This window comes from Serratia sp. Res13-Sevr-LER1-36-b (genome assembly GCF_015673035.1).
In the GTDB taxonomy this organism is placed as follows: domain Bacteria; phylum Pseudomonadota; class Gammaproteobacteria; order Enterobacterales; family Enterobacteriaceae; genus Chania; species Chania fonticola_C.
The window spans coordinates 865,072-922,742 of sequence record NZ_JADACK010000005.1 but is presented as its reverse complement, the minus strand read 5'-3'; the positions used below and the strand labels follow the sequence as shown (position 1 = coordinate 922,742).

At 51.4% G+C, this 57,671-nt stretch carries 53 protein-coding genes (1 of these 53 running past the window's edge); 31 read left to right on the top strand and 22 right to left on the bottom strand.

Annotated features, from left to right (window positions below; all coding sequences use genetic code 11):
* The first annotated feature begins 235 nt into the window (after positions 1-235).
* From cueR to IMQ33_RS05330, 3 genes are read left to right on the top strand one after another with little or no spacing between them, the layout of a single operon-like run.
* The gene (cueR, locus tag IMQ33_RS05340; protein ID WP_083196374.1) at positions 236-745 is read left to right on the top strand and encodes a Cu(I)-responsive transcriptional regulator; all 510 of its coding nucleotides are present in this window, start codon (positions 236-238) and stop codon (positions 743-745) included.
* 56 nt (positions 746-801) lie between these two features.
* A complete protein-coding gene (locus IMQ33_RS05335; RefSeq protein WP_196063020.1) occupies positions 802-1,002 on the top strand; it encodes a heavy-metal-associated domain-containing protein in 201 nt (66 codons plus the stop codon).
* Positions 1,003-1,022: 20 nt separating this feature from the next.
* Entirely contained in the window at positions 1,023-1,283 is a 261-nt protein-coding gene (locus IMQ33_RS05330) for a YdgH/BhsA/McbA-like domain containing protein (RefSeq protein WP_196063019.1), read from the top strand.
* A 72-nt stretch (positions 1,284-1,355) separates the two neighbouring features.
* On the opposite strand, the gene IMQ33_RS05325 is transcribed toward IMQ33_RS05330, so the two are convergent.
* Positions 1,356-1,892 (bottom strand): dihydrofolate reductase family protein, encoded by a 537-nt coding sequence (locus IMQ33_RS05325; RefSeq protein WP_196063018.1) that lies wholly within the window; start codon positions 1,890-1,892, stop codon positions 1,356-1,358.
* Positions 1,893-2,021: 129 nt separating this feature from the next.
* Complete coding sequence (locus IMQ33_RS05320; protein WP_196063017.1) at positions 2,022-3,200, bottom strand: hypothetical protein; 1,179 nt, start codon at positions 3,198-3,200, stop codon at positions 2,022-2,024.
* A 130-nt stretch (positions 3,201-3,330) separates the two neighbouring features.
* On the opposite strand from IMQ33_RS05320, the gene IMQ33_RS05315 reads away from it, so the two are divergent.
* The 3 genes from IMQ33_RS05315 (at position 3,331) to IMQ33_RS05305 (ending at position 5,493) form a co-directional block, all read left to right on the top strand.
* Positions 3,331-3,702: a DUF1801 domain-containing protein gene (locus tag IMQ33_RS05315; RefSeq protein WP_065684937.1), complete on the top strand. Its 372-nt coding sequence runs from the start codon at positions 3,331-3,333 to the stop codon at positions 3,700-3,702.
* A 292-nt stretch (positions 3,703-3,994) separates the two neighbouring features.
* The gene (locus IMQ33_RS05310) at positions 3,995-4,507 is read left to right on the top strand and encodes a hypothetical protein (protein WP_065684938.1); all 513 of its coding nucleotides are present in this window, start codon (positions 3,995-3,997) and stop codon (positions 4,505-4,507) included.
* A gap of 95 nt (positions 4,508-4,602) precedes the next feature.
* Entirely contained in the window at positions 4,603-5,493 is an 891-nt protein-coding gene (locus IMQ33_RS05305) for a hypothetical protein (RefSeq protein ID WP_230326870.1), read from the top strand.
* Positions 5,494-5,565: 72 nt separating this feature from the next.
* Here the strand turns inward: IMQ33_RS05305 and IMQ33_RS05300 are convergent, their stop codons facing one another.
* Entirely contained in the window at positions 5,566-6,087 is a 522-nt protein-coding gene (locus IMQ33_RS05300) for a DUF4240 domain-containing protein (protein WP_196063015.1), read from the bottom strand.
* Between the two features lie 446 nt (positions 6,088-6,533).
* Here IMQ33_RS05300 and IMQ33_RS05295 point away from each other — a divergent pair, with 446 nt between their 5' ends.
* The gene (locus IMQ33_RS05295) at positions 6,534-7,145 is read left to right on the top strand and encodes a cytoplasmic protein (RefSeq protein WP_196063014.1); all 612 of its coding nucleotides are present in this window, start codon (positions 6,534-6,536) and stop codon (positions 7,143-7,145) included.
* 73 nt (positions 7,146-7,218) lie between these two features.
* Entirely contained in the window at positions 7,219-7,731 is a 513-nt protein-coding gene (locus tag IMQ33_RS05290) for a GrpB family protein (protein ID WP_161711592.1), read from the top strand.
* A gap of 69 nt (positions 7,732-7,800) precedes the next feature.
* On the opposite strand, the gene IMQ33_RS05285 is transcribed toward IMQ33_RS05290, so the two are convergent.
* From IMQ33_RS05285 to IMQ33_RS05275, 3 genes are all read right to left on the bottom strand, one after another.
* Positions 7,801-8,847: an FAD-binding oxidoreductase gene (locus IMQ33_RS05285; RefSeq protein ID WP_196063013.1), complete on the bottom strand. Its 1,047-nt coding sequence runs from the start codon at positions 8,845-8,847 to the stop codon at positions 7,801-7,803.
* A gap of 64 nt (positions 8,848-8,911) precedes the next feature.
* Entirely contained in the window at positions 8,912-9,466 is a 555-nt protein-coding gene (locus IMQ33_RS05280) for a GNAT family N-acetyltransferase (RefSeq protein ID WP_065684941.1), read from the bottom strand.
* Positions 9,467-9,525: 59 nt separating this feature from the next.
* Positions 9,526-9,930: an NUDIX domain-containing protein gene (locus tag IMQ33_RS05275; RefSeq protein ID WP_098931118.1), complete on the bottom strand. Its 405-nt coding sequence runs from the start codon at positions 9,928-9,930 to the stop codon at positions 9,526-9,528.
* A 150-nt stretch (positions 9,931-10,080) separates the two neighbouring features.
* On the opposite strand from IMQ33_RS05275, the gene IMQ33_RS05270 reads away from it, so the two are divergent.
* The 3 genes from IMQ33_RS05270 to IMQ33_RS05260 all read left to right on the top strand — a co-directional run bounded on the left by IMQ33_RS05270 (position 10,081) and on the right by IMQ33_RS05260 (position 12,216).
* A complete protein-coding gene (locus tag IMQ33_RS05270; protein ID WP_196063012.1) occupies positions 10,081-10,464 on the top strand; it encodes a VOC family protein in 384 nt (127 codons plus the stop codon).
* A 248-nt stretch (positions 10,465-10,712) separates the two neighbouring features.
* A complete protein-coding gene (locus IMQ33_RS05265; RefSeq protein WP_196063011.1) occupies positions 10,713-11,117 on the top strand; it encodes a DUF2251 domain-containing protein in 405 nt (134 codons plus the stop codon).
* Between the two features lie 460 nt (positions 11,118-11,577).
* Positions 11,578-12,216, top strand: coding sequence for a dTMP kinase (locus tag IMQ33_RS05260; protein ID WP_098931121.1), 639 nt, complete (start codon positions 11,578-11,580; stop codon positions 12,214-12,216).
* A 90-nt stretch (positions 12,217-12,306) separates the two neighbouring features.
* Here the strand turns inward: IMQ33_RS05260 and IMQ33_RS05255 are convergent, their stop codons facing one another.
* Positions 12,307-13,005: an RluA family pseudouridine synthase gene (locus tag IMQ33_RS05255; RefSeq protein ID WP_161711523.1), complete on the bottom strand. Its 699-nt coding sequence runs from the start codon at positions 13,003-13,005 to the stop codon at positions 12,307-12,309.
* A gap of 95 nt (positions 13,006-13,100) precedes the next feature.
* Here IMQ33_RS05255 and IMQ33_RS05250 point away from each other — a divergent pair, with 95 nt between their 5' ends.
* Complete coding sequence (locus tag IMQ33_RS05250; protein ID WP_196063010.1) at positions 13,101-13,697, top strand: histidine phosphatase family protein; 597 nt, start codon at positions 13,101-13,103, stop codon at positions 13,695-13,697.
* Positions 13,698-13,772: 75 nt separating this feature from the next.
* Here the strand turns inward: IMQ33_RS05250 and IMQ33_RS05245 are convergent, their stop codons facing one another.
* A complete protein-coding gene (locus IMQ33_RS05245; RefSeq protein ID WP_196063009.1) occupies positions 13,773-14,669 on the bottom strand; it encodes a PhzF family phenazine biosynthesis protein in 897 nt (298 codons plus the stop codon).
* 278 nt (positions 14,670-14,947) lie between these two features.
* Here IMQ33_RS05245 and blaSFDC point away from each other — a divergent pair, with 278 nt between their 5' ends.
* Positions 14,948-16,096 (top strand): SFDC family class C beta-lactamase, encoded by a 1,149-nt coding sequence (gene blaSFDC / locus IMQ33_RS05240; RefSeq protein WP_196063008.1) that lies wholly within the window; start codon positions 14,948-14,950, stop codon positions 16,094-16,096.
* A gap of 46 nt (positions 16,097-16,142) precedes the next feature.
* Here blaSFDC and IMQ33_RS05235 read toward each other — a convergent pair whose 3' ends face one another.
* On the bottom strand, positions 16,143-17,468 hold the full coding sequence (locus IMQ33_RS05235) for a glycoside hydrolase family 10 protein (RefSeq protein ID WP_370573277.1): 1,326 nt from the start codon (positions 17,466-17,468) through the stop codon (positions 16,143-16,145).
* 347 nt (positions 17,469-17,815) lie between these two features.
* Here IMQ33_RS05235 and IMQ33_RS05230 point away from each other — a divergent pair, with 347 nt between their 5' ends.
* Together IMQ33_RS05230 and IMQ33_RS05225 are read left to right on the top strand one after the other, a co-directional pair.
* A complete protein-coding gene (locus IMQ33_RS05230) occupies positions 17,816-18,196 on the top strand; it encodes a DUF4354 family protein (protein WP_098931127.1) in 381 nt (126 codons plus the stop codon).
* 68 nt (positions 18,197-18,264) lie between these two features.
* Positions 18,265-18,615 carry a hypothetical protein gene (locus tag IMQ33_RS05225; protein ID WP_065685012.1) on the top strand — a complete coding sequence of 117 codons (351 nt, stop codon included), beginning with the start codon at positions 18,265-18,267 and terminating at the stop codon, positions 18,613-18,615.
* A gap of 283 nt (positions 18,616-18,898) precedes the next feature.
* Here IMQ33_RS05225 and IMQ33_RS05220 read toward each other — a convergent pair whose 3' ends face one another.
* Entirely contained in the window at positions 18,899-19,807 is a 909-nt protein-coding gene (locus IMQ33_RS05220; RefSeq protein WP_098931137.1) for a LysR family transcriptional regulator, read from the bottom strand.
* Between the two features lie 119 nt (positions 19,808-19,926).
* On the opposite strand from IMQ33_RS05220, the gene IMQ33_RS05215 reads away from it, so the two are divergent.
* From IMQ33_RS05215 to IMQ33_RS05200, 4 genes are all read left to right on the top strand, one after another.
* Entirely contained in the window at positions 19,927-21,120 is a 1,194-nt protein-coding gene (locus IMQ33_RS05215; RefSeq protein ID WP_161711517.1) for an MFS transporter, read from the top strand.
* Positions 21,121-21,379: 259 nt separating this feature from the next.
* Positions 21,380-22,411: a dienelactone hydrolase gene (locus IMQ33_RS05210; protein WP_230326866.1), complete on the top strand. Its 1,032-nt coding sequence runs from the start codon at positions 21,380-21,382 to the stop codon at positions 22,409-22,411.
* A 70-nt stretch (positions 22,412-22,481) separates the two neighbouring features.
* The gene (locus IMQ33_RS05205; protein WP_196063007.1) at positions 22,482-22,895 is read left to right on the top strand and encodes an ASCH domain-containing protein; all 414 of its coding nucleotides are present in this window, start codon (positions 22,482-22,484) and stop codon (positions 22,893-22,895) included.
* 49 nt (positions 22,896-22,944) lie between these two features.
* The gene (locus tag IMQ33_RS05200; RefSeq protein WP_161711516.1) at positions 22,945-23,724 is read left to right on the top strand and encodes an ATP-grasp domain-containing protein; all 780 of its coding nucleotides are present in this window, start codon (positions 22,945-22,947) and stop codon (positions 23,722-23,724) included.
* 36 nt (positions 23,725-23,760) lie between these two features.
* On the opposite strand, the gene lysC is transcribed toward IMQ33_RS05200, so the two are convergent.
* Complete coding sequence (gene lysC / locus IMQ33_RS05195) at positions 23,761-25,122, bottom strand: lysine-sensitive aspartokinase 3 (RefSeq protein ID WP_161711515.1); 1,362 nt, start codon at positions 25,120-25,122, stop codon at positions 23,761-23,763.
* 603 nt (positions 25,123-25,725) lie between these two features.
* On the opposite strand from lysC, the gene IMQ33_RS05190 reads away from it, so the two are divergent.
* The 4 genes from IMQ33_RS05190 to IMQ33_RS05175 all read left to right on the top strand — a co-directional run bounded on the left by IMQ33_RS05190 (position 25,726) and on the right by IMQ33_RS05175 (position 30,146).
* On the top strand, positions 25,726-27,111 hold the full coding sequence (locus IMQ33_RS05190; RefSeq protein WP_065685017.1) for a diaminobutyrate--2-oxoglutarate transaminase: 1,386 nt from the start codon (positions 25,726-25,728) through the stop codon (positions 27,109-27,111).
* A gap of 15 nt (positions 27,112-27,126) precedes the next feature.
* A complete protein-coding gene (locus tag IMQ33_RS05185) occupies positions 27,127-28,590 on the top strand; it encodes an aspartate aminotransferase family protein (RefSeq protein WP_186579714.1) in 1,464 nt (487 codons plus the stop codon).
* Between the two features lie 137 nt (positions 28,591-28,727).
* Entirely contained in the window at positions 28,728-29,117 is a 390-nt protein-coding gene (locus tag IMQ33_RS05180; protein ID WP_196063006.1) for a DUF4440 domain-containing protein, read from the top strand.
* Positions 29,118-29,537: 420 nt separating this feature from the next.
* On the top strand, positions 29,538-30,146 hold the full coding sequence (locus tag IMQ33_RS05175; RefSeq protein WP_196063005.1) for a DUF1062 domain-containing protein: 609 nt from the start codon (positions 29,538-29,540) through the stop codon (positions 30,144-30,146).
* A 234-nt stretch (positions 30,147-30,380) separates the two neighbouring features.
* Here the strand turns inward: IMQ33_RS05175 and IMQ33_RS05170 are convergent, their stop codons facing one another.
* Both IMQ33_RS05170 and IMQ33_RS05165 read right to left on the bottom strand, forming a co-directional pair.
* Positions 30,381-31,046, bottom strand: coding sequence for a DUF2931 family protein (locus IMQ33_RS05170; RefSeq protein WP_196063004.1), 666 nt, complete (start codon positions 31,044-31,046; stop codon positions 30,381-30,383).
* Positions 31,043-32,941, bottom strand: a complete 1,899-nt coding sequence (locus tag IMQ33_RS05165; RefSeq protein WP_230326865.1) for a PAAR domain-containing protein — start codon at positions 32,939-32,941, stop codon at positions 31,043-31,045. Before IMQ33_RS05165 ends, IMQ33_RS05170 begins: the two co-directional genes overlap by 4 nt.
* A 149-nt stretch (positions 32,942-33,090) precedes the next feature.
* Between IMQ33_RS05165 and IMQ33_RS05160 the strand changes: the two genes are divergently transcribed.
* Positions 33,091-33,561: a GyrI-like domain-containing protein gene (locus tag IMQ33_RS05160; protein WP_196063002.1), complete on the top strand. Its 471-nt coding sequence runs from the start codon at positions 33,091-33,093 to the stop codon at positions 33,559-33,561.
* A 134-nt stretch (positions 33,562-33,695) separates the two neighbouring features.
* Here IMQ33_RS05160 and IMQ33_RS05155 read toward each other — a convergent pair whose 3' ends face one another.
* Entirely contained in the window at positions 33,696-35,474 is a 1,779-nt protein-coding gene (locus IMQ33_RS05155) for a glycosyl hydrolase family 28 protein (protein WP_370573275.1), read from the bottom strand.
* Between the two features lie 553 nt (positions 35,475-36,027).
* The gene (locus IMQ33_RS05150; RefSeq protein WP_065685023.1) at positions 36,028-36,450 is read right to left on the bottom strand and encodes a DoxX family protein; all 423 of its coding nucleotides are present in this window, start codon (positions 36,448-36,450) and stop codon (positions 36,028-36,030) included.
* An 827-nt stretch (positions 36,451-37,277) separates the two neighbouring features.
* Between IMQ33_RS05150 and IMQ33_RS05145 the strand changes: the two genes are divergently transcribed.
* From IMQ33_RS05145 to IMQ33_RS05115, 7 genes are all read left to right on the top strand, one after another.
* A complete protein-coding gene (locus tag IMQ33_RS05145) occupies positions 37,278-37,736 on the top strand; it encodes a sugar dehydrogenase complex small subunit (protein ID WP_098931156.1) in 459 nt (152 codons plus the stop codon).
* Positions 37,733-39,568 (top strand): GMC family oxidoreductase, encoded by a 1,836-nt coding sequence (locus IMQ33_RS05140; RefSeq protein ID WP_196063001.1) that lies wholly within the window; start codon positions 37,733-37,735, stop codon positions 39,566-39,568. Before IMQ33_RS05145 ends, IMQ33_RS05140 begins: the two co-directional genes overlap by 4 nt.
* Positions 39,555-41,339: a GMC family oxidoreductase gene (locus IMQ33_RS05135; protein ID WP_196063000.1), complete on the top strand. Its 1,785-nt coding sequence runs from the start codon at positions 39,555-39,557 to the stop codon at positions 41,337-41,339. The genes IMQ33_RS05140 and IMQ33_RS05135 overlap by 14 nt, the downstream gene beginning before the upstream one ends.
* Before the next feature lies 1 nt (position 41,340).
* Positions 41,341-42,993, top strand: coding sequence for a ferritin-like protein (locus tag IMQ33_RS05130; protein ID WP_196062999.1), 1,653 nt, complete (start codon positions 41,341-41,343; stop codon positions 42,991-42,993).
* Between the two features lie 11 nt (positions 42,994-43,004).
* Positions 43,005-43,883 (top strand): hypothetical protein, encoded by an 879-nt coding sequence (locus IMQ33_RS05125; protein ID WP_098931160.1) that lies wholly within the window; start codon positions 43,005-43,007, stop codon positions 43,881-43,883.
* 66 nt (positions 43,884-43,949) lie between these two features.
* A complete protein-coding gene (locus IMQ33_RS05120) occupies positions 43,950-45,524 on the top strand; it encodes a GMC oxidoreductase (RefSeq protein ID WP_196062998.1) in 1,575 nt (524 codons plus the stop codon).
* Positions 45,521-47,167, top strand: coding sequence for a UbiD family decarboxylase (locus IMQ33_RS05115; protein ID WP_161711487.1), 1,647 nt, complete (start codon positions 45,521-45,523; stop codon positions 47,165-47,167). The genes IMQ33_RS05120 and IMQ33_RS05115 overlap by 4 nt, the downstream gene beginning before the upstream one ends.
* Positions 47,168-47,211: 44 nt before the next feature.
* Here IMQ33_RS05115 and IMQ33_RS05110 read toward each other — a convergent pair whose 3' ends face one another.
* The 7 genes from IMQ33_RS05110 to kch all read right to left on the bottom strand — a co-directional run.
* Complete coding sequence (locus IMQ33_RS05110) at positions 47,212-49,824, bottom strand: fimbria/pilus outer membrane usher protein (protein WP_230326863.1); 2,613 nt, start codon at positions 49,822-49,824, stop codon at positions 47,212-47,214.
* Between the two features lie 131 nt (positions 49,825-49,955).
* On the bottom strand, positions 49,956-50,486 hold the full coding sequence (locus IMQ33_RS05105) for a fimbrial protein (RefSeq protein WP_071683571.1): 531 nt from the start codon (positions 50,484-50,486) through the stop codon (positions 49,956-49,958).
* Between the two features lie 555 nt (positions 50,487-51,041).
* Entirely contained in the window at positions 51,042-52,154 is a 1,113-nt protein-coding gene (locus tag IMQ33_RS05100; protein WP_196062568.1) for a fimbrial protein, read from the bottom strand.
* Positions 52,155-52,226: 72 nt separating this feature from the next.
* Positions 52,227-52,964, bottom strand: a complete 738-nt coding sequence (locus IMQ33_RS05095; RefSeq protein WP_196062567.1) for a molecular chaperone — start codon at positions 52,962-52,964, stop codon at positions 52,227-52,229.
* Positions 52,965-53,101: 137 nt separating this feature from the next.
* Entirely contained in the window at positions 53,102-55,711 is a 2,610-nt protein-coding gene (locus IMQ33_RS05090) for a fimbria/pilus outer membrane usher protein (RefSeq protein WP_230326791.1), read from the bottom strand.
* A 132-nt stretch (positions 55,712-55,843) separates the two neighbouring features.
* On the bottom strand, positions 55,844-56,374 hold the full coding sequence (locus IMQ33_RS05085) for a fimbrial protein (RefSeq protein WP_021804448.1): 531 nt from the start codon (positions 56,372-56,374) through the stop codon (positions 55,844-55,846).
* Between the two features lie 596 nt (positions 56,375-56,970).
* Positions 56,971-57,671 carry the 3' portion of a voltage-gated potassium channel protein gene (gene kch, locus IMQ33_RS05080; protein ID WP_196062577.1) on the bottom strand. Its footprint extends 472 nt past the window's final position, so only the last 701 of its 1,173 coding nucleotides appear in the window; its start codon lies off the right edge, out of view; it ends in the stop codon at positions 56,971-56,973.

The window sequence follows — 57,671 nt, the reverse complement described above, 5'->3', positions numbered from 1 at the left end:
CTCTATAAGTTGGCCTCCATACCTGAACGCAACTCCGTATCAGCTACCTCTCCTTGGGAAGAGCGGACCTGACGTTCTACAACTGGATTCAAGTGTTCACCTTAGCTCCGAAGCTTCGAGGCTGTGTCCACACCTGACCGCAGCTCCGTATCAGCTCCCTCTCCTTGGGGAGAGGGTTGGGGTGAGGGAGACCAGTAACAATAACGCTAACTGTAGCCCTATGAAGGAGTTAACGATGAATATCGGTCAAGCAGCCAAATCCTCCGGCGTTTCAGCCAAAATGATCCGTTACTACGAACAGATCGGTTTGATCCCCAAGGCCATACGCTCGGATGCGGGCTACCGCCATTACAGCGCTTCGGACGTACATAGCCTGCGCTTTATCCGCCGCTCACGCGACCTTGGGTTTTCTGTTGAGCAGATCTCGGCGCTGTTGGTGCTGTGGAACGACCGGGACCGCGCCAGCGCCGACGTCAAAGAAATGGCACTTTCCCACGTCGCGCGGCTAAAAGCCAAGATTGCCGAACTGCAGGCGATGGCAGAAACCCTCGAGTTCCTGGCCGACCACTGCCACGGTAATGACCGCCCAGACTGCCCGATCCTGGCTGATTTAGCCGAGCCAACCGCAGTAACGACAGTGCCAAATAAAGCACCAAAATTCGGTGTTGCGTCAGGTGTGCTGAAACGCGGGGAAAAGGGGTTTGCCGTTGTAGCAAAAGAGAAAATTTTGCAGAAAAACCTTTGACCTTGCCACGCTGGCAAACCTCATAGTGATCTGACACCAACCCGATGGAGATCAATATGCATCATTATTTCACTGTTCCCAATATGACCTGCGGCGGCTGCGCCAAATCCGTCACCAAGGCGCTACTGGGCGTTGACCCACAGGCCCGTATCGAAACCAATCCGGCTGCGGGCGAGGTAAAGGTCGACAGCACTTTGGCAGCAAGCGAGTTACTTGCGGTACTTGGCAAAGCGGGTTACCCGGCCCGACATATCTGAACAGCAAAGGAGAACCTGATATGAAACCTGTCAAAATGGCCATCGCCGCACTCGCGTTGGCAACGCTTTCTTTCTCTGTCATGGCGGCCACGCTGGTTGACGTTGCGCCTGCCAATCAGCAGAAAATCGGCGTGATTAGCGCCTGTTCAAGTAGCAACAGCCTGAGCAGCCTCCAGCGTGAACTGGAGAATAAGGCTAAAGCAGCCGGGGCAAGTGCCTATCGCATTATCGGCGCTTCCGGCAACAACCGTATGTGCGGTAAGGCCGAGATTTACCACTGATTGTTGTCCCAAGAGAAGCCGCTAGATGCGGCTTCACTATCCTGCATTTTGATTCCACGCTGACTATCGCAACTATTTTCTTATAGTTAACACGCTTTCTAACGCACCGCTTTGTAAAAACCGGCTCGTCACTGGTGTCACAACCACACTACGGTTGACGGGTAGGATCTTGATCCCTTCACCCAGAAATACGGGAATGGTTGTGATATGTAATTGGTCCAACTCACCAGCATCGGCGAAAAATGCCGCGGACTTACCCCCGCCAACGACCCAAACATCCTTATCTTTTGCCGCCAGTTTTGCATGCCTGGCAATATCATTAGCATTGCCACAAACTTCACTGATACCTGAGCCTTGCGGTATTGCCAGATCCTGGCTTGTCAAAATGAACGCCGGAACATCTTTATAAGGCCAGTCGCCATGGGCATTTTCCATTATCCAGCTGTAGGTTTTGCCTCCCATAATCACCGCGCCAATACTCTGGTAGAAGTCATCATAGGGTGTAGCATCATCGCCTAAAATAAAATTTGTCAGCCAGTCAAGCTCATGATCCTGGGTGGCAATATAGCCATCCATAGATGCTGCAACATAATAAATTAACTTCGACATTCTATATCCTTAATTTGCTAAACGGGCGCAACATGCAGCGCCCCTACGTTTTGTAGCCTGTTGGGTGTTGTCAGCAGTCTTGCTACTTGCGCTTCTTCGGCGAACTTCACCACTTTTTCATTAGGCGTATTAGGATGCAGGCAGGGCTGGATTCTGGGCAACCTCTTGCCTCAACGCCTCAAATGGGCACTGGCTGAATAAGTTGAGGATCTCTACCGGGGTCAAAGGACTGAGTGCCAGCGAACGGTTAAACTGGAACAGGCTGCTGGCAGTGTCGTACAAATTCGTTTCAGAAGCCGGAAATTCAGCATAGCCAAAGGTGCGGAACGGCGGCGTTTTATCGCGCACTTGAGGACACCTATCCGCGAGTTGTTCCACCCAACGAGAAAAGATTGGCCAATCTATGATGTTATCTTCCGCCAGTGCTGCCATACCGGCAAAGCACTCCTCGGTAAACACGTAGGGATGCTGCGTCAGCTTTTGCCATACGAGCCGGGCGCCTGTGCTCGGATTTGGATTAAGGAAAAACTGCCGGTTATGAGCCAGCCTGCTCAGGACAAACAGATCCATCGATTGGCTAAGCAGGGTCAATACATGGCTGGAAATGGCGCGTTCCGCCAGCTCACCTCTAACCCAGACATTGGCGTCGTCCAGTAGCTCCATCATCAACGCTTCATCTTCATGATAGCGAGAAACCAGCCGGCACCTAACCAAATGAGAAGGATCTTTGGTCAGTGACTGCAACAGGGTTTGAGAGGGATTAACCAGCCGGAAAATCATATTTTCACGTACGGTTTCATCCGGATGATGGAGAGCAATATTTGCCCAGCACGCTGGCCAACCTGGGTTGTTATCCAGCTTATCGAGGATCGGGCCAATCGGATCCATAAAATAGTCGGAGTAAACTTTGCCCGCAGCACAGTCTTGATCCGCTATCGATGCCATAGGCCGGCTGACAAGCCCCTCAATCAGCGCAGAAAAGCCTGAGGTTAACGCCTCCCATGCCAAAGTTTCGCTGGCATACTCCCAAGGCTGCCAACGCCAGACCAACTCTGGCCATATCATGCAGGGGACAATAAATGGCTGCTTGCTTTGCTGCGCCACCTGGATTTTCAGTTCCAGCGAAAGCGCAGGCAGCATATCAAGCAAGGTCTGCGTGGTGGTGTCCTTCGAGTTAGCGACGGCTTTTAAAAAACGATCCGGGAACGCCGCCCAGCCGTGTTCAATCAGCAGGGCCGAAAAATCAGGCGCATTGAGGAGCTTACTGACGGTGTTACTGCGGGCTTGGCTTAAGTCTGAGATGTCCATGGATCGCTGCTTTTGATTATTCCTTCAGTGGGGGAATACTATCCGATTCGCGGTACGCTGGATAGGCTGCACCAGCCGCGGGAAGATGACTAAACTGAATGCTAGGTTACATTGTGCCTGGAGAACTTTGATGGATGCCTCGTTACAGATTGACCAACTTATCGCAGCGCTGACCGACTGGCGTGGGAAGACCTTGGCGGAGATCCGTAAGTGCATTGTTGCGGCTGACTCGGAAATCATTGAGGAATGGAAGTGGAGAGGGAGCCCGGTGTGGTCACATCACGGCATTATCGCGGTTGCTAACGCCCATAAAGCCAAGGTAAAGCTGACCTTTTACCACGGCGCCAGCCTGGTAGATGCCGATAAGCTGTTTAACGCTGGCCTTGATGGTAACGCGTGGCGGGCGATTGATTTCTTTGCAGAGGATACGGTGGATTCAAAAGCCTTAACGGCTCTGGTGCAGGAGGCGGTTGAGTTTAATCTGCGTAAGAAGGTGAGGTAACCCAAATTCGTGATGCCATTGAGGCAAAAGACATTCATTGTGTAGCCAAAACGCCGCGGAATTGATTTTTATCAACAGTATAAAGAATGTACTACTGTTAATAGATGTTATCAGTGATAGAAGAAGCTTGGCATGGCTAAATCCTCGTTCTCTCGTTTGATGGCCGTGTGCCTGCTGGGCATTACCGGGCCGATCGTTACTGAGAGAAAAGCGTACAGGGGAACTACGCGGTATCTGCCAAGGGGAGTGGGCTCTCAAAAAATCACCACGCATATTAAAAGAGGTCATTTAAATGCTCAATAAGTCAGTGGCTATTGTATGTTTGTTAACAGTGGTGCCCGCATGTGTCGCAGGTGAAATAAATTTATACTCAATTAACACCGGCTCCTTTGTGTATCATACGATAAACAATGAGGGACAATACACGGAGAACTTTGATAACAAATTTTTCTCCGTAGAACGAAAGTTTTCTGAGGATTCAAAATATAGTATTTTAGTTGGCACAATGAAAAATAGTTTCAATGACCGCTGTATCGCACTGGGTCTGAGAAGAGACTGGATGTCTAATGACTCTGGATGGGTTTTTAAGGGTGTTTATGGGTATGTTGGTGAGTTCTTCTTTGATGCGTTCAGTCAATGTGGTAATGATGGTTCATATAAAAAGTTCAAGGATACTACCGGCGTGGGTTTCTCTCCCTATATCTATCATGCAGTTCAATACAATTTTACCAGCTACTTTGGGGTGGAAAGTGGTATTATTCTTCCCTCGATATTTGTCGTTAGCGCCCAATGGAGTTTCAGATAGTCGCACCATCAGAAAGGGGTAACTTCGTGACCATACGTTTCAGGCTCACTGTCGCAATAACATTGCTTACTGCGACACTGCCCGTATTAGCTAAAATGCCAGAAAACTTTGTCTATACCAGCTCCGGCGATCATGAAGCGGCGTCAACCATTATGGCGCGTAGCGACATTGGCGGTGCGCAGATCGTTTACAATTGGCGCTCACTCGAGCCTGAGAAGGACAAATACAACTTTTCGCAGATTGAGCAGGATCTGACTCGTCTCAAAGCAAACAAGAAAAAACTTTTCATCCAGATCCAGGATCGGTTTTTCGAACAGAATGCCCGATACGTTCCTGATTATCTGATGAATGATGCCAGGTACGGTGGTGGGATATCGCCACAATTTGACAATCCTGGCGAAGGAAAGCCGGTTGGCTCGGGGTGGGTGGCACAGCAGTGGGATCCTGCTGTGCGCCAACGTTATCAGGCTTTGTTGGCAGCGCTTGCAGAGCGTTTCGATGGCCGAGTCTATGGTGTGAACCTACCCGAAACAGCCATTGATCTTGACGAGAAAAAGCTACCCAAGGGATTTACCTGCGATAACTATTTCGCAGGCGAAATGGAAAACCTCACCTTTGCGCGCAAGGTGTTCACCAAATCACATGTGGTACAATATGTTAATTTCTGGCCGTGCGAATGGAACAACGACCACAATTACATGGGGCGACTGTTTGAGTTCGCAAGTGCCAATAATATTGGGCTCGGCGGCCCAGATATTGTTCCCAACCGCAAGGCGCAAATGAAGAACTCCTATCCGCTCTTCAACAAATACAAAAGTAAGTTGGCACTGGTTGCCATGGCTGTGCAGGAGCCGACCTTGACCTACAGGAACCCCAATACGGGCAAGCCATTCAGCAAGGACGAGTTTGTACAATTCGCAGAAGACTATCTCGGTGCAGATATCATTTTCTGGAGCACGACATCTCCCTGGTTGGCGAAGAAATAGGCATCAGTCGCTATGAAAAAGAAGCTTCACTTGCATGCTGCGCCCGTCATAATAATCAATGGGTTATGAAAATTACCAGTACATTGCAAACAAGCGTGGGCAAAGTTTTGCCAGTGTTTCCTCATCATCTTCCCAGGCTGTACCGGTTGGTTCACTCGGGAACTTAATGGCTTTATAGCAGGTTTGCTCAAATAACGCTTTTTCGTATTCAGGATAGAGCTCTTCAATAATTCGGCCTACCAGGTACGAGTAGCCTTCATGTTGTCCTTCCTCTTCGCCATCCACAATATCGGCTAGTGAGTCAGGATTTATCAGTGCGGCTTCATACACGCTTTGGCCACGCGAGATGAGCCAGTCTCTGAAATCCATAAACCCATCATCAGAGCATCCACCACCCATGATGTAGGCCGCAGACCATAAATGCCATGTGTAGGCTTGATTATGCAGTTCTGTGAAGCGCTTTTTAAATGCAATGAGCTCTTCTGGCGAAAGCTTTCGCAGTGCGCTATCTAGCGCCTGCATATTCTTTTCTGGATCTTCGATCATTGCTGTTCTGGCCTGATCAATGAGTTGCCAGAAGACTTCATCATTCATTCGTTATCTTCCTTATAACGTGCCCCGCAGGTTGCGGTGGCATGGGACAAGAGGGTGATGATATCAGCGCAACCATCAAAATCCACGACAGTTAGGATGCCTCAAGCTGTTTTAAGATTTACCCGACTTGGCGGACGGCTGGAGAAGAAGCTTGCATAAGAGGTGATCATTACGTACAGACGGAACGATTGTGAAGCCTTCATGAACAATAAATTTGTGATAGCTCATTGTTTTCAACCTTGGCGCTTGATTTTCCATGCATTAATGGCAATCTTGATACATTAGTAAAGTTGCTGGATTGGAAGCCGCATGCAGGGAGTTGGGATCTGAGGGCGCTAGCGTGTGTAATTAAGCGCTATGCGTCACTGTTATGGCTAATATGTAACCATTTCTGACCAGTAATGGAGCAAAAACTCGATTTTTGTAACACCAATGGAGAAGGTATTATGGACGAAGATACAGAGTATAACGTCGTATGGGATGAAGAAGAGGTTGAGTTCCTTAATGAACTGGCACTGGCCATACTTAAAGACAAGTGCTCTTTGTGGGCTGACTTGTTAGCCAAAATCAGCGAGGATCCTGCTAGTTTTGAAAATGAAGAGATTGATACATACGGCATTTTTGAAATCATCGAGGATGAGGGCGGCGAACTGAGAAATGGCAACCTGATGGAAATTTTTCTCCGTGTTCTCTCGGGAGAAGACCTCATTGCATATGTCGATTGGAAGTGTGAAGACGAAGAAGGGCAACTAGCACGGTTTGCAGCTAAGCGAGTTAGATCGTTAACGAAGAATGAGGATTTAGCGGCAGCGTTGGAAGCTCAGCTTTTACACTCGACACAATATGATGAAATAGAGAAAGCCTGTGAAGAGGGAGATCGTTATCTTGATGAGATCTTTGAGAGAGTTCAGCAGGCGCTAAATGAGCAGGGTTTTGAGATCGCCAATCTTAATACTGGGACAGATTCATATAATGTGTTTATTGCTACGATGGAAGGTTACGAGCAGATTGCTAATATCGACAACTCATTACTGACGGTGCAAAATTTCCTTAGCTAATGGCTAACACTAAAACAAGTTAACTTCTGATTTTAAGTAATTACCACCAATATTTTTGAAAGAAGGAGTGAATATGCGAAAAGTGACTCTTGTTGCTTACGATGAGCAGTGGCCTGACCTATTTGAAACCGAAAGCTCTCTGTTGCAGTTAGCACTTGGGAAGGTGATCTCGCGGATTCACCACGTTGGCAGCACGTCGGTACCGGGTTTGGCTGCAAAACCAGTCATAGATATACTGCTGGAGGTTGTTAGTCTGAATGCGTTGGATAACTTAAACGCTGCAATGGAACGAGCCGGATATACTGCGCGTGGTGAAAATGGTATCCCAAATCGCAGGTATTTCACCAAGGGCGGGGATCAACGTAGTCACCAAGTCCATGCTTTCGCTTTAGGCGACGCGCAAATCGTAAAGCATCTGGCATTCCGTGATTACTTGATAAAAAACAAGAAAGCAGCAGAACAGTATGCCGAGGTAAAACGTGCTATGTTGTTAGCAAGTGAAAACGATAATCATCGCTATAGCGCCTTTAAGGCGGACTTCATTGAACATCATCTTCGTCTGGCTCTAATGGACCAAGCACAATAGAAAGAGCAGCCCACCCGAATATTATGTCTAATCGTTTTAAATACTGAAGGTTTCAGATGTTATCTGAATTTAGCCATGAGTCGTTAAACGAGTAGGTCGATAGCTTTCGGGAATTTCCAGGTTTTTACCGATGGTCAGTTCTTCGCTCACCATCCTTCCAACAGTTGCCGCACAGGTTACGCCAGGGTGCATGACCGCCACGTAAATACCCGTTATATCATCAATAACCCCCATGACAGGATGTCCATCCTGCGGTACAGGTCGTTGTCCTACCGACTGCCTGAGAAGATAGGCCGATGCCGTTCCTTGTAGCCTGTTTTTTATCGCCGTGAGGGTTTCAGACGCCACTGCTTCAGTATCACCCGTAACCGGATAATCCTCGGCAGCCAGGAGATCCCCGTTAAATGCATGGCGAACTTCAATGTCATCGCCAGATATTAGGGTATTAACAATGTGTTTTGTCACGCGGTAACGCAGAAGAATGGCTGGCGAAGCCACGATCGGGAGCGAAATCCCTATCATGCTCAGCAACGAAGTTATACCCGTCCCGCAGGCCAGAATCACAAAATCCGCGTTTAACATGCCTTCCGCTGTCTCGATGCCAGTTATTCTATTTCCCTCTTGCATGAATCCGGTGACGAGCGTCTGTGTTTTCAACTCTGCACCAAGACGGCAGGCCTTATCCAGCAAGGCTCGGGTGGCCTCTGTCGGATCTATTGCGCCATCCTGAACGGCATAATGCGCCCGTGAAGGTGGGGCATTCATCGCTGGCTCAAGCCGGGATATATCAGACTGCTGAAGTATTTTCGACTCATCTTGTTCGCAAGGCGAATCGGCCCCGTAACTTAACGCGCCAACCCAACGTATACAAAGCTCCGGAATTTCTTTTTCTAACCTGTGCCAGTCTTCCGCCGACGCTCGGCGGAGAAGTGCATCAGGGGCATCGTCACTCACAGTGGTGTGGATCCAGCCAAAAGCGCTGCCGGTGGCACCAGAAGCTGGATTCGCTCGGTCGATAACGGTCACTTTTATTCCACGGCTGGCCAAATGATAAGCTATAGAGGCCCCTATAATTCCCGCCCCCACAATAATCATATTTTTTTTAGTGGAGCACATACCGTTTCCTCGTATAAAAGGGCCTACTCCTAGACATTAGCAAATCCGCCGTATCCCCTCGGCATCAGTTTTGTGGCCATTCCTGCTTCAGCAACGCATAAATCAGCTCATCGCCCCATTGGCCATCAAAGCGGTCATTCTGTCGCAAATGTGCCTCTTTACGCATGCCCAAGCGTTCGACCACGCCGATAGAGCCGCGATTCGCTGCATCAAGTCGGGCAAAAATGCGGTGGAAACCCACGTCAGTGAAGCCGCGTTCCAGTACCGAACGTACCGCTTCTGCCGCATAGCCTTTACCGGCATAAACCGGGTTGAAGATATAACCGATTTCACCTTGCAGCGCCGCGCTGCTGGCCAGCTTCAGTAACACTTCACCAATGAGTTCGCCGCTCTCTTTCAATGTGACGGCACAATAAAAAGTGTCACCATCCTCACTGAAACGTGAGGTTACGGCCTTTGCCAATCGAGTTTCCATTTGCGCCAGCTCTGGCGGTGGAGCATATAAGTAGCGGTAGACTTCAGGCAGGCGATGGTAAGCCGCATAGGCGTGGAGATCGTCAGGTGTAAAACGGCGTAGCAGCAGGCGCTCGGTGAAGAATGGCAGGGTAATCGAATGCAAGAAATTATCCTTTTCTAATGTGTTGTTATGGTGAAGGGGCTGTTATTACCAATGACCCGTTAACGTTCCAGCATAGAAAGAATATGATTTTTGGTTAGCGGGGCCAGTTGCAACGGCTGGTTGCCAGAAGGTTCAAACCATATCACTTCTTCGATTTCTGCAGCGGGGAGAAAGTGGGTCTCTTCAGTGCTGACTCTAAACATGTCAGCAATCAGCATATATCCAGGCTCATTGGCTGCAAGATCCGTAAAGCGCCCAAGAGGGACCATCTCATCAGGGTTGAAGGAGGCATTCAGTTCCTCTTGCAGTTCACGTGCAAGTGCCACCTCTGGCCGCTCACCAGATTCGATTTTTCCACCCGGTTGCATAAACCACTCCGTGTTGCGTTTTCTGACCAGAAGGACCCGGCCAGCCCGATCGGTTATGACGGCTGCAGCTATATGAATTTGCTTACTCTCTGACATTCTGAACACCGTTGTGCGGTAGAAGATCTACCCTGCATGAAGGCAACAAATGTACCAGAGTGGAGAGGGTGATTCCTAGCCTAGTCAGGCAAAGCAGATCCTCTAACCTGTGCTACGCTCTGGCTCTACAAAATCTAGAAGTGGAACTACATGATGACGAAACCTACAGCCAGCTTTCAGTCCAGTTCGTTTGTGATTGCAGTACGCGATCTCAAAAAAAGCTCTGCTTATTTTTGCGACGTCCTGGGATTTGACTTGGCATGGCCGGAGGGTATGGGCTGGCAACTAGCCACTAGGGGATGCGTGCGTATCATGTTAGGCCATTCACCAGATGCAATGCCACCCTCTGACACCGGCGATCACAACTATTTTGCTTATCTGTATGTCGATGATGCTCAGACACTTTATGAAGAGTTTGTCAGCAAGGGGGCTATCATAATGGCTCCACCCGTTGATAAACCGCATGGTATGCGTGAATTTACCGTAGGGACTCCCGAGGGGCATAGAATGGTGGTTGGCCAGGCTCTCGATTAGTGTGTATTTACCCGCTGTGAATCCTATGAAGAAACGGGCGTTTTATACTTAATCTGACACTTTCTGCTTTGGGTTGTATAAGATCTGACCGTCCGCTCAGTGCCAGGAGCGGACCTTCCTAAAGCAATTGTGTGTCAACAAAGTGGGCGCAGGTCACGGGCTTAGTTCATCGCAGGGATGTTATGGTAAATTGCTTGTCAGTTTGAAAGCTGCCTAACCAAACAACCAGGGAAAGGAGAGTAATCGGTATGACGATTTTAGTGACGATACAGGCTCAGCTCTTTGCTGGAGAAGCGCAGGTGATAAAAAGCCTGGCTCCTGAGGGTATGCTGGCCGCCGTATTTGAAGACGACGGCCAGACCGGGTATTTCTACGCGCTCGATGAGTCCGTTGAAGGAAACCCGATTCAGGATGCAGTGTATATCTACAATGTCGAGGATATTTCAGACGGCCACATTCCTTCTGACGTTAAAATCGGCTGGTCAGAAGACTGTCAGAAGTGCGTGCTCCTTATCAACGGATATCCGCATGGAGCGTTCGATTTCGTGGGGAAAAATGGGTACTGCAGAAGCGGATTTCCTCCCCCGATTAACAAGGTATGGTCTGTGTCCGGCCATGAGTGGAGCGATTCGGTGGATGACTTTTTCCGGTGAGTTACGGTGGGCTTAACGCCTGCCGTTATTATCTATTCATATTGATAATGTCACTCTGAAGGGGGCGGGCGATTTCCTGGACTTTCAGGAGATAAACTATGTATTCAGAATGTCCGCTCCTCGCTCATAGCTGCCCGTCAACGCCTTTCGGTTTAAAAAACAGGCTTAACGTGGGATGTTTTCCGTTTTCTAAGCGGATCCCTTAAACTACCCCGCGCAGGTCACAACATATGGACAATGACCATAAACGGCTGTAATCCTGGGTTTTAGACCCGTGAGTTAGAATCATTGCCAGAGGTTCATCAGTGTCTATTTATAAGAGCCCTCTATTCGGTTCGCGCTGACGCGCCAGGCGGCTCCGACGAACGAAGAGGGGGCGCGTTATTCATACGAAGGAATGTAAGATGCTTTTGCCAGATTCAAGCTTTACAAAAACCGTATATCAATCGGCATTTGAAGAATGAGTCGTCAGCTATTTGTTTCTCTGGATGGGCCCAAGGGAGCCGGTAAAACCACACTTTTGGAGGCCATTACGAAAGTACTAAGGGCAGACAACAAGAAGGTGATCCGACTTTGCGAGAAAAAAAGCGATCCCTACAGGAGGGAAACAATGGCCCTCGTTAACAAGCTCGCCAGAAATCCCTCCCTGGATTTAGAATTGGAGGTTTGTGAGCGCTTTGCTGATAGCCGTGCCTGGATTTCCCAGCAAGTGCTGACTAAACAGCCACCGGACAGCATTATCTTGATGGATCGCTGGTACCCATCGGATGCTGCGTTTCGCCGGATGGTTCCATTTGCAGAGATTTTACAGCTTAACATTGAACGAAACGTGCGAACGCCAGACCTGCATGTCGGGGTTGTTACTGCGGCTGATATTTCATGGGCAAGGGCCGCGGCCCGACCACGTGGGCTAAGTAGTACTGTGATTCATAAGCTGGAAGAGCATGTCGCTTGTACCAAGGCGTTCGAGCGAGAAATTGCAGAGAACGGCTGGGTTTTATGCCGAAATGAAGGAACGATCGAAGACGCAACGATGAAGGTGATTTCTGAGATTTACAGAGTGCTTGGATGCCCCATAGGCATCGGTTTTGCGGGCTGAGCTCCCGCCGCATGCCGCCAGTAATTACGGCAACCTATTCCGTCACTCTCCGCCCCAGCGTGAGCCTAAGATTTGTATTGCGTTTCACTTTCAAAACGGGCAGGCATTATAGGCTTTGATTAACTCATCACTAATAGGATGAACAAAATGCAGCTCACTGGCGTGCAGCATCAGCCGCGGCGTCCTTTCGGTGCCAGGTATCAGGAGGCCGCCATACAGGTCACAGCCCAAAATAGGGTGGCCCAACTGTTGGCAGTGAATGCGTAGTTGATGGGTGCGCCCGGTCTCCGGGGTTAGCTCTACCCGCGTCAAAGGCAGTAACGTCCCGTCTTCCAACTCGTGATACAAACGCTCAACGACACGATAGCGGGAGCGAGCTGGCTTGCCGTGAATTGAGCAGATCGACATCAGCGGGAACAGCGCCGGGTCTTTGGCAATCGCAGCGTCTATCACCCCGTTGTTGTCTTTCAGGTGTCCACAGAGCAGTGCGCTGTAAACTTTGGTCACGGTGCGCTGGCTGAACTGTTGGCATAGGGCGGCGTTGATAGCCTTGTTGCGGGCAACTACCATCAGCCCGGAAGTGCCGAAATCAAGGCGGTGAATCAGGGTACAGCCGGGGAATATCTTTACCAGCCGATAATGTACCGAATCGAGATTTTGCGGATTCTTCCCGGAGAGGCTGAGCAGCCCGGTTGGCTTATTGATAAGCACCAGGTGATCGTCCTGATAGAGGATCTCTATCTCCTCATGACACGGCGGGGCAATAAAGGTATCGAAAATCGTAGACATCAGGCTGCCGGATGGGGAGTGGATGTGGATAATAACGAATTTTCAGCTGGCTGGCGAATCTGGCTGTTAGCCTAATGGATCAACGGTAATTTTTGATGAAAGTGATACTTGTACGACACGCGCAAACGGAATGGAATCAGCGCGGCATTATCCAGGGACATATGGATAGCCCAGTAACGAAGCGAGGTGCGCTCGAGACATCAGCGTTACTTGAAGCGTTAACAGACGCTGCTTACCCTACAGACTGTGTCTACGCATCTCCCCTTGGTCGTGCCTGGCATATGGGGCACTGCCCGTTGGTTGCTGAACCCGCGCTGAAAGAGCAGGCATTCGGTCATTATGAAGGGATGACACGGGAGCAAATACAATCTGACTATCCCCGTGAAGCAGAGTCGCTATTTGCGCGAGATGCGCAGTTTTGTCCCCCTGACGGCGAATCACTGACACAGGCTTCTCAGCGAGTTATCAATTTTTTGCACAGCCAACAAGCGGTAGCTCCACACCAGACAATATGCATAGTGTCTCACGGCCAAGTCAGCCAGGGCGTTCTGGCATTGCTCAAAGAGGGAAGAATCGACAATTTTTCCAGTTATGCTCAACCGAACGCGAGCTACTCTGTTTTAGACCTGGCTGGGGATAAATGCGTCACTCTCCGATGGGGGATCGCAACACATTTACTTAAGCTGTTGTGATTCATCTGAGCAATTATTAAGACCGGGAAAGCGCACCCGGTTACTATGCCGATATTCTGTGAGTTATCGCCACAGCTAAATGTGCAACTGACCATTTATCAGCGTGCAACTCTGCCCACCAACCCAAGGCTCACCGTCAATAAAACGAACGCTAACCCGGCCATCTCGATGCAGTTGGGTACCTTGTCGAACCTGATACCCCTTGGCCGTCGAGCCACCATCGGGGAAGTTATTGGCTTTCAACAAACGGGCCAGGCAAGCATTGGCACTGCCAGTCACTGGGTCTTCAACCAACTTGTCCCATTCAACCAGAAACGCTCGCATTTCATAATCTGCTGGTTCACCCGATGAATAGCTACCATAAATCACCACGCCATCAACATGATGATCAGTTTGCAGCTGTTTAATCATGGCTTGATTCGGCGTCATCGTCAGGCAGGATTGAGCGCTTGGCATACGTACCATCAGCCAGCGAATACCCATGTCGGCAATCACCGGCATCGTATCGGCTTGAATAACCGCAGGCAGAAAAGCGGCCGTTAGCGTTTCCCTTTCTTCTGAAGTCAGCGTTCGAAGCGTTACCGCAGGTGCAGCAAACGCCAGCGTTCCTTCAGGTGAGATATTGACCGCAACCAGACCAACCCCGCATTCTTGCATCACCACACCCGGCTGTTTGGTCACCAGCCCAGCCTCCAGTAATGCATGAGCCGTACCCAATGTCGGATGCCCGGCAAAGGGTAGCTCTTTTTCCGGGGTAAAAATGCGCACCTGATAATCTGCCAGCGGATTAGTCGGTTTGAAAACAAACGTCGTTTCCGAAAGGTTGGTCCAGCGAGCTAATGAAAGCATCTGCATCTCATTCAAGCCCTCTGCCTCCAGGATCACCGCCAAGGGATTTCCCTGCAATGGCGAAGTGGTAAATACATCCACCTGTTTATAGGCGCGAGGTTTCACATCATCTTTTCTGAGCATTTGCCGTAATCCGCTAGATACAAGGCTTGATGATAGCGCTATTAAATGACAGACATCAATTGCTAATACCTTAAATTGGTTGGGTTTTATGATAACCAGACACTGGCCGTGGTGTTACACGCGGAATTTAACGATTGATTTAGCACTATCGGTTATCATCCAAACCAATAGAAAAACTTTTAACAGATGCTAAATTTTACCGTTTGCCGCCCAACATCAAGTTCTACAAACTAAGCGCGTCTGATAGAACCCTTAACCCTCAATTACGGAAAATCGCAATGTTGAAGAAATCCCTATCCTGTGTGCTGTTGCTCGCCACCTCAGGTTCAGTGTTTGCAGCTGCGCAAACGGAAAAACAAATAGCCGACATTGTAAATCGCACCGTTGCGCCATTGATGAAAGAGCAGGCCATTCCCGGCATGGCCGTGGCGGTGATTTATCAGGGCCAACCTTACTACTTCACCTGGGGATTGGCAGACGTTGCCGGCAAGAAGCCAGTCACGCAGCAGACCTTATTCGAGCTCGGTTCGGTCAGTAAAACGTTCACAGGGGTACTGGGCGGAGATGCTATTGCTCGCGGTGAAATCAACCTTGGCGATCCGGCGAGCAAGTACTGGCCAGCGCTGTCGGGCAAGCAATGGCAAGGGATCACTTTGCTGCACCTGGCGACCTATACCGCCGGTGGCTTACCGTTGCAGATACCGGAAAACGTTACCGATGAAGCATTGCTGCTGAATTACTATCAAACTTGGCAACCGCAATGGGCTCCAGGCACCAAGCGCCTTTACTCGAACGCCAGTATTGGTCTGTTTGGCGCACTGATGGTTAAACCGTCAGGCATGAGTTTTGATCAGGCGATGACCAAACGCGTGTTCCAACCGTTGAAGCTATCGCAAACCTGGATAAACGTGCCGCAGCAGGAAGATAAACACTACGCCTGGGGCTATCGCGATGGGAAGGCGGTTCGCGTTTCTCCGGGCATGCTTGATGCCGAAGCCTACGGCGTGAAGTCGTCGATAGAGGATATGGCAAGCTGGGTGCAGGCCAACATGGAGCCTGCCAACGTGAAGGATGCCTCGTTGCAGAAGGGGATTACGCTTGCCCAGTCGCGCTACTGGCATGCCGGTGATATGTATCAAGGTCTGGGTTGGGAAATGCTGAACTGGCCGGTTAAAGAGAAAACCGTGGTCGAGGGTAGCGATAATAAAAACGCATTGGCACCGCTGAGCGTCACAAAAATCACTCCGCCAGCGCCACCATCAAGCGCCTCTTGGGTACATAAAACCGGCTCGACCGGCGGGTTTGGCAGCTACGTAGCCTTCATTCCTCAACAGGATCTCGGCATCGTGATGCTGGCGAACAAAAATTATCCTAATCCTGTGCGCGTTGAGGCGGCTTACCGCATTCTTGAGGCGTTGCAGAAGTAATTTTTTAGCCCGGTATTCTCAGGGGGCACATTGCCCCCTAAAACTCTCAACTACCCCAGCGACTTTTCAGGTAATTCACGGCCTGCTGGGTCTGAGGTTGATTAAGATAATCCTCTCTGAACAGGATCGTACCTTTAATTTGCGATACGGACTCGTTCAAATCCAGCTGCTTTTGTAGCTCCAGCACGCCACCGTTGACCATCCAATCAGGCTCGTTCTTTGACGGAATACCCACTTTATACAGCGCCACACCGATATAAAGACGCGTATTGGTGGCGGTCACCACATTGGCCCACCATTTGGCGAGCACATCATAACGGGCCGCGTCACGCGCGAAGGGCCAATACAGCTGTGGGGCAATGTAATCCAGCAGCCCAAGCTGTACCCAACTGCGGGTGTCAGCATAAGATTCATCATATGCCGCTGCACCTCGCGTATTGGAACCTGCCACATCGTGTGAGTGGTTACGCCATACGCCAGAAGGGCTGACACCAAATTCAACGTCGGGTTTCAACTTTTTGATCGTACGAGAAACTTGCCCAACCAATTGCTTGGTGTTGTCTCGCCGCCAGTCCGCTTTGGAGCCAAAATGTTGACCATACTTTTTGAACGTCTGGCTGTCGTTGAGCACAGAACCAGGGGACTCAGCATAGAAATAATCATCAAACTGCACGCCATCAATATCATAATTGGCAACCACCTCCGCGACGATGCTGGTGATCCAGTCCCGCACCTCTGGGATACCTGGGTCGAGCACGAATCGGTCGCCTGCGGTGCGGATCCAGTCAGGGTGTAGCACATAGACGCTGGCTGGCTGCTGCGACAATGTGCGGTTCAGTTTATCAATGGTTACTGGTTTGGTGTTAACGGACACTCGGTAGGGGTTAAACCAGGCATGGACTTTCATGCCGCGCTTGTGAGCTTCATCCAGCATAAACTGCAGCGGATCATAGCCTGGGTTGTCGCCGATATTCCCCGTCAGCACATCTGACCATGGCAAAATTTTTGATGCCCAGAGGGCAGTGCCATCAGGCTTAACCTGGAAAAAAACGGTGTTAATACCCAGCGTCTTCAGTTTATCCAGCTTGCCCTTCAGTGCTTCCTGCTGTTGGCGAATGCGGATGTCTGGGCTGCTGGCATTGACCGATGTCACTGGTGGCCAATCGAGGCGGGAAACGGTTGCCAGCCAAACGCCGCGCACCGGTTCCTGGCTTTGCCCTGATTTATCCGAGTGTGGCTGTTTTGCCACCGAAGGCAACGGAGTGACTAAGGATTTCGCAGGTTCAGAGGTGCAACTGGCCAGTGAAAGCACACCGGCAAGAAGTACGCCCAGTTGTTTAACTTTGGTAAAGCTATGAGAACAGGCGATGATTCGCTCCGGCTTCTATTGATTACTCATTGGGGAGAGCCCCAACACAATCTTATCATTCTCTTATTATTCGAATTTTAGTCAATACCGGTAGGCCGGATTGATTAAACGCTAGCCTACTGTCGTGACCCGCGGCATCGTTTCATCAGCGTTTTGACGATTCATATTGACGCTCTCTTGGAGGCTGCAAACCGCTATCAGAGCGAGATGAGGTATACGGGACGGCCAATCAGTTACCGAAAACTCATGGGGACAACGTTGCGGGTCAAGGGGTTGGAGTACGACCGTTAATCTACCGTTTAAATCCTCTACACTATTATTAGTCACTCACATTATTAAAGGGAAAGATCATGAAAGCACATTACCTGACCGTGGCCTTGGCATTTGGCTTGTTTAGCCTACCAGCAGTCGCAGGGAATTCAGACGCTGTCGCGGTATATTCCACACAACAAAGCCAGGGTTCTGCCGCGATCGGCAGCCATGTCTTCTATACCAAAGATTTCACCGTTGCCGTGACTAACCTGTCCGATAAAGATATCGATCTCAGTAAGTTATGTTTACAAGCGTCCTCTGCTAACGGTAAAGTGTTTGAACTAGACACCGTCGATGAAAAGCTAATGTCTGGGATTTTAAAGCCTAAAGCGATGGTAAAGGGATTGGCCGTATTCGCGTCGAATGACGAGAGTGTTTATAACGCCTCGTTGGTGAAAATGAGTGATAAGTGCCAATAGGGTTATATTTCCTACAGGATCAGGAGCACTTATAAAATAACTTCTTCAATTTAACTAAAGAATCTTTTATGAACAAACGCCTATTTGCTGTTTTTCCCGCCATTATTCTTTCAGGCTGTGCTGCCACATGGGAACCGTTAGGTACGCCAACACTGCCCCTGCAAGAGGCGAATAACCTTTGCGATACTGAGTCATTAGCTCAGTATCCGGTTAAAAATGAGGTCGCTACCAGAAGCGTTGAAAAGCAGGTTTCATTGAAATGCAATAAAGATGACGATGGATGTAACAGCAGTGGTTATAAATATGAAAATAAACTAGGCGTTGAAAGCTATCCCTTGGACGTAAATATAAACAGCCGGAAAGCCGCATTTACTGCCTGCATGGCAAAAAAGGGCTGGAAAAACACCAGCTGGCTATAAAAGAGTTGTGTTCCGGGCTGATACAACGCCCGGAGCTCGCCCTTTGTGAGGCGACCGAACGTGCCACTATTTAATTAGGGTACTCCTCTTCTGCATCAACTCTGTCGCAGATCACCTCAGCACCTGAACACGGCACCGTACCACCTTCCTCGCACTTTTCAGGCTTTTCGGTGCTGGTGGCATCGCAGGTTCTGACTATGTTCGCTGGTGGGATGCTGTTTGTACGCATGCAAGGAAACCGGCAATTCACCACGGCGTGGTGAGCGTGAAGGGCTTGGCATTGCTAGTCGATCCGCAATTCGGCAGCGAGCAGCTCCAGCATGGCATCCACTTTTGGCTGCAGTTGTCGCCCGATGGGCCACACCAGATTGAGCGGCAGGCCATCAGTCGTCAGTTCCGGTAGGATTTGCACCAATTCACCACGTGCAATTTCATCGCAGACCAGCCAGGTTGCCAACTGTGCGATACCGCATCCGGCCTTGACCGCGGCAACCTGAGCTTCGCCATTGCCGACAATAATGCGGCCTTCCATCGTTCGCCGCTCAATCAATCCTGCATCATGTGCGATCAGCCACGGGCCCGTGGTTCCATCGGCCTTGCCATAGAGCACGGCATCATGACGAGACAGTTCGGCGGGGGATGTCGGTGTGCCATTGCGGGCTAGGTAACCAGGCGAGGCGCAGAAAATGAGACGTTCGCAGCCCAGGTAGCGATGGCCAACTGAGGTAGGCCAATGATCCGGGCCACCGATACGCACCGCCACGTCAATGGCTTCTTCAAGCAAATCAACGAAGCGATCGGTCAAGGAAACATGCGGGCGTAAGTGCGGGTGCTGCTGTGAGAACTGGAGCAGCAACGGCCAAACACGTAGGCGGCCAAACGTCGCTGGTGCGTCCAGCCGCAGACGACCCACCGGTTCGCTATGCTGTGCGGCGAGTACAGCTTCAGCTTCTTCCAAATCGGCCAGCACTCGTACGCAAGTGCGGTAGAACGCGGCACCTGCATCCGTCAGAGCCAAGCGGCGGGTTGTGCGCTCGAACAGCCGAGTCCCAAGCCGATCCTCAAGGCGTGCCACACTTTTGCTGACGGCAGAGCTGGTCAGGTGCAATTGCTCTGCCGCTGCCGTGAAACTGCCTGCATCGGCCGTTGCCACGAAGGTTTCGATGCCCTTAAGCCGCTCCGATGGGATCATGTTGGCCTCTCTTACTAAGGAATTAAATTCAATAATATCGGTAAAATATATCAATAATAAGAATTTATTTCTTAAATATACTAAAGGCAACAGCAAGTCCCCATGTAGGAGCCTTTTTGATGTCTTGTATTACCGCACCGGGCACCGCCATTTCGGCGAGTCGTAGCCGCCTTTCCATCGTCATTCTTGCGGTGGCGGCTTTCGTCATCGTCACGACCGAATACCTGATCGTCGGACTATTGCCAGCACTGGCACGCGACTTGGATATTTCAATTTCCGCTGCCGGCCAGTTCGTTACCCTGTTCGCCTTCACAGTGATGCTGTTCGGCCCTGTGCTGACTGCGTTGTTGTCACACATTGAACGTAAGCGCCTGTTCATCGCTATTCTGATGATCTTTAGCGTTTCAAACGCTCTGGCCGCAATCGCTCCGAACGTTTGGGTGCTTGCGATTGCCAGGTTCATTCCTGCGCTGGTGCTGCCAGTATTCTGGGGGACGGCCAGCGAGACGGCCGGACAGATTGCCGGGCCGCATCGTGCCGGTCGCGCAGTATCACAGGTGTATCTGGGGATCTCAGCCGCCTTACTGTTTGGCATTCCACTGGGTACGCTAGCGTCGGACATCATCGGCTGGCGTGGCACCTTCTGGATACTGGCCGGGCTGTCGCTGGTTATGGCATTGGCCCTGGCGGTCTTCATGCCGACCCTGGCACGCCCCGAACGGCTGAGGCTGGCAGAGCAGACACGCATCCTCAAAGACCCGTATTTTGTCGGTAACGTTGTGTTATCGGTCGTTGTGTTCACCGCAATGTTTACGGCTTACACTTATCTAGCCGACATGCTGGAGCGCATCGCTGGTGTGGTTCCGGCGCAAGTCGGTTGGTGGCTCATGGGCTTCGGTGCTATCGGCCTGGTCGGAAATTGGCTTGGCGGGCGCTTTGTGGACCGCAGCCCACTGGGTGCTACCGCCATATTCTCATTATTGCTGGGCATAGGCATGATGGCCAGCGTGCCAGCGGCAGACTCGCTCATTCTGTTATGGTTGGCTCTTGCGCTTTGGGGTATCGCCTATACTGCACTGTTTCCAATCTGTCAGGTAAGGGTGATGAAGTCCGCTTCACACGCTCAGGCGCTAGCCGGAACGTTGAACGTCTCTGCTGCCAATGCCGGTACGGGTCTTGGCGCCATTATCGGTGGCATGGTGATCCCCCAATGGGGTTTGGAAAACATCGGTTACGTCGCCACAGGCATCGCGATAACAGCCATTTTAATGTCGGCTTGGCTTGTACGCTTTCGGCGGCAAAGCGCGGAATAAGCAGGAAAGGGCAGGTGACCGTTCATGCGGTCACCTTGGCAAAAATCACGTCTCAAATAAATTGCTTCAATCTTTCAAAGCCTTGCTCCAGATCGGCTTTCAGTTCATCCCTATCCTCCAGCCCAATCTGCAAGCTCTCTACGACCGTTGTCTTTCAGAACTCACCTGGCACGTTCAAAATACGGACAATTAGGTATCAGAAATCGTATTTTGTACATTATGATACTTTCATGTGTCAAAATGGATTTGTGAGACTTACATGGTTTTACTAGGCTATGCCAAGGTACCGGATTTTAGCGATATTCTCCTTAAATTCATGCCAGTGATATTGTTTCTAATGCTATATGTTACAGGTGCGAATGCCGCAAACATTAATGGTGTTGGGATCAAAAAACTTGAAGTCATCGACCCTATTGATCATCACCCAATAGAAACGGTGGCGTTCTTTCCAAGCTCTGGGCTTTCGGGGGTTACAAGCATTGGTCCCTATAAGATTTCAGCGTCCAAATCGGTCCCCATTGGGAGCGATTCATATCCGTTGATTCTGCTTTCGCATGGAAACATGGGTAGTATGTGGGGGCATCATGATCTGGCCACAGCCATCGCCAAGCAAGGATACATCGTCGTAAGCGTGACCCATTCGGGCGATAATTTTCAGAATTCGAGTCGAGTCGGGGCTACTAGCACGATCTACGGACGCCCCTTGCAAGTATCTGCTGCTTTGTCGGCAGCTCTAAAAGATTCGGTGCTAGCGCCACATACTGATAAAGATAGAATAGGATTTTTGGGGTTTTCTGCCGGTGGAACAACAGGTTTGATACTCGCAGGAGGCAAGCCGACTCTTACTCGCCTTGTAGAGTACTGCGCGAAGCGCCCGAGCGACCGTCATGTTTGCGAAGCGAAGGGCCATATCAGGCTTGATCATCCCGAACTAGCCGCGTCAGCCGATCCGCGTATTCGGTCATTCGTCCTGCTTGCTCCCTTAAGTGTCATTTTTACACCAGAGGGATTGAAACCGGTTAAGTCACCGTTACTTATTTTTGTCGGGGACAAGGATGAGGAATTATCTCCTGATGATAACGCGATAGCATTGGCGAGTGAGACAGGGGCTTCATTACAGGTCATTCCTAACGCCGGCCATTTCACGTTTTTATCACCATGCTCACCTGATATGAGCCGTACGATGCCGGATTTATGTACGGATCGTAAAGGCATAGATCGTGTCGCGATCCATCAACGCATTATTACCGAGATAGCAACTTTCTTCAAAAAATCGCTTGGTGCGAAATAGTGGATAGATGATTTTGTCTGCTACCTTGGGAGTGACGGAGTTTTTTAATAAATTGATTTAACAGGATTTAATGGTGATTATTATTGAAAGTCTAAAGACAAAGTATCCGGGGGCCATTGCATGGTCATTTGGCGATTCCGCCGAAATGGCAGACGAGCTAGCAGACCTGGTTATTAAAGGGGTAAAAACCGCAACCTGCTGTTCGCTTTCATCTTTCAAAAATGAAGAAGAATCACCAACGATCGGCGGCTACAGCATTATCCTCAATGGCAAGGGTGATCCAGTCTGTGTCATTAGGACGATCGCTATGCGGATAATTCGTTTCTGCGATGTGACAGACGAACTTGCGAAAAAAGAAGGCGAGGGAGATCTAAGCCTCAGGTACTGGAAGCAAGGGCACAAAGAGTTCTTCCAAAGAGAAGGGAGTTACTCCAACACAATGGAGCTGGTAACAGAAGAGTTTGAACTGGTCGAGTTGTTGTAATATATGCTCCTGCGGTGCCGTAAAATAAATGGAAATAGGGTGAATTTAAATGCAGCTGATTTATCCCAGTGATTACTTTAATCCTGCCAAGGCCGATGAAACCTTTGAGCAGGAGTTTAACTGTGCCAGACAGAATGGATTAGCCTGTGTTCTGCTGTCGTCTGAACACGTCTCGATGGGAAAATACAAGTTCTCTCAAAGTTTTAAGCCAGATGTCCCCGTGATATGGCGTGGATGGATGCTGAGCCCGGAAGAATATCAACAACTCCATAGAGCCGTTTCGCTAAGCGGCGGGCAAATGCTTGAATCATTTGATGATTACATTCGGTGTCATTACATCACCGGTTGGTACGCTATTTGCCAAAAGTATACGCCGGAAACCGTATTGGTCAGTGCAGATGCTGATTTCGATAAGCTGACCGATCAGCTTAAGTGGCCGTGTTACTTCGTTAAGGATTATGTTAAATCATTAACCACCTCCAGAGGCTCTGTTGCCGTAAATGCCGATGAGATCCGCGAAGTGTTGAAATCCATTGAGCACTTCCGTGGGAAAATTGAAGGGGGAGTCAGCCTTAGACGTTTTGAAAATTTTGTCCCCGAGAGTGAGCGCAGATATTTTTCGTTGAATGGCAAAGTTTTCTCTGCAGACGGAATCATTCCAGAAGTGGTTATTGAAATTGCGCAGCTCATCGATGCTCCATTTTTCTCCATCGATATGGTTGAAAATGATGCGGGTCAGCTTCGGCTTATAGAGATCGGGGATGGGCAGGTATCCGACATCAAGGAATGGCCGGTTGAGCGCTTTGTACGGATGTTTATGGAGCCATAGGCGCGTCTTAGGGGCGCGCAAACGCCCCAATTTATCTTACTCGAATAACCTACGGTGCAGCGCAATAACCGCGCCATCAGCAACGTCGCTTGGCAGCAGGAAGCAAAGATTATCATTGGATGCGCCATGGAAAATCATGCGCACGGCATGCTCATCCAGGTCCATAAATGTATTCCGGCATACTCCCGCGCCACGATGGAGTTGGTTGCCAATCAGCGTGATCAAGGCCAGCCCGGTTTCAATCTCGACCCGGCAATGAGAAGAGAGTGCCGTAAGCAGCGCGGTGGTCAGGGTGTGATCTTCTCCCGAAGTGGATCCCGTGGAATTCAGGGCCAGCGCTATGCAACTCTCGGAGCTGGTAACCAGATCCATATCAACCTGATGTTCTGCCAGAATCGCGAACATTTCGGCAAAGAATGTGTATGCCGGTTGCGCATGCTGGCTGTGCAATCTCAACAAGGTCTGTTTGCGACGAACGGCAATGGCGCGATAAAGTGGCGGATCCTCCGTCTCGCGGCGAACCAGCGTTCCACCGGCAGCGGTATTTTTGCTGGAACCGACAAAGACCGGGATGTTTTTCCGCATCGCAGGTAACAGGGTCGCCGGATGGAGCACTTTTGCACCAAAAGCAGCCATGTCGCTGGCTTCGGAAAAGGAGAGATGGTCGATACGCCTGGCCTGCGCCACAATGCGCGGATCGGTGGTGTAGATCCCGGCCACATCAGTCCAGATATCGACACGTGCCGCCTGTAATGCTTCCCCAAGCAGGGAGGCGGTGTAGTCGCTGCCGCCCCGGCCCAGCGTGGTGGTATGCCCTGCGTCATCACTGCCGATAAAACCCTGGGTGATAACAATTGCCTGCTCGATACGCGGCCGCAGATGGGCTTCTGCCTGATCTTGCACAAGGCTGATATTGGGTTCGGCGCAACCGTAAAAGTTGTTGGTTCGAATGACTTTACGGGCATCAAACCATTCTGCTTGCGCTTTACGCTCACGAAGTACTTCAGCAAATAACAGGCTCGACATCAGCTCGCCATGGCTGACCAGTTCATCACTCAGCGCAGTGGAAGGCGTTGCCAATGCCATCTCGGCAAGACGGGCAATATTTTCAAGGAGTTGGTCGATTTCCTTGCCAATGACCAATGGCGCTTTCAGGCGGGAAATAATGTTGTACTGGATAGTGCGAAGGGTATCAATTTTATCCATACGGTCACGACTTTCCAGCCCTTCAGAAAGTTCGACTAATAGATTGGTGACTCCCGCGGAGGCAGACAACACGACCAAACGAACCTGGTCATCAGCAAGAACAATACCGGCACTGCGATTCATCGAGTCAAAGTCAGCAACGCTGGTGCCGCCAAACTTGGCAACGACGAATTGTGGATAAATGCGTGTCATAGCAATCTCATATCAGGGCGCCATAAAAAATGGCTAGAAAATTTTCATTCTCGGCATAAGGGAAGCTCGCTTCGCCTTACGAAATGTCCGCCCGCGAACATTTCTGATGACAACCCAGGAAAGCCTCCTGTTGTCGATAACGTGAATTGCCTCTTACGCGTTACCGGTGTGATGCGCATTAATTATTTATTTACGGATAGTAAAAATAAGCGCGCCATAGTAAGTGATTTATCTTAATGGATCGACATTTTTATTTTATTTGGCAATAAATCAGTGAAAAAGAATGCCTTACAGGCCAGGACCTAACAGCATTAACGGTAAAATCGTGTAACAAAAGAATAAAACCATATCAAACCGGTGGTTTTCATGATGTTGTATCCATTCTGGGCATTCGTAACGCCTTACACGACATTGGTAACAAAATTTAATGCACACTGAAAGTTAAGTCATTGTTATGCATAAGCTTTGATGGGGCAATTGCATGGTGAAACAAATGATTGAGTACACCATTAAAATAATATATATTGGCCGCGTTTTTACAGGCAATCCCCTTAACCTTTTACTCAACCCGGCGTTAATAATACCCGAGGTTGTGGGAGTGATATGATGACGGATAAAGTCCGTATTGATACTTTAAGTGCTCGTTCATTACCACAAAGCAATGATACCTTTTTAGCAAGACAGGCCGAGTTTGAGTCTAACGTCAGAAGCTATCCACGAAAACTGCCATTGGCGATAGCCAAAGCGCAGGGCGTTTGGATTACTGATGTTGAAAATAATCAATATCTTGATTGTCTTGCAGGCGCCGGGACTCTGGCGCTGGGTCATAATCATCCTGACGTGCTTCAAAGCATTCAAAGTGTCATCAGCAGCGGCTTACCGTTACATACGCTGGACCTTACCACACCTCTGAAAGATGAATTTTCCTCTTATTTACTCTCTTTATTACCGGGCCAGGGCAAAGAGTATTGCCTGCAATTCACCGGTCCTTCTGGCGCTGATGCGGTTGAAGCCGCGCTCAAACTGGCCAAAAAAGTAACTGGCCGTTCAAGCATCATCAGTTTCTCCGGCGGCTACCACGGTATGACGCACGGCGCGCTCTCCGTAACCGGTAACCTGTCACCAAAAGAAGCCGTCAGCAACATGATGCCGGAAGTGCAGTTTATGCCTTATCCTCATCAGTACCGCTGCCCGCTGGGTATCGGTGGCGACGCAGGCGTTAAAGCGCTGACGTACTACTTCGATAACTTGATCAACGACGTGGAAAGCGGCGTACGCAAACCAGCGGCGGTGATCCTCGAAGCGGTGCAGGGCGAGGGCGGCGTGAACCCGGCTCCGGCCGAGTGGCTACAGCGCATCCGTAAAGTCACGCAAGACCATGGAATTCTGCTGATCATCGACGAAGTCCAAGCTGGTTTTGCACGCACCGGTAAGCTGTTCGCATTTGAACACGCAGGCATCGAGCCAGACATCATCGTTATGTCTAAAGCTGTCGGTGGCGGTCTGCCGTTGGCCGTACTGGGTATCAAAAAACAGTTTGATGCATGGGCGCCAGGCCACCATACCGGAACATTCCGCGGTAACCAGCTGGCAATGGCCACCGGCCTGACCACGCTTAAGATCCTTAAAGACAACGCCATTGCGGATAAAGTTGCCGCCCAGGGCGAGTGGCTGAAAGGCAAACTGGCCGAACTGCAAAAACGTTACCCGGTCATCGGGCACGTACGCGGTCTGGGTCTGATGATCGGCATTGAAATCGTGAAGCCTAACGAAGCGCAGGATCACATGGGATGCTACCCGGCGGACGGTGAACTTTCTGCATTGCTGCAGAAAAAATGTTTCGAATCTGGTCTGATTCTGGAGCGGGGCGGCCGTCATGGTTGCGTACTGCGCCTGTTGCCGTCACTGCTGATCACCGACGCTGAGCTGGAAATTTTCCTCGATAAATTTGAAAACGCCTTGCTGGCCACTGGCATGGAGCCGGTTTAATCGGAGTTAACGATCGTGTCTGATAACAACCCAATTCTCTCCGGTTCGGCGCAAAGTATCGCCGCCTACCAGGATGCCATTGAGCAGAGCAGCAAAGCCGTTATCGAATGGTTAAAGCAGCCAGAAATGTATCAGGGGAAAACCGTCGACCAGTTGCGCGAGCGCATCCAGTTGAACTTTACCTCTCAGGGCCTGGGTAACCAGGCCGCCATTGAGCGTGCAGTTGAGTATTTCCTCAAGGACAGCCTCTCTGTACATCACGCACAATGTGTGGCACATCTACACTGCCCGAGCCTGGTGATAAGCCAGGCTGCAGAGGTGCTGATCAATGCTACTAACCAAAGCATGGACTCCTGGGATCAAAGCCCATCAGCAACCATCATTGAGATCAAACTCATCGAGTGGCTGCGTGAGCAGATAGGATACAGCGCCGGTGATGCCGGCGTGTTCACCAGTGGCGGCACCCAAAGTAACCTTATGGGGCTGATGCTGGCGCGTGATGCTTTCTTCGCGCGTCAGGGGCACTCCGTTCAGCAGCAGGGTTTAACGGGCGATCTGAGCAAAATCAAAGTGTTTTGCTCCGAAAGCGCACACTTCTCCGTGCAAAAAAACATGGCGTTGATGGGGCTGGGCTACCAGTCAGTGACCCAGGTGAAAACCGATGCGTTCTCGCGTATGGATATCGCTGACCTGAAAACCAAACTGGCGCAGGCAAAAGCCAACGGTGAACAGGTGATGGCGATTGTGGCCACCGCCGGTACGACTGATGCAGGTGCAATTGATCCGTTAGAGGATATCACCGCGCTGGCCGCGCAGGAAAATATCTGGGTTCACGTTGATGCCGCATGGGGCGGAGCGCTGCTGCTTTCTGAGAAGTATCGCCACTACCTGAACGGCCTGGAATCCGCAGACTCCGTGACACTGGATTTCCACAAGCAGTTCTTCCAGACCATCAGCTGTGGTGCATTCCTGCTGAAAGACGCACGCCATTACGAGCTGATGCGTTATCAGGCGGCGTACCTGAACTCTGATTTTGACGAAGAGCACGGCGTACCGAATCTGGTATCAAAATCACTGCAAACCACACGTCGTTTTGATGCTCTGAAACTGTGGATGGGCCTTGAAGCGTTGGGTAAAAAGCAGTACGCCGAAATCATTGATAACGGCGTTACGTTGTCACAGAAAGTTGCTGAGTATGTTTCTTCACAACCGCATCTAGAACTGGTTATGCAGCCACAGTTGGCAAGCGTGCTGTTCCGATTCTGCCCGAAAAGCGACGATCGCGCATTTATCGCGCTGTTGAACCAGCGTATCGGCGATGTTCTGTTGGCATCAGGTAGCGCCAACGTTGGGGTAACGGAAGCAGATGGCGTAACCTGTCTGAAGCTAACGTTGCTGAACCCAACGGTTTGTCTGGAGGACGTAAAAGTCCTGTTGGCAAGCGTGAAAGAGACGGCTGAAAAATTGCTCAACGCGTAATCCTTTAGTAGCCGAATCTGCGTCGAGTTGCTAGTCAATTCGGCGCAGTCAAAATGCTTCTTCTGGTGAAATCTGTTGGGTAATGACAGCCATTAGTTCTCAGATTTCACGTAGCGCGATCAAAAAAGGAGGGCGTTTTGAACGATATTGCACAGCTTTTGCCAGTAATCCAATCCCTGGAGGTTCAACTCCATCAGTCGGCAACGCGCAACGATGCCAATCTCGTCGGAGAATTGCTGCATAACGATTTTGAGGAGATCGGCTGTTCCGGGCTGCGCTATGACAGACAGCAAACCATTGCGGCGCTAAAGTTGGAAAGCGGCCAGCCACAGATTTTTGCCCAAGAGTTCAAACTGGTGAAGATTGCCGATGGTGCCGTATTGTTGAGGTATAAAAGTTTTCAACGTGATGCGGATGGCAGCATTGTTCGCCGTGCTGAGCGTTCTTCGATCTGGTTGCAATCGTCACAAGAGAGCGGAGGCTATTGGCAGATGCGTTTTCATCAAGGAACACAGATCGAGGATTGAAGCCGACTGTGTATTAACTCGAACAATCACTACTCATGAACCAACTTCTAGAAAACCAAGCAATCAAAGCGTGAAGGTGAGGTGAGATAAACCTAGCGAGATAACCAGGTGCGTAACTGCCAATTCAATTTAACATAATATACATTATGCGCACCAAGGTGACGGTACGTGGAATCTGACTATCTGCTACTGTCACTGGAATAGATCCTACAGTGACCATCATGAATATTGATTGAACTCATTTACCCGATAATGCCGATTTGGTAGTCTCGACGTATCTCTTTGATCATCGGCAGGATTGTAGCGTTGGAATTCTTTTTTTAACCCACTGAAAAATATCTCATAAATATTTTTCATACATAAACATCCATGGTCCGTTCAGTACGGGTCCGGTTTTGTATGGGTTAAAAAAGGTACGCTATGAAAGTTTCATGGACCGTCACGCCCGTGGGGTATCAGCGCATTGCGAAACGCTGCCCTTCATGCGGTGTGAAACGGGATTTCACGCCTTCGGGGGCTATTCGGGTAAATTCGCAAAAGAAGCTGCTTGATATCTGGAGTATCTATAAGTGCACGCACTGCGATTACACTTGGAACATCTCCCTGTTTTCACGTCTGCACGTCAGCAAAATTAATCCTGAACTTTATCAGCGGCTGTTAACGAACGATATCGTTATGGTTCAACATTTTGCCTATGATAAAGAGACGCTGAAACGAAATAACGCCGAGCTATCGGGGCGGCCTGATTTTCGCATTCAGGAGCGGTGGTCGGTCAGCATATCTCCCCGCAATCGGGTCAGGGTTAGCGTCAGGATTTCTCTTTCTTTTCAGGTCAGCCTGCTATCGATTTTGCAAAAGCAACTCATGCTGAGCATAGGCGAAATCAAGAGACGGATTGAGTCAGGGAAAATAAGTGGCGTCACGATGAAAATGCTTAAATCGCGAAAGCTGAAGGCAGCGGAATATAAGTTTCAGCTGTCTGCGGAAACGCTGTACGCCCAACGCAGGATCGTTCTGACGCGTTGTTAAAAGCAAGAAGCTCACCTTGAGGTCAACTACGTCAATATGACATAGTTCACAAGATGGAAAGACCCAAGGTGAGCTTCAGATAAAGACAGTGATGATACTTAGACAGCGCCCTGGGCGTGAAAAAATTAAACTTCCACTCGTTTTGGGCAGAAGTCTCGGAATGGCCCGCACCGTGGCACGCCATCGCACCAATACCGGTAGAAGCCCCGCCAGGCGGATTAGGAACAATGTCTGCTACCAATTACCATAGGGATACGTTTTCCCTTTGATAAAACCCTCAGTATTTTCCCCATATTCATAGCCGTTAGAAAACCGTGTTATCCCTTTGCAAAGCTCTAATTTATCCCCGGACACGGTCTTTAAGACTGATGGCGTCACGCGATAATTAGGCTGACTACCGATACCTCGTAGCCAGACTGCAACCTTACCTCCCGGAGCCAGACCAATTTGTATGTTGTCGTAATACCCGATATTACCCTGATAATCCTTATACACGCTGGGTTTGCGCATTTTTTCTACAACGGCGTCAGACAAGGTCAGGCGAGTTTCATAAACTCTTTTATCAATCACGGAGTCCCAGCAAAAAAGAATATGCCTGGGGGGCTGTTTAACATGATTCCAGTGCCCGTTGAGCGTGCGTGCACGGTCATTCCACTCGCTAACAACGCCATACAGCGCCTTCGTGCTGTCGAGAGTATTAAACCGATAATCAGTACCGCCGGCATCAAGGATAGCGACAAAAGTTACAACCGCAGGCAGCGCCTCAGGCGTGAAAAAATTAAATTTCCACTCGGTGGGCACATCGTTTTGGACAGAAGCCTCGGGCTTGCCCGCACTGTGACTGTGGCATGCTGTCAGTACCAGTACCGGAAGAAGCCCCGCCAGACGTGTTAATTTCATGTTTTATTTCCATCCATATCGTAAACGGTTCGCTGCCAGCGTTCGTCCGGACGGTTGGTAAAGGTCACCAGCTTCGCCGGTTTGACTGCCCCAGCTATCATTCCCTCACCGTCTCTAACCACGCTGTTCCAGTTGGCTGAACAGTGGATATATTTTTCTGCCAGCATCTCGATTTCCTGAGTGGTAAAGCCAGGAGCAGATGCCCCATTCCGTACCGCGCGGCCCATCACAATCGCTTTTTCACACAAGCTGTTCAGATCAGCTTGCAGTGACAGATTATCGTCTTTAGGCAAAATGGGATCGAATGCCACGCCTGCATCCTGTGCCGCATCGATCATCACCCGCAGCGCTACCTTCGACCAGTCGTTGCGCGTCGGGCGCTCAATGACCGCTGCCGCCCCGCTGCGTTTTTGCTGCCTGCCGTAGCGATCGGCTGACATCCGTTCGTCGTGCCAGGTATCAATGTTAATCTCCAATGCCTGCAAAAAAGGGCCAATTGCTGGCCAAGTATCCATCGCACTGAGCTGCTCACAGGCCTGCTGATAAACTCGCGTTTTCGTATCAGGTATGGAAAAGGGCACGGTTTCAAACTGCGGACGGGTAATGAAATAAGCTTCGTACTCGTCAGGGTTGTAACCGCCACCAATGTCAGAGTGCGCACCGGGCAAAGCCAGTTCCGGCCATGCAGGTTTCACGCTGTTCAACGCAAAGTTAAACCTGCATTCGTGCTGTGCGGTAATATGAAACACCTTCTCGGCCACCCCGGGACGCAGCACAATATTCACCTCGCCCGTATCGGCGCTGTGCGGATTGAACCCGTTGACCGGCGTACCAATGCCAGCCACCGTATCAAATATCCCCAGAAAACGGGTTTTACCGCCGGGCGTACCTGAGAACTCAATACTTCCCAGACCGGCCTTGATGGCAGTGATAATAGCCTGATCCTGACTGAATACCCGGTTGGCAAAATGCCGTGCCGCCGCCGCTCCACGGCTGAAACCGAAAATATCAAACTGTAATTCCCTAACGATGCCGATATCGGTTCCGGATGGATTGGTTAAATAGTCTTTGATGGCGGCAACCAGTGCCCTCACTGCCTTGTCGGTTTTACTCACCACACCGGAGTTACCCCGGCCGGTGCCCATCCCGTAAGCACTGTCGCCTTCCCCGCTTTCCGTACCAATCCCCTCGATATAAATTGCGTTCTGACCCTGCTCACTATCAACGGGGAGGTTGGTAGAGTAAAGCGTATTGAGCCAGTGCACATTGGTGTAATAACCGAGATGACTTCCTGCCGCGAAGCCGCTGTGTCCGCTTTTTAGCTGAACACACTGGAAATAAGCTGACTGAGCATCGGCATTGTTCATCCCAAAATGCTCTCCGGAGCAGGCATCAAGGCTGGCGGCGGTATTATCCGCATTATTGCCGGTACCATCGAGAAATACCCCGATGGTCAGGGTAATTTCCCGCTTCTGCCTTTCCTTTTTGGCCGCCTGCGCGTGCTGCTCTGGTTCTGCTGCCAGTTTCTTCGCACTCTGAGCATACTGCGCTGGCTCCGATGCCTGTCCGCTATTCATCAGCATTGAGCGTGGAGATATGGATGGGGCAACCGAGAGCGGCTGACTGCTCGCAACAAGACGATGGCTACCAACCGGACAACCACATGCCACACGATGGCCGTCAAGTGCCGTTGGTACACCATAAAAACTTAAGTTTGCTTCCCCTTCGGCAATAACCCCGATTTTCCCACAAGCCGGGCACGATACCTTATGCCCTTTCAGCGCAACAGGAATACTATCACACGTGTAATGATTTCCCTGTACCCCCTCCAGTACCCGCCCCCCTGTGGTGGTCGTATCACCTTGGCAAATGACTGATATCCCCTGATAGTTCATCCCTCGGCTCATACCCTGCGAGCCTCCTTGTAAGCCTCTTCCATGACAATACTCCATGTTTTATTATGGGTTGTATCCGGAACCAGACTAAACGCTCTACGACAAACTGTCAAAATTTGACCAATCTGAAGATGCAAGGAGACAGCATCATGTTTAACGTCAACATCACGAAATTGGAGCCAATGCGTATCATCGGCCTGCCACACACGGGGCCTTACGGGGAGATCAATCGGACCTTCACTGAGCTATACCAACTGGTGACGAGCCGCCAGCTTTTTCGTCCCGGCATACTGGGTGTTGCTATTTATTACGACGATCCTGACGTGACGCCGGTCGAAAAACTGCGTGCTTTTGCTGCCATTTCTGCCCCTACGGATGTCACAGCCGAAACGCCCCTCGTCGAGCAATTCACCCCGGGCGGCGATCATGCTGTTCTAGTTTTCCAAGGGCCGTATGTTGGACTGCACGATGCATATAAATGGTTGTTCGAGACGTGGTTGCTGGAGTCTGGGCGTACAATGGGAAATGCCCCTCCTTACGAGGTCTATCTCAACGATCCTTCCAACACGTCACCACCTGACCTATTAACTGAAATCCGCGTACCACTTGCCGAGGCTTGACAGAGTTACAAACATGCAATGTCGTCAACAAAGTTACTTTGCTTACCACCAATACACAAAGATCTGCCCCGCCATTATTGATAACAGGCAGGTAAACACCTGCCTTAGCCTTCATTAAAACCTCTTGAAATTTGTTACGGTGCTACAGACTTACCATCGACGGTCACATTTCTGATCGCGTTGAAATGCCAAGGGGTATCTCCACGTAATTGGCTAAAAGTTACGTGGTCAAACTGGCTGTCTTCTAAATCGCTAATGGCAGTTGGGGGCACATTATTGAAATGCACATTGTTGAAGCGAATCTGTCGGTGCCAGGCATTCTTTTCACTATTCCCTTTGATTTCGATTGCTGGCTTATCGCCCAATGTTCCCTGTACCGTGACGTTCTGTACGAGGAAATTATAAAATTGAGCCGGTTTTTTCGCCGCAGGGTAATCAATCTTGGCGTTAGGATCTGAATAATTCAACGTCAGGATCACCGGCTGGCGGAGGATATCCTTCATGGCATTATTGCGGAATGTGATGTTACGAGCACCACCGCCGATATCCGTGGTGCTCTTGGCGCGCAAACCGACATCGGTAAGGTAGATAACGTTGTTTTCCGCCAGAATATCCTCAATCCAAGCCCCGGTGTGGCTGCCCGTCACCACAGCGCCATGCCCCCGGCGCAGATAGTTGTTGAATAACCAAGCCCCTTTCATTGAAGGTTGCTCACGCGCTTTTTCCCCGGTTCCTGCCGCGAAGTTAATACAGTCATCACCCGTATCAAAGAAATTATTCATGACTATCACATTCTGGCTGTTACCAAACTCAATACCATCGCCATTGTTAGCATCAAAGGTTTGATGAACCAGGTTATTAGCTGTCACATTGCGATTCTCCAACAGCATAACGCCGTGGAAAGCCGGATTGCGTGCTGTGAAATCGGCCAAATACACATTCTTAACGCCACGCAATGTCACCAGGCTAGATCGACGCTGTCCGTAAGCGATTTGTAACGGTACACCTTCGGCCACCGCTTTGGCGACCTGATGCTTAGCCAAGATGCCATCTTTATGGACTTCACTGTTTCTACTGGAAATATACTGTGGCAGACGGTTTCCCACTTCATCGACAATCTCAGCGGTTTTTTGGTGTAACCAGCCATTGCCGTCAATCACTCCTGGCCCAACAATGCGTATATTGCGGAAAGTTCCCGGCTCTACGTGTTCTGAATCGATGGCATTAAGCAAAGATGCTGGCCGCATTTCGGTAGAATAGCTATACAACCGGTAAGCTGGCGGGTAATCAGCAGGGTCATCAGAACCCAGCAAGGTAGAACCCGCTTGCAGGTTGAGCGTCATATCACTTTTCAACCATAGCGCCCCGGTTTTATAAACTCCCGCAGGAACATCAAGCCGGCAGCCAGGTTGGCAAGCATCAATCGCCCGTTGAATCGCTTTAGTATTTAACGTGCTGCTATCCCCTATAGCACCAAAATCCGTGATATTGACCACGGTCGGTAACGGGGTGGTTTTTATCGTAACGCTTTGACTCGCGTCTGATAGCGAACCATCGGCATAGAGCGCTTTGACGGTAAACGAATACTGACTCTCGGGCTTTAAATCCGTTACTTTGAAATTCTGGATCACAATCCGCTGCGAAAAATTATCTTTGTCATTCGCATAAAAATGATTGATGTAAGGCTTGGCAGGTGAAAACCGATCGTTGTTTTCACTGGCTTTACCCAACAGTTTCCCTTCTGAATAAACCAGATAGTCAGCTATATCTCCGGTATCTTCTGGCGCTTTCCACACCAACATCAGGCTACTGTCATCAGCCGACAGAGCTGGGACATGCAATTGCTGCGGTGCTTGTTTATTTAGTGGAGCTGCAGACACCTGCGGAGTGGTTGCAATCAAACTGGTTGCCATAAGCAGAATCATAGTCTTAATCGTTATATAGGAAGGAGAGAGCTGTATTCTCATGGGGATCCCTTATCACTGGAAGAACAGTCAAGGTCGCTGTACCCAAAAGAATTGCAAGTTGCAGGCAAATAACAGCTGAACGGCAAACCGCCCCGCCGGCTCAGTTTAGATAGCGTCGGCACCAACAGAGCAAGGCAAACAAAACCCGCAGATTGAAAGGCTATTAGGTATACAGCACATTGAATACTAACCCTTTTACGGTTAAATTTAAATAAAAGAAACGATATTTTACTAAAATAGATACCACGGTTTATTTTTTTGTGACAAGTGTCAAAAATGGATCACATAGCGCGAGTCCCCTCATCGCCAAAAACCTAGTGCCTGACACAATCCATGAAAACCCGCGGGAAGTTCTGGTTTCTCAAATCCCAATTTTGCAGAATATCAATATTCAAATTGTGTTCGCGCTGAAAAGCCAAGTATTAATGTTGAGAAATATTGAAGTGGCATTCAGCTCTGGAATGCCACTGTGAGTCCCTATCGATACCCGCTAGCTACTTCAACGCCAGTTCGGATCCTTCATTACCGAATAGCGACCACTGCCAAGGAAGGCGATGGCCAGCCCGGCAAAGAAATACACCGCCATATCTTCTGCTCCCCAGGCCCCAACCTTCGTCAGCATCAGCGCCTTGCCGGGATCGATCAGCAGGTAAGCCGCCAGCATGGTAAATGAAAACACCAACGCCGCCGGGCGGGTAAAAATCCCCAAAATAATCAACAGTGGTGCCACTAACTCGCCTAGGAAAACGCCGTAACCGATAAATCCTGGCAGCCCATGTTGAGTCAGCAATCCCTGGATATAATCGATACCGCCGATCAGTTTATGCCACCCATGGAATATCATCATAATGCTGAACGCCAAACGCAGGATCAGCTTGCCCAGATCCGGACGATCCATGACACGATTAAACCAATTCACCATGTTGCACCCATTGAAAGTTAATGATAATCGCAATCAATCTAATCCTAAGTTGCATTTTTACAACGAAATTCGTAGTAAACCTTGATCTAACACATTAAATAAACTTTCATAAGAACCGACGCCACCTGCATGCCTGCCTCCTTAGATCGCGGCGTTATAGTAAGCATAGAAAGAATTATCTTTCTATCTATAGAAGCTAAATGTTAATAATTGGCATTTTATGCTGACATTATTTTTTTGACAGCAAAACATCTCGCACTCATGGGAATTATATATCATTAAATACTTTATTAATGCTTAAGCTTGCGGAATATGGCCTCTCATACCATATTTATTACACTCTGAAGAATGTGGTGGATTAAGTGAAATAAAAAACTTAACCATGTACTTTACACGTAACATTCTGAATGAGCTTTTATTTTAATGGGATACCACGCGCCTGCGCAATGCTGGCACGCTCTGTGTATTTCATTTTATTTAGCATAGCAATTCACCGCTAATATAATTAGCCCGGGAAGTAAACGTTGTGAGCCTCACGTAACTGTTCGCCACCAGCGGTGGTCTCGCTTGCGCGCGGCACACACTATTCGTTCCAATTCAAAAGGTTAAAATGAATTAAATTACCGTTATTGTTATTACAATAGCGCACTTTTTAGTGCGTCTAAAAAACAAAAAATCATGAACATCCACGTTACTGGAGGCTCAGGGATTAATTCGCCCCATTAATCCACAGCAATAAATAACACAACTAATGCAACCTGTTTTATTGATTTTTCCCGGTGGCAGTAATAGGCCGCCATAATAAAAACCTATACAGGCAGCACCTTATGAGCGATGAACAACTTGCATCCGATGCGGCACTACAGCAATTTATCGATCTTTCCCGTTTATTAACCGGTTTTGACCGTTTTGAGTTACTCGGTACTGGCCAAGCAGCCTTTTATTATGACTGGGTACAAACGCACGCGGCAGAACGTTTTGCCACATTATTGGCGACCTACGGCGAACTTCCGGCAGATGCTGCACAGCACTCGTCCTTTGTAGAAACCCAACTGCTGGGTTCTGAAAAGTTGTCAACGTTGGTGAGCAGCATTATCAAGCTGTGGTACCTAGGCCAGTGGTATTCGCCAGACAACCCGAATGATACCCAGATCCCCAGTGCTAACAGCTATCAACAGGGCTTGGTGTGGGATGCGATTCATGCCCATCCACAGGGTGCCAAACAACAAGGCTTTGGTGCCTGGTCTGAACCGCCAGTAACCCCATCCACAGTGGTGAAACTATGAATATCATCACTCTTGAACAAGCAGAGACAACCGAGTACGACGTGGTGATCGTAGGTGGTGGGATCTCCGGCGCCATCGTTGCCAAAACCCTGACGCAAGCGGGAAAACGCTGCCTGATTGTCGAGGCCGGTACCGGCCTTGGGACGGATTACCAAGGCTATCTGGATTACCTCAACACCTTTTATACCGCCACCATCAAAATCCCCAATGCTCCCTACCCTGATAATCCCAATGCCCGCGAGCCGCTGGAAACCGATGTTACCAAAACACCGAACGACCAAGGTTACTTTGTCCAGCGAGGGCCGCTGCCATTCAGTTCGACCTACACCCGCTATCTGGGGGGCACTACCCTGCACTGGCTCGGAACCTCGCTGCGCATGCTACCAGAGGATTTTCGCCTGAAGTCGCTTTATGGCGTGGGTATCGATTGGCCGATCGATTACCAGGAGCTGGAACCGTGGTACCGCAAGGCTGAGTTGGAGCTCGGGGTTTCCGCCAATGTGGAAGAACAGTCCTATCTTGGTGTCACCTTCCCGCCAGATTACGTCTACCCAATGCACGGTCTGCCTGCAAGTTGGAGTGACAAACAACTGGCCAGCCGCATTGATGGCATGCAGGTGGAGGATGACGGCAAGTCTTACACCCTGAAAGTGCGTGGCACGCCCGCATCACGCAATAGCGTTCCCAATAGTGCTTACGATAAGGGCCGGGGCTATACCCCAAAAGGTGCCGTGGGTAACGACAAAGTGGGCCTCCGCTGCATGGGTAACTCCAGTTGCGTGCCTATCTGCCCTATTCAGGCCAAATATAATGCACTGAAAACACTGAACACCGCCAACCACGAAAAGCTCGATATCGTGTTGCAGAGCGTGGCGTTCCAATTGGATATCGACCCACACAGTAAGGCGATCAACGGCGTTCAGTTAAAACACTATCGCTATCCGGGAGATAATTCCTACAGCCTGCATACGGTGCGGGGCAAACGCTATGTGCTCGCCGCCCACGCTGTCGCCAACGCGGTGCTATTACTGGCCTCCGGTGCCTGTAAAGGCAACGATCTGGTTGGCCGCCATCTGATGGATCACCCGGAGTTGCTGACATGGGGCCTAACCAAGAAAACGCCATTGTGGCCGCTACGTGGCCCATTAGCGACCTCCGGCATCGAGGATCTCCGCGGTGGCAGCTTCCGTAAACACCATGCACCGTATCGATTCGAAATGGGCAACGACGGTTGGCTGTGGCCAGCTCAGGCACCGTCTAAGGATGTGATCACTCTGGTAGACGAGGAACAACTGCACGGTAAAGAGTTACGTGAAAGGCTCAAAGACCAGGTTTCACGTCAATTCCGCTTCGGCATCCTGGTGGAACAGCTACCGGAGTACGATAACCGCGTCACCATCGATCCAAATTATCTAGACATAATGGGTAACTACCGCCCGGTTATTCACTACGATTTATCGCCCTATACCCGCGCCGGTTTCGCCAGCGCTTACGATATGTCGATGAAAATCTTCGACCAGGCCGATATCAAGAACTACTCGTCCTACTCAAAAGAGGATGCCGGAGCCTTCGTCTGCCCAGACGGCAGAACCCTCACCTTTAACGGTGCCGGGCATTTTGCCGGAACCCACTGCATGGGCGGTTCACCAGAAAGCTCCGTGGTGAATAAGGACCAGCGCACCTGGGAGCACCCCAACCTCTATCTGGTAGGCTGCGGCAACATGATAAACATGGGTACCTCAAACCCAACGCTAACCATGTCGGCGCTCACCTGTTGGGCTGCGCATAACATCCTCCAGGATCTGAACGGGGGGCATCATGCGGCAGATTGATTGGCAGCAAGCCACCGCCCAACCCTATGATGCGGTGATCGTAGGTTCAGGATTTGCCGGTTGCATCATGGCCAAGCAGTTGACCCGCGCTGGCCGCCGGGTGCTGATCGTCGAAGCCGGGACGGGCAACGACAGCTTTGGCCAGCACCTGGATCATGTGCAAACCTTTATGCAGGCGGTGGCAAAAACACCTAACGCGCCCTATCCCAACTCGCCCAACGCACCACAGCCAGAAGTGACTGACGTTGAACCCATCACGCCCGGTAAACCTTCGCACAAAGGGTATTTCGTGCAGATGGGCCCCTATCCCTTCGAAAGTAACTATACCCGTCGGCTGGGTGGCACTTCGCTGCACTGGTTCGGCAGTTGTCCACGGATGCTGCCTGAGGATTTTGCCATGGCCACGCTGTTTGGCCGTGGCGTAGACTGGCCGCTGAGCTATGAGGAATTACTGCCGTATTATCAACGCGCTGAACTGGAAATTGGGGTTTCCGCCGACGTGCAGGATCAGCAATACCACGGCATCTATTTTGCACCAGGCTATCAGTACCCGATGCAAAAAATCCCGCAAAGCTATCTGGATCGCTGGATGATCGCCGGATTGGCACAGGCCGAATTACCCGGTATGGCAGACAAAGCCCAGATCCGCTCTATCCCGCAAGGCAGAAACAGCGTGCCCAATGCAGGTTATACCCCGCGTGGTGCGGTGGGTAATCCGGCCGTGGGTCGTCGCTGTATGGGCAACTCCAGCTGTATTCCTATCTGCCCGATCCAGGCTCGTTACAACGCGTTAAAAACCCTGGTGGAAACGGATGCCGATTTGCTGATCCAGGCGGTTGCCTCTCGTCTGCATATCTCGCCAGAGACGGGGCAAATCAGCGCGTTGGACTGCAAGGTGTGGAAGAACGACAGCAGCCATGACTTTGAGCCGATCACCTTACACAGCGAGCTGTTTATTCTGGCCGCCAATGCCATCGAAAACGCCGTGTTATTACAGGCATCACAGGCCTGTCAGTCCAGCGGAGAGCTGGGGCGCAACCTGATGGATCACCCCACCATTCTGTCTTGGGGATTAGCGCCGGAAGCGATAGGTGCATTTCGTGGACCGGGTTTGACGTCAACGCTGGTGAACTACCGGGGGGGCGAGTTTCGCCGCGATCGCGCCGCATTTGTGCTGGAGATCGGCAACTGGGGCTGGAGCTGGCCACGCAACGAACCGGTGGACAGCACGGTGGATATGGTAGATGACGAGCGATTGTATGGCAAGGCGTTACGCCAGCGGCTTGGGCAGGTGCTACCCCGGCAAATCCGCCTGGATATGATGACCGAACAGCTGCCGGATGCCGCCAATCGCGTCACCATCGACGATCGCTGGCGTGATCCGCTCGGCAATTACCGGCCAGTGATCCACTACAACGTGGATGACTACAGCCAGGGCGGCATGGCGTTTGGTCGCGAAGTGGCCAGCAGCCTGTTCAGCCAACTGGGGATCAAGGATTTCACCCACTACCCGTCGGACAACCCCGGTTATTTCACCTGGCAAGGTAACGGTTACATCTGGGCAGGCGTTGGCCATGTGGCCGGCACCCACCGGATGGGAACGCGGCCAGAAAACTCGGTAGTCAACCGGCACCAGCAAAGCTGGGATCACCCCAACCTTTACGTTATTGGCTGCGGCAGCATGCCAACGCTGGGCACCTCAAACCCCACGCTCACTATGACGGCCCTGACCTTCGCCACTGCCGACCACATACTCGGACGGAAACATTGATATGAACATGACCGCAAAAGCCAAGACCTTCCAGCTTGCTGAAACCTCGTTTGCCCAACTCGGCTATGTGCAGTTTGCCGACGAAAAAAGTCTGGCGCAGGATCTGACCGAACTGCGCGATCTGCTGCTGAACGCTATGCAACTGGAACATGCCACCATTCCCCCCTATCTGACGATGCTCTATACCCTGGATGACGACGTGGACTGGCGCATCATCGAAACCCTGCGTTCGGTGGTGGTTGAAGAGATGCTGCACTTCACCCTGACGGCCAACCTGCTCAACGCCATCGGCGGTACGCCCGCGGTCGATTCGCCCGACTTCCTGCCCAGTTATCCCGCACGTCTGCCTTACGATATTGATGATATTGAAGTGAATCTGTACGGTTTCTCCAAAAACGGCATCTTCCAGGGCATGGTGATCGAGCATCCGAAAGATGTCCGCCCGCGCGCCATCGCCAATGAAGTCCCCAGCGATATGACCATCGGTGAGTTTTATCTTTACGTTGAATCGCGCCTGCGGGCTGCGGTGGAAACCCATGGAGAACGGGCGATTTTCTGCGGCGATCCACAGCGCCAGATCCCACCGGATGTTTTCTACTATGGTGGTGGGGGCAACGTACTGAAAGTGAGCGATCTGAAGTCCGCGATAGCCGCCATGAAACTGATTACCGATCAGGGTGAAGGCACAGAAAACGATATCTGGGTCGTGGATGAAGATGAGTTGGCTCACTATTTCCGTTTTAGCCAGATCTACAATGAACGGCTGTATCAAAAAGGCGATACCGTGGCCAGTGGCCCTACCGGCGAGCCGTTCCCGGTGCCGTGGGGTAAAAGCGTGCTGATCGACAGCAACGCCAAGGTCAGCGATTATCCACCCGGAGAGGTTCGTGACGCCATCATCCGGTTTAACCAACGTTACTGTCAGTTGCTCGGCGATCTGCAGGCAGCATTTACCGGTGCCCCAGACAAGTTGATGGCCGCCGTGGTGGCGATGTGCGCGTTGCGGGATGACTTCCGGGCCATCACCGCCAACCCTTTCCCCGGCAAGGAATTATTCCACTGCGCCCCCACGTTTGAGTACAGCGTGGCTAACCGCCAGCCGCTGGGTAAACAGGTGTTGATGGCTGCTCCGGCCACCGCAGCGTTAACCACAACCGACAGTGTAGATGCCAGTGCCAGTGCCAGTGCCAGTGCCAGTGCCAGCAATGAGGCCACCCTGGATCAGCTGCAGCAAGCCTATTCCACCGGTAACCTGCAGTTGGCACTCTCCTGCATGAGTGACGAGGTGATCTGGGATATCTCCGGCCCCAGCGAATGCCCCTATCTGGGGGTGTTCTACGGCCACGAAGGGTTTACCCGTTTTTGGACGCTGCTCGGTGCAACGGTGAATTTTGGCAGCGCGGGCGTCGAGAAATCCTTCTTCAGCGGCGATCAGGCAATGTCCTACGGGGGCGAACAAGGCACGACCAAATGCGGCCGCGTGCCCTATCGCTACGACTGGGCGATCCGTTATCAATTCAATGAACAGCATCAAATCACCCTGATGCGTCAGTACTTCAACCCACTGAACATTCTTTCGGCGCTGAAAGCCGCGCCTTATCCGGTACCGGCGGCTTGCCCACACTCGGCCAAACCTCAATCCCCACAACAGTAGGAACCACGCACATGTCTAATCAGCAAAATGATTTACCCAGCATCCCGTCGCCGTTCACCATGCCGTTCTACTACGCCTCACTGACCAACGTTGGTGTGTATTATCTGGTGCCGTTGAGCCGAGTGGAACCTTATTTGCAGGGAACCGGGCTTAGCCCGGCACGGTTTGGCGATAAGGCGATGGTGAGCTTTAACTTCCAATTGTACGCTGGGCAATTTGCCTCTGGCCTCAATACCCCGCCAGAGCAATGGGGCAGCAGCGGTGCAGCGATCACCCAGGAGCTGGAGCTCAACATTGTTGCCTATCCCGAGCACCGTAAAGACCAGTTGGCACCGATTGGCTATGAGGAATTTATTCAAGACGGCGATCAAACCAAGCTGTACGGTAACCATCGCGTCTGGGTGCCTTGCGATGCCCCTATCGCCATCGCCGCCGGTGAGCAGCTGTTTGGCGAGCCTAAATTCCAGACCACTTTCAAGGTCAATTTGGCCTCACAAAATCCGGTGCGGACCAACTCTGCGGTCTATCAACCCGAGTGGGTAGAAACCTGGGGCTTCCGGGTGGACGATCCAAAGGATGCCAACACTGCGATATTCACCTGCATCGTCAACACCTTGGGCATCAAGTCAATCCCGGGCAACATCTCGCCAATTACCGAATACGGCGTTCACGATAACAAGCTGATCGGTTGCCGCTGGAACATCCTGCAGGCGATGGATACCTATTTCCTCAACGGCGGCCACGCTGAGGCGGTAAAACTGGTGCTGGGTACCAGCAGCCACCCCATGCGTAAAGATCTGGAGCAGTTGATCGGCGGTTGCGCCCCTGTGGCAGTGCAAACCCTCAACTCAGCCCCGGCGGCCATTCAAAGCCGCGCCTATTACCCATAGCCGTTTGCCCCGCCGCCGGTTCGGGGCGGGGATGATTTTTCGCATGCCACGTTCCGGGAGCCAACTATGAGTGAAGTCGACAATATCTATTTTTCCCGCTTTGCCCAGATCAAGGGGCAGTCTTTTGACTATATCGTGATTGGTGGCGGTGCCTATGGCACCAGCTTTACCCACCGGGTGCTGCAACATAATCCTCAGGCCCGAATTCTGGTGCTGGAGAAAGGCAACTATCTGATCCCCGACCATATTCAGAACATTCCACCGGCCTACATCAAACTCAACACCAGCGTAGGTATCCGACCATGGACGTACCATGGCTCTGCCGATATGAAACTCAGCCTTAACTTTATGCCGCAGATCCCTTATGTGGGCGGTCGCGCGCTGTTTTGGAACGCCTGGACACCGCAACCCGATAGCAGCGAAATGCCGGACTGGCCACCGCAGGCGATCGAGCGCCTGGATAATCAGTGGTATCCCACCGGCGAATTTATGGGGCGGCGCTACTCCCTGGAGATCCCCGGCAATCGCAACCAGTCACTGAATCGCTTTATGGGTGAGCGCCTGTTCTCGCAATTGGCCAATATCAGTGGAGCCAAACCGCAGCCAAGCCCGAGCGCGTTGGACTCAGCCATGGCAACTGGCCAGGGAGTTGCACCAGAGGATTGGGCCAAGTTCTCGCCCATTTCGGTACTGGTGAATGATGTGCAGGCTTACGCCTCACTCAAGGTGGTGGTCAATGCCGAAGTGGAGCAACTGATTGCAGAAGGTGACGTTGTCACAGAAATCATCACTAAAGACGGCTCACTGCGCGTCGGCAACGCCAAAGTGATTTTGGCCTGTAATACCCTGGAAGCCGGTTTTATCCTTACCAAGTCTTTTCCTGACGATAAACTGGTGGGAAAAAACCTGTGCGGTCATATCCGTTCCTGGCTGGCAGCCCGTATCCCCGCCAGCAGCCTGCCGGTATTAACCAACCAGTTGCAAACCGTGGCCTATTACCTGCCCGGTATCGATAAAACCACCAACCGCCTGATGCACACCCACATCAGCGTGGTCCATAACCCACAACCGACGGAAAGCTACGACGTGTTGTACCGCATCCTGCCAGATGCTTCTTCACCAGAAGCCGTTGCCACCTATCAGGATCCTGACTACGTGGTGATCATGCTGCATTCCATGGGGGAGTTCCTCGGGGAACGCTCGGTAAACTCGTGGAATTACGTCACGACCAACCCGCTGGGTGAGGCCGAAGTGTATATCCAGATGAAGGAAACCGACCGTCAATTCTGGGATGCGATGGATAAAACCACCTATGACGTGATGTACGCCCTTGCTGGAGATGCCCCACTTGAGTACCAGCACAATAACCCGGACGGCAGCTTTACCTGGGAAAAATCGCCGCCGGACAATATCCGCAATCAGGGGTTAGTGCACGAGGCGGGCACCCTGTGGATGGGCGACGATCCTGCAACCTCGGTCACCGCCCTCAACGGTCAGATGCACCGTTACCCGAACGTTTATGGCCTGGGCAGCATGTTGTTCCCCCGCCCTGGCTCATGGAACCCAACGCTGACCGGCGTAGCCCAGTCATTCGCCCTGGCCGATGAACTCAGTGGCCCACATCAGGATCAAAATCAATGAAGCGACGTAAACTGAAAATTGATGTGCAGAAAGTCCCCAAATCGTACCGCGCCTATCTGGAACTGTTGGCCAGCAAGGGGGAAGTGGTGGCGATCCCCGATGAGGTGGATTGGTATCTGGAGATCGGCGCCATTCTGCGCCACGCCTGCGAAACGGAAAGCCCAATGCCGCTGTTTAGCAAGGTGAAGGGCGCCCCCGGTTTTCGGGCGGCAGAAATGGGCCCGACGGTCAGCCGCGTACCGGGCAAGCGCTGGCAGCGTCTGGCGCTGATGCTAGGTTTACCGGACGATGCTCAGTTGCTGGAGATCCAGGATGCCTTTCTGGATGCCATCGGTCAGGAGCCGCATCCGCCAGTGATGGTTGACCCGGCCACGGCCCCATGTAAACAAAACAAATGGGTGGGCGATCAGGTTGATATGACCAAAATCCCGGCTCCTATCCTGCACGACGGCGACGGCGGCCGTTATTTCCAGACAGCCGGAGCCATCATGGTGCGAACTCCACCGGGGGAACCTGTACCTGAAGACGCCTACACGGTAGATAAGGACGCCTGGACCAATTGGTCTTTCAGCCGGGCGATGATCGCCGGTTCACGGCCGCAAAATAACCCAACGCCAAAACCGCCTCACGCCAGTTCGGTCGGCGTACCACACGGTAATGGCCCGCATTATTCGAAGAACAATATTGTCGGCCTGTGGCTGCCTTTCCAACATAACGGCATGATCTACAATATGTGGACTGCCCAGGGGAAAGACTGCCCGTTCGTGATCGCCCTTGGAGTGCCTCCGGCGGTTACCATGTTGCTGTCTGCCGCACCGCCAGCCTGGCATGATGAATACAACTATGCTTCAGCGTTCCTTGGCCACGGCATTGAGATGGTGAAAGCGGAAACCTGCGATGTGTTGGTACCAGCCGAATGTGAAATCATCATTGAAGGCTATGTCAGCGCGGATAAATCCGTGGCTGAAGGCCCGTTTGGCGAGTTCCCTGGCTACCTTTCCAACCAGTCCAGCCTGAAACCCTTGGCTAAAATCACCTGCGTCACCTTCCGCGATGAGGCTATCTTGCCGATCTGCATACCGGGTATTCCGATCGACTCTACGCTGATGCTCGGCTGCTTCTGTTTATCTGCCACCGCCAGGGTGTATTTTGAAAAGTCCGGTCTGCCGATCATCGACTGTTTCAGCCCGTTGGAGGCCTCTTCGCATTGGCTGGTGATCCGGGTCCGTGACGACTGGCATAAAATCACCGGCATGACGGTCAAAGCCTTTATCGACAAGATTGCCGAAGTGTTCTGGACCAACCATATTGGTAAAACCACCGCCAAGCTGATCATCGTGGGAGAAGATATTCCCCCTGATGACAGCAACAAAGTGACTTGGGCATTAGCGACGCGCAATAACCCGGTGCAAGGCGTGTTTCACTATCCGCAGTACGACTCCGACGGTACCGGGTTACAGATTTACCTGGATGTGGCCACCAAACTGCGCGGGCGCGGCGGCCTGGTGGCGTACAGTTGCTTGCAGATCCAACAGCAGGTCAACCAACCGTTGGAACAGGTATTGAGTTTTGCCACCAATTATCCGCTGCCGTTGCAGGAGAAAATCAAAAGCAAATGGTCTGAGTGGGGATTTGAACGCTAAAAAACCGTCCCCGCACCGCCGAAGCGGTGCGGGGGTAAGTAGACTTACTGCACCACACACTTGGCAGCCACTTTTGGGTAATCCTGCATGGTGGCTACGTTGGCCGGTAAACGGTACTGCAGTGAGCAACGCTGATTGGCTCCCTGCCCCCATTTCACCATCAGCCGCCCCTCAGGTGCCAAACCGCGCGTAAAGATCAGGTCACCCTGGCCGACCATCGCCAGATAGTTTCCCTTGTCATCCAGCACTTCTGAACCCAACGGGATCGGTTTCCCATCCGAACGGGTAGCCTGCAACATCACCGGCGCGCCGGTCTCAGTCTCGTATTTCAGCATCGTGATAGCCCCGGCGCTGGGAGCAACCTGCTGAGAACTACCCTGGATCTCCACGTTCTGCGAAGTCCCTTTCGGATCGAGCGCGATTTCGTTCTGGCGGTACGGCATCAGCCCGGAGACTACCCCGAAACCGTTACCCTGCACTGCTGCACCGACGTTGCTGCTGATGGTTGCCCCTTGCGCACCTTTGGCCTCTACCACTGCCATGGTTTCCCCCTGATACTGCGTAAAATTGACGCCCCCCGGATGCGCGACCACGCTGCCGCTCAGCCCCAGATTCAACTGGCGAGCGCTATTGCCAGTGCTTGCCCCGCCGCTCATCACCGCATACGGTGAGCTGTACTGTACGTTGCCGCCCAGCGAGTTGGCGCTGTGGCTGTCGGCCCGGTTGTTGCTACCAAACGCGTTGTAGTTCAGCTGGTTATTTTCACCCGCCGTACCGCTCAGGGTAGTTTGCGCAGTGGTATTCTTACTGTCGCTGTAATTCAGTGACGTCGTCAGCATCGGTGCACGAGACTGGCTACCCAGTGGGATGCTGAAGCTGGCCAGATATTGTGTATCCGACTTGCCCGCCGAGCCGAGAGTCCGGCTGACACCGACGTTGAAGTTACCCCAGCCATAGCTATTCCCGTACCCAGCCTGGAACGTGGTGCTGGTGCCCCCACCGTTATGCCAGTAGTTCTGCGCCGAACCGCTGAAGAACAGGCTACCGTACCCTTCGGCCAACGGCTGGTTGACGTTCAGTTGATAACGGTTACGTGGCCGAGAGGTCTCAGAAATATCACCAGCCAGACCGGGCAGGCTCCCCGCCTCGTTAAACGTGGGCGTCTCGCTACTGCGCGCCCGGGCAAAATCACCGAAACTCAGGTAGCCGTCGCTCGAAAAACGGTAGGCCGCCAGGGTAAAGTTGGTGCGCGTTTCGGGCAGCAACTTACTGTAGGTCGCCCGATAACTCTGCCCCTGCATTTGCTGCTCGTTCCCGGTGGCATTATTTTTCAGGCCGCTAGCGCGTGATTGCGTGATATCCACGGCCACCGCACCTAAACCGGTGTTCAAAGCCAATCCGCCCTGCAACGACTGGTACTTGTCGGATACAATCCCCCCAGTGTAGGCGGTCACTAGGTTGGAAATCCCCTGCTGCCATGTGCCCAGCAAGAAGCTGGGGGTAGTGTCGAGCGCGCTGTCACGATATTTTCCCGCTGACAGGTTGAAACGTGAAATCCCCGGCCGCAGCATTTGTGGCACCGCAGCATAGGCCACGGTAAAGCTGCGGGTCTGGCCGTCGGCTTCGGTTACCGTCACCAGCAGATCGCCTGAGTAGCCTGTGCTATGGAGATCGTCGATAGCAAACGGGCCTGGCGGCACGCTGGTCTCATGGACCACGTTGTTACCCTGGCGGACGGTGACTTTGGCGTTAGAATTGGCAATCCCACGGATCACCGGCGCAAAGCCGTTCTCGGTATCGGGATTCATGCGGGTATCACTGGTCAACTGCACGCCGGTGAACGGCACGCTGTCAAACTGGTCACCCGGCGTGAAGTATTGCCCCACCGAGAACTGCGCCCTGAGCGGTGCGATCGAGCGCTGAGCGTAACTACTGATAGCCTGATAGTGACCAGAATTGTTGCTCCCCTCCGTCCGGGTATAGCTGCTGTTATGACGCAACCGCCAGGCGCCCAGGTTCACCCCGCTATTAAAACCACCGAAATACTGGGTGGTATTGCCCCCATCCCGGTTGTCGGTGTGAAAAGCGTTGAGGTTATAGCCGACAAAACCGGCGGTGACGCCATGATCCCACAGCTCGGGCGCGACCACGCCACGGCGTGAACCGATAAAGGCTTGGGGGACGGTGATCTCCAGCATCAGCTCACCGGTATTGGCGCTTAACTTGAAACCGGGAATGAATTTCTCGGCGTCAAAGCACTTCTCGTTCTTCAGCGTCTGTTGCGCCAGCGCCGCCTCGGGGAGTTTGCTGGCATCCAGCCCCCATTGCAGTACCTGCTCAGGAGTAAAGCAATAGTTCACGCCTGCCTCGGGGATAGTATGGGTTACCGCGATCTCCTGGCGGCCCACCCACAGCTCATTGACGTACACATCAAAGCGATAGTGGCCGGGGCTCAAGGTGTTACCTTTGCTGAAACGCGAGAGGTCGGCCGCCTGGCCGCTGAGCCCGCGGAAAAAACCAGGGTCGAACTCTGCCAACTCCGAAGGATCCTGGTCTGTGGCATGGGCAGCCGTACTTACCGCCATCGCCAACAGGCTGGTCACAAAGATCTGACGAGTCTGGCGAGGAGTAAATGCGTTTAAGAAGCCAGCAAACATGACTATTTCTCCGAAGTTGGGTGGTTCTAAAGGTGTAATAAGCAGTAAGTAAATGTTTTTTTAAAAGGCAACCGATTGTGGATGCCCTTAAAAAATCAGGGATACCGTAACTACCAGTATCCCTAGGGGGATTAGTTGTAGTTCATTGAGAGTTCAACGTGTGAGACCACCTGGCCAGCAGATGCACCACCATCCTTGGAGTAATACTGTGCGAAGAACTTCAAGGTCCCTGCCTCGCCAACGATTGGGGTCGTTACCGTGTCTGACGCCAGGTTGAGCGCGGTACCCGCAGCATCGAGCAACTGAACTTCCACGTTGGTGGCAGCGTTGGTGGCAGCCAGGTTTTTCATGTTGCCTTCGGCGCTGATGTTCGGGCCGTTTTCGAAAGTGGCGGTTGCACCGGTGGTGCCCACATCACAGCCAGTCAGCTCGAAGGTCACTGGCACACGGCCAGCCCATGAACCTGCACCGGTCAGGGCAGACTTGGACAAGGTTGGCAGAGTGACGTTCTTGACCGCTGGGCTGCTGGCACCATTGATCAGGCAAGTGCTTTCAGTCAGTTCACCGGTGATATTGATCTGTGCATCGTAGGCAAAAGCGTTGCTTGCCAGACCAGTCAGGATCAGAGTTGCCAGGACAGTTTTGATAGAGATTGCTTTCATGTTTTATATACCTTTATTTGACTAAGTGTATTGAGCACAACAAATAGTTTGCTGTTGATTAAAATTAAATTAACGATGGTGAACGCCATCGAATGATGATTGCGATACAACCCTGAACGGATATATTTCAGAGGTGTGAATATATTGCCATATTGCTGATTGGAGTATATAAGGATATCCTTATTATTATGCCATTCAGTGGTAAGCGGTGATTCAGATAACGCCAGATAACAATAGCAATAAAAAATTAAACAAAAATTAAACGGTAATTCTTAATATGATATAAATCAACGTGTATTTATTATATAAACAAAAACAATCAGTTACTGACGTAAAAATATAGACAAAAGGACAAAATAAATTCTAATTCAATCCTGTTTATTTAAATGACAAAATTGATATAAGGAAAACCTTATTAAAGAAAAATATTATTTCTTAGTTTGCTACAGACATTGGGTGCAAATACCCTACACAAAAAAAGACCAGGAAGAAAACTTTTCCTCACCCAATAAAAAAACCGGCAAATTCACCGGTTTTTTATTGGCGACGATGGCGTTACTGGTAGGAGAAAGTCACGGTGGCCCTGCTCCTGATGTTTCCCGCCACCATGTTTGACTCTGTCTGAACGTATTTGGCCTCCAGCGGGATGTTAATGGTCTCTTTGCCGCCGCTGCCAGCGGTCCCGATAAACCACTGGTTGGTATTTCCCGACGCCGCGGAGTCCGGACCAAAGGCAATCGCCTGGTTATTCCTGAGTATCTGCACGCCCACGCCTGACGCCGTGCTACCCGTACCCAACGAAAGCGTATTGCCGGTATTGCTCGGGTCGTTGGCGTCGGTCATGGTGGCATATAGCTTGACCCCGCTGTCGCATAGCGTTGACAGCGTGAAATTATACCCGACAGCTGACAATGAGCCCGGGCCGGAGAACTGATTTTTGGTGACTCTCGGCAGCGGCACATTCTGCGTCGTTGCGCTGGTCATCTGGCAGGTTCTAGCCGTAATGGTCACTGTCGTGGTGTTAAGCGACATCACGCTTATACCGGTGGCCGTCTCCGGCAGATAACCACTGCCATAAACACGGACCAGATCCTGACGGGGGATTTGATAAACACCGGTGGTCAGGCGCCCGGTCACGATCAGTTTGGCCTGCAGGGATACTCCCATGCCCCGTGACGGAGAGGGCTCTGGAAAGAAGATGGTTAATATGTTTACTGGCGTGTAGTTCGCCGCCGACGTCGCCTTTATCCCGATAATGATGCCGATACCCGGTACATTGGTAGGGAATACCGGGTAAGTGATTCCGCTCTCGGTATAGGTAATACCCGGGATTGGCTGCGTCTCTGCCCCCATCATCAATAATGTAACACCATTGGTAATTAGACAGTCAGCACCGCCGCTAAACAAAGTGGGGTTGGTCGTGACGGCTCCCCAGCCGCTGCCTATAGGCTGACCTATGGTAGGGCCGTCCGCCCCGCCGTCAAACACCAGCGCAGGGAACGTGAGAGAGAGCGGCGGCGGCACATTGCATACAGTAGTAACAGCATACCCCTGAGAGATACCCAGCACCGCCAGCGCCAGGGCGCCCAGCGAGAGCGCAGCCAGTCTGGCGCGCGATGTCTTCTGCGTTACCGCTTTTTTTATCGTTTTCTGAATGTTGCTACTCATCATATGGATCCTGCCTTATTCTTATTGGTCATGGCATGCTGCCTCCGTGCGTAAACCCGACGCGTATTCGGTTCAGGGCGCCAATGGTGTGGTCTGCTCAACAGCTGCGCCGTAATCGTTGATCCAGCTATACATCACGTTGGCTTGCCCTGCCGGTAACGTACCTGACCCTTTCAGCGTGATGTTCTGTGTACTGAACGGTGCCAAAGTTTTCCCCTCCGCGTCCTTAAACGTGGTACTCCCATTTTTCAGGGTGACAGTGGACAACGAGACATAGAACGGGCTGTTGTTGCGCACCTGCAGTTCTACACCGTTTTTTGCAGACGTTCCCCGTGACCAGGTGAGGGATTCAGCAGCCTTGACCGGGTTACCTGCCAGCCCTTCAGGGCGATAAAACAGTTTGATACGCGAACGATAAGCCACCTGCATCACGTTGGCATCGGCATCTTTTGGCAGCGGTGGTACGTCGAGCAGGTTAAACCAGAAGATAGACTCCCGATCTTTAGGCAGCGCTGCGCCGGTAAACACTACGCGGAATGCCTGCCCCTTATTAGGGTCAATACGCACCAGCGGTGGCGTCACCAGGAAAGGCGCATTGGCGGTATCGGCTCGGCTATTGGGATCGCCACGATCGATCCACACCTGAACCATTGAAGGTTCTTTGCCCATATTGGTGGTTTTTACGGTGATTTCCCGATCTTTAGCCGGGTAAATCAGCCGGGTACCAGAAATGACCACGTTGGCCTGCGCCTGAAACACCCAACTGCACAGTACTGCAATAAGAAAGGCTTTAATCCACGATCTATTCATGATTGATATCGTCCTAAAAAAATGTGAGATGCCCGCGTGTTTAGATAATCATAGCGTTAGATAAACCACTATGCTGGATCTTTGAACCGCAATTCTCGTTGATTATTCAGCCCGGTCTCGCCGGGCTGAGATAGTGATTACAGTACACACTTGGCAGCCACTTTCGGGTAGTCCTGCATGTTGGCCAAGTCAGCGGGTAAACGGTACTGCAGCGAACAGTGCTGAGTTACTTCTGGCCCCCATTTCACCACCAGTTGCCCCTCAGGTGCCAAACCGCGCACGAAGATCAGATCGCCCTGGCCCACCATCGCCAGATAGTTTCCCTTGTCATCCAGCACTTCTGAACCCAACGGGATCGGTTTGCCGTCCGTACGGCTGGCCTGCAACATCACCGGTGTGCCGGTCTCGGTTTGGTATTTCAGCATCGTGATGGCTCCGGCGCTCGGAGCAACCTGTTGAGTACTGCCCTGGATCTCCACATCCCGTGATGTCCCTTTCGGATCGAGTGCGATTTCGTTCTGGCGATATGGCATCAGCCCGGAGACCACCCCGAAGCCGTTACCCTGAACCGCTGCACCGACGTTGCTGCTGATGGCCGCCCCTTCTGCCCCTTTGGCCTGCACCACCGCCATGGTTTCCCCCTGGTACTGTGTGAAGTTGACACCACCCGGGTGTGCGACCACGCTGCCACTCAACCCCAGGTTCAACTGCCGGGTGCTATTGCCACTGCTGGCCCCTCCGCTCATCACCGTATACGGTGAGCTGTACTGTATGTTGCCGCCCAGTGAATTTGCGCTATAGCTGTCAGCTCGGTTGCTGCTGCCAAACGCGTTGTAACTCAGTTGATTATTTTCGCCCAGCGTACCGCTCAGGGAGGTTTGCGCAGTGGTGTTCTTGCTGTCGCTGTAGTTCAGCGAAGTTGTCAGCATCGGTGCACGCGCTCGGCTGCCGAAAGGAATGCTGACGCTGGCCAGATACTGCGTATCCGATTTGCCCCCTGAGCCAATGGTCCGGCTGATACCGACGTTGAAGCTTCCCCAACGGTAGCTGTTGCCATACCCGGCCTGGAACGTGGTGCTAGTGCCACTGCCACTATGCCAGTAGTTCTGTGCCGAGCCGCTGAAGAACAGGCTGCCGTACCCGTCGGCCAATGGCTGGTTGATGTTCAGTTGATAGCGGTTACGTGGCCGGGCAGACTCGACAACGCTGCCCACCAGGCCGGGCAGACTGCTCACTTCATTAAACGTCGGAGTCTGGCTGCTGCGCGCCCGGGCGAAATCGCCGAAACTCAGGTAGCCTTCACTCGAAAAACGGTAGGCTGCCAGGGTAAAGTTGGTGCGCGTCTCGGGCAGCAGCTTGCTGTAGGTTGCCCGGTAGCTCTGCCCCTGCATATGCTCCTCGATCCCGAAGGCATTGCTCTTCAGGCCGCTAGCCCTGGACTGCGTAAGATCCAGCGCCAGCGCCCCGATGCCAGTGTTCAATGCCAGTCCGCCCTGCAACGACTGGTATTTCTCGGCCACAATGCCGCCCGTGTAGACGGTCACCAGGTTAGAGACCCCGTGCTGCCAGGTGCCCAGCAACAAATTGGGGACACTGTCGAGCGCGCTGTCACGGTATTTCCCTGCGGACAGGTTGAAGCGTGACACACCCGGCCTTAACATCTGCGGCACCGCCGCATAGGCCACGGTAAAGATGCGGGTCTGGCCGTCGGCTTCGGTGATGGTCACCTGCAGATCGCCGGAGTAGCCAGTGCTGTGGAGATCGTCGATGGCAAACGGACCGGGTGGCACGCTGGTCTCGTGGATCACGTTGTTGCCCTGGCGAATGGTAACTTTGGCGTTGGAGTTGGCAATCCCACGGATCACCGGCGCAAAGCCGTTCTCGGTATCGGGGTTCATGCGGGTATCGCTGGTCAACTGCACGCCGGTGAAGGGCACGCTGTCAAACTGATCGCCCGGCGTGAAATATTGCCCCACCGTCAGTTGTGCCTTCAGCGGCGCGATAGAGCGCTGAGCATAGGTACTGATGGATTGATAGTGACTGGAACCGTCGTTGCCGCCTGTGCGGGTATAGCTGCTGTTATGACGCATCCGCCAGGCCCCCAGGTTCACCCCGCTGTTAAAACCACCAAAGTATTGCGTGGTATTGCCTGTATCCCGGTTGTCGGTACGGAATGTGTTCAGGTTATACCCGATAAAACCGGCGGTGACGCCATGATCCCAGAGTTCAGATGCCACCACGCCACGACGTGAACCGATAAACGCCTGGGGTACGGTGATCTCCAGCATCAGATCGCCAGTGTTGGCAGTAAGCTTAAAGCCGGGAATGAATTTCTCGACATCAAAGCACTTATCGTTCTTTAACGCTTGTTGGGCCTGCACCGCCTCGGGGAGTTTGCTGGCATCCAGCCCCCACTGCCGTACCTGTTCAGGAGTAAAGCAATAACTCACCCTCGCCTCTGGGACAGTCAGTGTTACCGCGATCTCCTGGCGGCCCACCCACAGCTCATTGACGTACACATCAAAGCGATAGTGGCCAGGGCTCAAGGTGTTGCCTTTGCTAAAGCGAGAGAGAGCGGCCGCCTGGCCGCTGAGCCCACGGAAAAAACCGGGGTCGAACTCAGCCAGTTCCGGGACGTCATGGTTTGCAGCATGGACTGTCGAACTTACCGCCATCGCCAACAGGCTGGTCATAAAGATCTGCCGTGTCTGACGAGGAGTCACTACGTGTAGAAAGCCAGCAAGCATGAATATTTCTCCAAAAATTAGTGGGGTCAAGGGATAACCAGCAATGACCAAATTCCATTTTTTTAAGGGCACCCTATTTCAGATGCCCTTAAAAAAGGGGGATACCGATACCTCTGGTATCCCCTGGGGGAATTAGTTGTAGTTCATTGAGAATTCAACGTGTGAGACCACCTGACCTGCTGACGCACCGCCATCCTTGGAGAAGTACTGTGCATAGAACTGCAGGGTTCCAGCTTCACTCACGATTGGGGTAGTTACCGTGTCTGACGCCAGGTTGATCACGTTGCCTGCTGAGTTCAGCAACTGAACTTCCACGTTGGTGGCAGCGTTGGTGGCAGCCAGGTTTTTCATGTTGCCATCAACGCTAATGTTCGGGCCGTTTTCAAAGGTCGCAGTGGCGCCGGTGGTGCCCACATCACAATCAGACAGTTGGAAGCTGACAGGTACGCGGCCAGCCCAGGAGCCTGCACCGGTCAGGGCAGACTTGGACAGGGTCGGCAGGGTGATGTTCTTGATGGCAGGGCTGCTAGCACCGTTGATCTTGCAAGTGGCTGCAGTCAGTTCACCAGTGATATTAATCTGCGCATCGTAGGCAAAGGCGTTGCTGGACAGACCAGCCAGGATCAGGGAGGCCAGGGTAGTTTTGATGGAGATTGCTTTCATGTTTATATTCCTTGTGTTCACTATAGTTAAATAAACACAGCAAATCATTTGCTGTGCCGTTTTCATTTTTAAACTGGATTAAATTATTAATGGTTAGTATTATTAAACCATTAGTGCGCAACAGCCTTAGCTTCTTATATCGATGGGAGATACTTCAGTTATTTCAGCAAATAACAACAGCCTTGTTTTTCACTTTACTACCTCCCTGCAGTAAGTTGCGATTCCGATAACGCAGGAAAATCCTAACATGACAAACAAAAAAAAGTCCAAATAAAAAATCAAGATTATTCCTAATCATGAATTATTATAAAAAGGTAACGGGACATTGAGAGGTGATTATTTTTTATTATTTAATTTCAACGCCTGAAATAAGAATAATTATATTTTTTAATAAAAAAATAGCTCTATGTAAGATAAACCATGGCTTTTTTATTGTTGTTCTAAAAGAAAGTAAGTAGGAATGTGGCTACAAACGTAAAGGCGAAGACATCAGAAGGCGCATTTCGACAATGTTAACCTTGAGCCTACCCCCAGTTGCTGGCGTGATAGGCTCCTGGAGCTATTACCTGGTTTGGCTATCAACAAGGAAAAGCAGGTTACTTGCCCTCCCCGTTGCTGAAAAACGCATCAATATTGAGATCGTGATTAACCACCTCACCATTGAGCGATCGCACCAGCAATTCACTGCCTAACAGCTGCAGTGAGAGTACGGCATCGGGTTTGACGCGTTTGATCTTGTTCATATTCTGGCTTTCATTGACTAGGGTGATAGTTTTGGTGTCTGCCCCACCCACCTCTTTGGCCGCCAATATGATGAAAGCGTTCACCGCATCGCTTTCGGTCAAGGCAACAATATATTTCGCCTTTTCGGCCCCGGCTAATGCCAGAGTCGCAACGGCGGAAGGATCGCCTTCAACCACATCCGCATGGTCAGGGTAATGTTGCTTATTACCTGGCTCACAAACAATGGTCACGTTACCACCGCTTTCAATCAGTCCCTGATAGACATTGAGTGCCAATGAAGAGGTACCAACAATAATGTAATGATTTTTGCGAGTCATGTGAGAGAACCGCCCTTTGATAATACGTTGAAGATTCTGACTGATTAGCACACCAGCAACCGATGCCAGAGAAGCGGCAAAAACCGTGATGCCAAAAATAATCACCGTGAGTGTGAACATTCGCGCAGCAGTGGTATGCGGAATGATATCGCCAAAACCGACGGTAGACATGCAGACCACGGCAAAATAAAACGCCGTAGGCAGGTCGGTGACTGCGGGGGTGAATTGATCGCCAA

What these genes read in the sequence shown, in the direction of transcription:
- IMQ33_RS05125 (WP_098931160.1), top strand. Translation starts at nt 43,005, where the DNA reads ATGTCTAATCAGCAAAATGATTTACCCAGCATCCCGTCGCCGTTCACC.
- IMQ33_RS05150 (WP_065685023.1), bottom strand. Translation starts at nt 36,450, where the DNA reads ATGGTGAATTGGTTTAATCGTGTCATGGATCGTCCGGATCTGGGCAAG.
- IMQ33_RS05225 (WP_065685012.1), top strand. Translation starts at nt 18,265, where the DNA reads ATGAACAAACGCCTATTTGCTGTTTTTCCCGCCATTATTCTTTCAGGC.
- IMQ33_RS05270 (WP_196063012.1), top strand. Translation starts at nt 10,081, where the DNA reads ATGATGACGAAACCTACAGCCAGCTTTCAGTCCAGTTCGTTTGTGATT.
- lysC (WP_161711515.1), bottom strand. Translation starts at nt 25,122, where the DNA reads ATGACACGCATTTATCCACAATTCGTCGTTGCCAAGTTTGGCGGCACC.
- blaSFDC (WP_196063008.1), top strand. Translation starts at nt 14,948, where the DNA reads ATGTTGAAGAAATCCCTATCCTGTGTGCTGTTGCTCGCCACCTCAGGT.
- IMQ33_RS05250 (WP_196063010.1), top strand. Translation starts at nt 13,101, where the DNA reads ATGAAAGTGATACTTGTACGACACGCGCAAACGGAATGGAATCAGCGC.
- IMQ33_RS05330 (WP_196063019.1), top strand. Translation starts at nt 1,023, where the DNA reads ATGAAACCTGTCAAAATGGCCATCGCCGCACTCGCGTTGGCAACGCTT.
- IMQ33_RS05210 (WP_230326866.1), top strand. Translation starts at nt 21,380, where the DNA reads ATGGTTTTACTAGGCTATGCCAAGGTACCGGATTTTAGCGATATTCTC.
- IMQ33_RS05335 (WP_196063020.1), top strand. Translation starts at nt 802, where the DNA reads ATGCATCATTATTTCACTGTTCCCAATATGACCTGCGGCGGCTGCGCC.
- IMQ33_RS05310 (WP_065684938.1), top strand. Translation starts at nt 3,995, where the DNA reads ATGCTCAATAAGTCAGTGGCTATTGTATGTTTGTTAACAGTGGTGCCC.
- IMQ33_RS05160 (WP_196063002.1), top strand. Translation starts at nt 33,091, where the DNA reads ATGTTTAACGTCAACATCACGAAATTGGAGCCAATGCGTATCATCGGC.
- IMQ33_RS05085 (WP_021804448.1), bottom strand. Translation starts at nt 56,374, where the DNA reads ATGAAAGCAATCTCCATCAAAACTACCCTGGCCTCCCTGATCCTGGCT.
- IMQ33_RS05130 (WP_196062999.1), top strand. Translation starts at nt 41,341, where the DNA reads ATGAACATGACCGCAAAAGCCAAGACCTTCCAGCTTGCTGAAACCTCG.
- IMQ33_RS05205 (WP_196063007.1), top strand. Translation starts at nt 22,482, where the DNA reads ATGGTGATTATTATTGAAAGTCTAAAGACAAAGTATCCGGGGGCCATT.
- IMQ33_RS05165 (WP_230326865.1), bottom strand. Translation starts at nt 32,941, where the DNA reads ATGAACTATCAGGGGATATCAGTCATTTGCCAAGGTGATACGACCACC.
- IMQ33_RS05285 (WP_196063013.1), bottom strand. Translation starts at nt 8,847, where the DNA reads ATGTGCTCCACTAAAAAAAATATGATTATTGTGGGGGCGGGAATTATA.
- IMQ33_RS05245 (WP_196063009.1), bottom strand. Translation starts at nt 14,669, where the DNA reads ATGCTCAGAAAAGATGATGTGAAACCTCGCGCCTATAAACAGGTGGAT.
- IMQ33_RS05120 (WP_196062998.1), top strand. Translation starts at nt 43,950, where the DNA reads ATGAGTGAAGTCGACAATATCTATTTTTCCCGCTTTGCCCAGATCAAG.
- IMQ33_RS05155 (WP_370573275.1), bottom strand. Translation starts at nt 35,474, where the DNA reads ATGGCAACCAGTTTGATTGCAACCACTCCGCAGGTGTCTGCAGCTCCA.
- IMQ33_RS05220 (WP_098931137.1), bottom strand. Translation starts at nt 19,807, where the DNA reads ATGATCCCATCGGAGCGGCTTAAGGGCATCGAAACCTTCGTGGCAACG.
- IMQ33_RS05255 (WP_161711523.1), bottom strand. Translation starts at nt 13,005, where the DNA reads ATGTCTACGATTTTCGATACCTTTATTGCCCCGCCGTGTCATGAGGAG.
- IMQ33_RS05095 (WP_196062567.1), bottom strand. Translation starts at nt 52,964, where the DNA reads ATGAATAGATCGTGGATTAAAGCCTTTCTTATTGCAGTACTGTGCAGT.
- IMQ33_RS05110 (WP_230326863.1), bottom strand. Translation starts at nt 49,824, where the DNA reads ATGTTTGCTGGCTTCTTAAACGCATTTACTCCTCGCCAGACTCGTCAG.
- IMQ33_RS05260 (WP_098931121.1), top strand. Translation starts at nt 11,578, where the DNA reads ATGAGTCGTCAGCTATTTGTTTCTCTGGATGGGCCCAAGGGAGCCGGT.
- IMQ33_RS05140 (WP_196063001.1), top strand. Translation starts at nt 37,733, where the DNA reads ATGAATATCATCACTCTTGAACAAGCAGAGACAACCGAGTACGACGTG.
- IMQ33_RS05320 (WP_196063017.1), bottom strand. Translation starts at nt 3,200, where the DNA reads ATGGACATCTCAGACTTAAGCCAAGCCCGCAGTAACACCGTCAGTAAG.
- IMQ33_RS05190 (WP_065685017.1), top strand. Translation starts at nt 25,726, where the DNA reads ATGATGACGGATAAAGTCCGTATTGATACTTTAAGTGCTCGTTCATTA.
- IMQ33_RS05215 (WP_161711517.1), top strand. Translation starts at nt 19,927, where the DNA reads ATGTCTTGTATTACCGCACCGGGCACCGCCATTTCGGCGAGTCGTAGC.
- IMQ33_RS05295 (WP_196063014.1), top strand. Translation starts at nt 6,534, where the DNA reads ATGGACGAAGATACAGAGTATAACGTCGTATGGGATGAAGAAGAGGTT.
- IMQ33_RS05100 (WP_196062568.1), bottom strand. Translation starts at nt 52,154, where the DNA reads ATGAGTAGCAACATTCAGAAAACGATAAAAAAAGCGGTAACGCAGAAG.
- IMQ33_RS05115 (WP_161711487.1), top strand. Translation starts at nt 45,521, where the DNA reads ATGAAGCGACGTAAACTGAAAATTGATGTGCAGAAAGTCCCCAAATCG.
- IMQ33_RS05105 (WP_071683571.1), bottom strand. Translation starts at nt 50,486, where the DNA reads ATGAAAGCAATCTCTATCAAAACTGTCCTGGCAACTCTGATCCTGACT.
- IMQ33_RS05170 (WP_196063004.1), bottom strand. Translation starts at nt 31,046, where the DNA reads ATGAAATTAACACGTCTGGCGGGGCTTCTTCCGGTACTGGTACTGACA.
- IMQ33_RS05265 (WP_196063011.1), top strand. Translation starts at nt 10,713, where the DNA reads ATGACGATTTTAGTGACGATACAGGCTCAGCTCTTTGCTGGAGAAGCG.
- cueR (WP_083196374.1), top strand. Translation starts at nt 236, where the DNA reads ATGAATATCGGTCAAGCAGCCAAATCCTCCGGCGTTTCAGCCAAAATG.
- IMQ33_RS05305 (WP_230326870.1), top strand. Translation starts at nt 4,603, where the DNA reads ATGCCAGAAAACTTTGTCTATACCAGCTCCGGCGATCATGAAGCGGCG.
- IMQ33_RS05230 (WP_098931127.1), top strand. Translation starts at nt 17,816, where the DNA reads ATGAAAGCACATTACCTGACCGTGGCCTTGGCATTTGGCTTGTTTAGC.
- IMQ33_RS05315 (WP_065684937.1), top strand. Translation starts at nt 3,331, where the DNA reads ATGGATGCCTCGTTACAGATTGACCAACTTATCGCAGCGCTGACCGAC.
- IMQ33_RS05175 (WP_196063005.1), top strand. Translation starts at nt 29,538, where the DNA reads ATGAAAGTTTCATGGACCGTCACGCCCGTGGGGTATCAGCGCATTGCG.
- IMQ33_RS05090 (WP_230326791.1), bottom strand. Translation starts at nt 55,711, where the DNA reads ATGCTTGCTGGCTTTCTACACGTAGTGACTCCTCGTCAGACACGGCAG.
- IMQ33_RS05145 (WP_098931156.1), top strand. Translation starts at nt 37,278, where the DNA reads ATGAGCGATGAACAACTTGCATCCGATGCGGCACTACAGCAATTTATC.
- IMQ33_RS05275 (WP_098931118.1), bottom strand. Translation starts at nt 9,930, where the DNA reads ATGTCAGAGAGTAAGCAAATTCATATAGCTGCAGCCGTCATAACCGAT.
- IMQ33_RS05135 (WP_196063000.1), top strand. Translation starts at nt 39,555, where the DNA reads ATGCGGCAGATTGATTGGCAGCAAGCCACCGCCCAACCCTATGATGCG.
- IMQ33_RS05200 (WP_161711516.1), top strand. Translation starts at nt 22,945, where the DNA reads ATGCAGCTGATTTATCCCAGTGATTACTTTAATCCTGCCAAGGCCGAT.
- IMQ33_RS05290 (WP_161711592.1), top strand. Translation starts at nt 7,219, where the DNA reads ATGCGAAAAGTGACTCTTGTTGCTTACGATGAGCAGTGGCCTGACCTA.
- IMQ33_RS05300 (WP_196063015.1), bottom strand. Translation starts at nt 6,087, where the DNA reads ATGAATGATGAAGTCTTCTGGCAACTCATTGATCAGGCCAGAACAGCA.
- IMQ33_RS05325 (WP_196063018.1), bottom strand. Translation starts at nt 1,892, where the DNA reads ATGTCGAAGTTAATTTATTATGTTGCAGCATCTATGGATGGCTATATT.